This is a genomic window from Clostridium sp. LXY-7, from assembly GCF_056172015.1.
Genome location: NZ_JBLLJL010000002.1, coordinates 1,095,758 through 1,153,428, shown reverse-complemented (window position 1 = coordinate 1,153,428; position 57,671 = coordinate 1,095,758). Strand labels below are relative to the sequence as shown.

Here is a 57,671-nt window from a genome sequence, read left to right as displayed (position 1 = left end):
TTACTTTAAGGGAGTCCGATAAACTAGTTGGCATGGGGAGAATTATAGGGGATAAAGGATGCTTTTATCATATAGTAGATATCGCTGTGGCCCCCTCATATCAGGGAAATGGATTAGGTAATTTAATTATGTCGGAAATAACTAAATATTTAGAGAATTATGTACCAAAAAGTTCTTATGTAAGTTTAATTGCTGATGTTCCAGCAGATAGGTTATATAAAAAATTTGGGTTCGAGTATTCGGCGCCAAAGTCTGTTGGCATGGCAAAAAGATATTTGTAATATATAGATTGTAATAATGAAACTACATTACAAATTAATTGATATGAGCTTCATATTATCCCTGCAAATGGTATTCGCAGTAATAATATGAAGCTCAATTTCAACAATTTATTAAATATACTTATAATATGAATTAGTTTTATTTTGTATCAATAATACACCTCTTATTCAAATGGGAATTGATATTGTGTCAAACCTAATTCATCCCGTATTTTTATAATTTCTTTTTGTACTGCTTCATTAATCGGTACTCCGCTGTCTTTACGCTGCTGCCATACCAGATATTCTTTTTCACCAGCTGTATAGATATGGTCTTCACCAGGGGCTTTGGTTGAGCTGCGAAGTTCACGCAGAATATCACCGCAGGTCTTTTTAAAGGCCTCAAGGCCCATAAAAGCTTCCGTATCAATTGCCATGAAGAAGTGTCCAAGGTGGAATGGAACTTTTTCACCGTTTTCTCCGATGCCGGTTAATGCCCGTAGGAAGTTGCCTTGCTGTAAGGCTGCAGAGAGAATTTCAACTACGGTAGCATAACCATATCCTTTGTAACCCGCCAGTTCTTCTCCAATTCCGCCAAGAGGAGCAAGTGCCGCACGTCCTGTATTTAAATCGGATAAAATCTGGTCTGAGTCGGTTTTTGCCTGTCCGTCGCGTCCAATAACCATGCCAGCAGGTGTAGGATTACCGAGACGGGAATAATATTCAATACGGCCCCGTTGTGTTATTGAGGTAGCACAATCCAGTACAAATGGAAATTCTTCATCGGTGGGCATGCCAAAAGTAAGAGGATTTGTACCCAGCATATTTTCCACACCGAAGGTTGGTGCAATGGAAGGCCTAGCATTTGTGCCGGTAATCCCAATACATCCTGCGTTGGAAGCCATTGTGGCATAATAACCCGCAATGCCGTAATGAGTAGAGTTACGTGCCACGACCATACCCATTCCGTATTTTTTAGCTTTTTCAATTGCCATATTCATTGCTTTTACGCCAATTACCTGCCCCATACCGTCGTGACCGTCAACAACTGCAGTTGTGGGGGTTTCTTTTATGATTTCAAAATTCGTAACTGGATTCTGGATGCCTGCTTTAATACGGTCTAAATAGATTGGCTTAAATCGATTTACTCCATGGGATTCAATTCCCCGTTTGTCAGACTCAAGCAATACATCTGCACAGATTTTCGCGTCTTCTTCAGGAATTCCATATCCTTTGAAGGCATCTACCACAAAATTTGTAATAGTTTTCCAATCAACAATGTTAGATTTAGTTTTCATACCATTTCCTCCTATAAAGTTTAAAGTTAAATAGAAAAAAAAGCGACACCAAATAATGGCAGTCGCTTTTCTCCATATCACAGAGCTCCTGTTTATAAACATATAGTATACTTAAAATTACTGAAAGTCAATAAAATTTTAAAGACTTTAATTATATTATATAAATATAATATATGTTACAAAACAATGTCTGTTTATCAAATCCTTGCCGCTGAATTTTTAGTTTCGTCCATTAAATTTTTTCTTACCAGTATCTGATTGAAAAAGAGTATGGGAAGTAATTGTAAATGGTGTTTATATCCATGAAAAATATGCGTTATAGTGAAATTAACTGCTATTAAAAATAAAGAATAGAAATAAATAATAAAGATAGAGAAGAAATAGATTTTCTTGATTCACTCTTAATTGACTTTTTCGACATATAATAGTATAATGATAAAAAAATTGAAATTTGAGGTGAAAAAATGATTAATTTTTCTTGCTAATTTTTAGAGTACATTTAATACAAAGATAAACAGGTGCGTTCTGTTTGTTTTGTTGTACTTATGCAAGAAAATTATTCTTTTTTCTCTTAATATATACACTTGTGTTATGCTATAATGATTAGCTTAACTACGTATATCTATGAGCTGTAAGAATAATTAATTCTTGCAGCTCTTACTTTTTTATAAATAATTCGAATAAGGAGGATAAATAATATTATGATAAATAAAGACACTTTGCTAACACATGATAATCTCCATATAGAGCCGGATACTGCAGGCGACACTTATATGGAGAAATAACAAGGTCGCCTATTGTTCCGACTTTGTTATTTATACTATTAAATACAGAGGAGGACAAAAATATGTCTTTAATAAATGTTACAAACCTAACCTTTGCTTATGAAGGTAGCTATGATAATATTTTTGAAAATATTAGTTTTCAAATTGATACCGATTGGAAATTAGGCTTTACTGGAAGAAATGGAAGAGGAAAGACTACTTTTCTAAATCTTTTACTTGGGAAATACGAATATAGTGGAAACATTTCAGCTGATGTGACTTTTGAATATTTTCCTTATGAGGTGCAGGAGCAAGGCAATTTCACCATAGATGTCATAAGGGAGATTAGTCCAAATTCAATGGATTGGGAAATAGTAAAAGAATTATCTTTGTTAGATATGGACTACGATGCTTTATATAGACAGTTTTATACACTATCTAAAGGAGAGCAGACCAAAGCACTGTTGGCCGCTATGTTTTTGAAGGAGAACTCCTTCTTACTTATTGATGAACCTACCAACCATTTGGATGCTGAAGCTAGGCAAAAACTAAGTAATTACTTGAAAAAAAAGAAAGGATTTATTCTGATTTCACATGATAGGTATTTTTTGGATAATTGTGTTGACCATATCCTGTCCATTAATAAAACTAATATTGAAATACAAAAAGGAAATTTTTCTTCATGGTGGAAAAACAAAGAATTACAGGATGGTTTTGAGTTAGCAGAAAACGAAAAATTGAAAAAGGATATTAACAGACTTTCCAGCTCGGCAAAACGTACATCTACGTGGTCAGATAGTGTTGAAAGCAGTAAGTATGGAACTACTAATTCTGGGAGCAAATTAGATAAAGGATATGTTGGACATAAAGCTGCAAAGATGATGAAGCGTGCTAAAAATATAGAAGCTAGACAACAAAACATGATTGAGGAAAAATCAAAGCTTCTTAAAAATATTGAATCTAATGAAAGTTTAAAAATAGCATCGCTTACTTTCCATGATAAAAAGCTTATAGAACTTACAAATGTTGCAATTGAATATGATGATAGAATTGTCTGTAAAGGAGTAAACTTCACTATAGAGCAAGGTGAAAGAATTGCTATTCAAGGAAAGAATGGCAGCGGAAAATCAAGTATATTGAAATTAATTTATGGAGAAGACATTCCCCATAGTGGAGTTGTAAGAAAGAATAATAAGTTAATCATTTCGTATGTCTCACAAGATACTTCAGATTTATATGGTAACTTATCTGAATATGCAGATAAACACTGTATTGATGAGAGTTTATTTAAATCGATACTTAGAAAACTTGATTTTTCAAGAGAACAGTTTGAAAAGGATATGGAGGATTTTAGTGGAGGACAGAAGAAAAAGGTATTGATTGCTAAAAGTTTGTGTGAACGGGCACATTTGTATATTTGGGATGAACCGTTGAATTTTATTGATGTCATTTCTCGTATGCAGATTGAGAAATTGTTAATTGAACATGAACCTACAATTTTGTTTGTTGAGCATGATAGTGCATTTTGTGAAAATGTTGCAACAAAAATAATAAAATTGTAAAGGTAGAAATGGCAATTAATATGTTTAATGGGAATATAAAAGTAACACACAATAGGCTCCATGCAGAGCCAGATGTTTTGGGCGACGCTTGCATGGAGTAGTATAAGTCGCTAATTATACTGGCTTTGCTTCTTAACTATTAATAGTGAGGAGGAAGCCTACATGAAACAGACAAAAACTAAATATGGAAAAATAAAACAAATAGTATCAAATTTAAAATTACCTGATTATAGATACGAACAGCTTACAAAAGCTATTTTTCATCAAAGAATAGATAGTTTTGATGATATGCATATACTACCAAAAGCGTTAAGGATAGCTTTAGTAAATGAGTTCGGAAATAATGTATCTAGTGTAATACCTGTTTTTTCACAAGATTCTAAACAAGCTCAAAAATTGTTATTCGAATTGGCTGATGGAGAAAGAATAGAAGCTATTGGACTAAAGTATAAACAGGGGTGGGAATCGTTTTGTATTTCTTCCCAATGTGGTTGTGGTTTTGGATGTCGTTTTTGTGCAACGGGAAGTGCTGGATTTAAACGCAATCTTACTGCTGATGAGATAACTGACCAATTACTTTATTTCTATTTTAATGACCATAGATTGAATAGTATTTCATTTATGGGAATGGGTGAGGCTTTTGCAAATCCGGAGTTATTTGATGCAGTAAAAATTTTAACTGATCAAAATTTATTTGGGTTAAGTCAACGAAGAATTACTATTTCAACAATTGGCATTATACCAGGAATTCAAAGATTGACCAAAGAATTTCCACAAGTGAATCTGGCTTTTTCACTTCATTCACCATTTGAAAGCCAACGAAGCGATTTAATGCCTATAAATAAAAGATTTCCATTGAATGAGGTAATGAAGACATTAGATGAACATATCATTCATACGGGACGACGAGTGTTTATTGCTTATATTATGCTTGAAGGAATTAATGATTCGAAAGAACATGCAGAGGCAGTTGTAGGTTTATTGAAAAATCGTGGTTCATGGGAGCATTTATATCACATTGATTTGATACCTTATAATTCTACGGACAAAACAACTTTTAAATTTCAATCTTCAAGTGCTATCAAGCAATTTTGCAGTACATTAAAGAAAGCTGGTATTAGTGTAACTGTTAGAACACAATTTGGTTCTGAAATTAGTGCTGCTTGCGGACAGTTGTGTTATGAATAAGTTAGTGAAAAAAGCTCAAAAAGGTAATGATAAAGCTTTTTTGAAGCTTTTTCAAACATTGGAGATGACGGAGATAATTTCTGTAACATGCAGATAAATTAGAATTTAGAGAGGTATAAGTGATGGAATATATTATGGATTTTTTGATATTGGGAGTAATTTATTTTGCTTTCTTTTTTAAGCGATGGAGAACAAAAAGCAAAGACAAATTCTTGGTTTTCAACTTACTATATCTGTATATCTGTTTGGTATTATTTGTGACACTAATGCCATTCAGACTTCCTATACCTGGTATTATGGGTACAAACAATTTGTTTTTACAAACAATCAATTGGATTCCGTTTCGTGATTTAGTTAAAAACTACGGAAATGCTTTGCGTGAGATTGTTCTCAATGTCATTATGATGATGCCTTTTGGTTTTCTTCTCCCTCTTTTTAAAAAAAGAAATGTTTTTTGTATCGCTGCATGGGCATTTGCATTCAGTTTGTCCATTGAAACCATGCAATTGCTCTATATTTGGGCAGGCGGTGGTGAAGGCAGGGCATTTGATGTTACAGATTTAATTACAAATACCTTTGGCGGAATCATTGGCTATGCGCTATATCTGGCATTTAGACCTATATCGCAAAAGGTATTAGCGCAACTGAAATCATAAAGGGAAAAGTACAGAACAGGAGGTGGCTTTTTTGAACAACTATATTGGGTTTTTAATCCGTCAATCCCGACTAAAGCAAAATATTTCTCAGGATGGACTCTGCAAAGGTATTTGCGCCCCATCATATCTTTGTAAAATCGAGCAGGGGCAAGCAGATGCAAGTGCAGATATTATTGACCACCTGTTTGCCGCTCTTGGTATTTCATATTATCGGGACGAAACATTTTTAGTTGAAGCAAAAGAACATTTTGACAATTTTTTCTCCCTGCTGGATGCGGATGAAGCTTTCGATATGGAGAGCGAGTATTTTTCTCGATATGGGCAGCAATTGGAAAACAGCGAATTGCATTTGTATTACCATCTTTATTTGCTGTTTTTCAACATTCATACAAGCAATAAGGAAAGTGCTGGAGCAGAGCAAGTTTATCTGCAACAGTTTATTAAGTATATGGATGAAAACCAAAAGGCCAGATACTATCTGGGCACTGCTCAAAATATTGGTTATACAGAAGAAGCAGTACAATTACTTCTGGAAGCCGCTCGACATGGAGACAACAGTGTAATATACTACCAAATGGCTACTGTATTTTACCATATCGGTCAGTATAGCGAGAGTATCGAAAAAGCTGAAAAAGCCTATCGGTTAGCTTCGGATGAAGGAAATCCTTCGGTTTTAATTGGCGCAAGTTTTCTTCTTGGCTCTTGCTATTGCAATCATCGTGACATAGCCGTTTCTAAGAAATATTATGAGCGGGCGATTGCTTTAACCAGAGGATATAAAATCCAAGTAAAAAGCTACGCTTATTATAATTTAGGAACGGCTTATCTCAGCTGCCAGTATTATGAAGAAGCACTTTACTACTTGTTCAACGCAGGAGATTTGGAAGATGAGCCGTATCACAATGTTATGCTATATCAGAAGTTGTCCATTCTTTACACGCAAACAGGAAATGTCGAAAAGGCTGCTGAACAGTTGGGATTGGCAAAGGAATGCCTGGCTGTTTCCCAAGTGGAGACAAAAGAATATTCGTTGTATGAACAGATGATCTGTTTTGCAGAATTTTTACAGAATAAAGATTATCTTGACTCTGTCAAGTATGAAGCTGTATTAAAAGAACTCTACGAACAGGTTGATAAGCCATTTGGATTTGGTTTCAGGCGGTTTTATGGAGCTTTCTTGGTGCAGCTATATAAACACCAACGAAAATACAAAGAGGCACTGCGAGTTAAAGAAGAAATGGATATTTCCTAAAAGGGAAGAAAAAATCAAATTAAGTGAGGGTGTATAAGTGAATATTTCTCATATACACCCTCTTTTTTTAAGTCTAAAATAGATGTTATAATAATATAGTAGGTAAGGAAAGAAGTGTTGATTATACAAAAAAGCATTTTATGGACTAAAAATTTTACTTACCTGCTAAAGGATATGTGCCCACGAGTGAATGGTTTGTTTAGTGTCATCATCTCGATTGGGATGCTGGTGGTGCAGCTTGTGGTTGGAGCCTTGGGTGAAAATTTCCCTTATCGGTATGTAACTTTTGGTTTTGCTGCATTCACTTTTTTTATTGTCAAAAACCGTAGTTCTGTACAGAGCATTTACAACAGAAAGCTACGGTAAAAATAAGCTGAAATAAAAATCAGGAGGATATCATTGATGAAAAAAGAAGGACATACATGGACGAAAGATGGTTATGTTTTGCGTTTGGCACAGGCGGCAGATGCCGAGGAATACTATAGGCAAAATTTTAACCCCTTGGACGGGGAAGTGGCACGGCTCACTGGCTACAAAACAGAGTTTGTGCATGATGAAGTGGTAAACTTCTTTCTGAAATGCGTGGAAACAGATGACAGATATGATTTCTTGATTATCGCGCCAGATGGCCGCATCATTGGCGAGAGCGTAATCAATGAGATTGATTGGGAGGCCCGAAGCGCGAATTACCGCATCGGCATTTTCCATTCTAATGAGCGCGGGAGAGGTATTGGCTCCTGGACAGTGAAAATGACCAGGGATTTTGCCTTTGAAAAGCTGAAGCTACATCGGTTGGAGCTGGATGTATTTTCGTTCAATACCCGTGCGGAAAAGGCTTATCTTGCTGCTGGCTTCAAGCGGGAGGGTGTACTGCGTGACGCTGTATGGGATGGAAAAGAATATGCTGATGAGATTTTGATGGCAATTCTTGAGGATGAATGGAGAGAAATTAAGTAGTTTTGTAAGTGACAAATTCCAGCTTGTTGGTGAGATTATGAGCATACCCTTTAGATAAAACCTTAATATGAAATTAAGAGGCTAAGTTCTAGGGCGAGTTCGATGGCCGATGGACTTAGCCTCTTTTTTATACTCAAGAAAGGACAGCTGAACCATAAAAAAACTTACTACTTTGCGCTCTTTCAGTCCCGTTGCTCCACATAGCTACAGAAGAAACAATCGGTAATAATGGCTGTATATAAAAAATGATGATACATTTTACAACTCTATAATATTACAATGATAATATTATATTAAAAAAAGGAGGTGAATCATTATGGCAGCAATTTTGATTGTTGAGGATGAAATATCAATCAACGAGTTAGTGAAAAGGAATTTGCGACTTGTTGGACATCACTGCACTTCTGTCTTTGATGGGAAAACTGCTATTTCTGAAATAGAAGGTCATACATATGATCTAATAATTTTAGATATCATGCTGCCTGAATTTGATGGGTTTGAAGTTTTTCAAAAGATACAAGAAACTCCTACAATCTTCTTAACAGCACGGAATAGTTTATCGGATCGCATAAAGGGTTTCACCATGGGTGCTGACGATTACTTGACAAAGCCCTTTGAAATGCTGGAGTTATTGGCCCGCGTAGAAGCAGTGTTGCGACGAACACAAAAAAATAAAAGTTGTTTTGAAGCCGGAGCTGTGAGGATTGATTTTGACAGCCATCAAGTATTTTATATGGGACAACTTGTGGAATGTACCCCGAAAGAATATGAATTATTAGTGGTGTTGGTAAACAACCGTAATATCGCATTATCCAGAGAAAGACTTCTAGAGCTTGTGTGGGGTTATGATTATGAGGGGGATACTCGAACGATTGATGTTCATATACAAAAACTACGAAAAAAATTAGGCTGGGAGAATGCCATAAAAACCGTCTACAAGCTGGGTTACCGTTTGGAGGTAAGCATATGAAATACCGAACTTTTTTAGCAACTCTTATGCTTTTTCTGCTATCCTTCAATCTTGGGATATTAATGATTTCTGTCACTACATTCAAAGATACTGTTAATCGGGCAAAGGAAAAAAGCCTTGGAGAACATTATTTTATAACATCTGCACTTATAAAGGATTTTAATGCGGTGAAAAGCCGCGGAATTGATGTTGAAGGTTCTATAAACTCCCTACTCCAGCCATACAGTTATCTGTCCGAAGATAAAAAGGTTAAATTGGCACTTTATAAGAGCAATCAGCTTGTATATTCTAATCGGATGGAAATAGTATTGCAGAGCAATTTTTTGGAGCCGCCGGAGGACGGAAGTCGTCTGATTTCTATGCAAAAATCAGATGAACTTACCTATGTAATTGTTTCAGGAAAGCTTCCTGCGCCTTATGATTATTATACAATGGTTTATCTTTATGATACCACAGATGCCATCACCTCATGGAAACAAATGAAAAACATGCTGTTTTTCGTGGGATTTATTCTTTCCAGTTTGTTTGCCTTAGGTCTTCTTTTATTGCTTAATCGAATATTCAAGCCCCTATCGCAGATTTCTCAAACCTCACGGAATATCGCCACTGGTGCATATGAGACCAGGCTGCGGGTATCTGGGGATGATGAGCTTTCTGAAATGGCACAAAGCTTCAATCACATGGCGGAGGAAATCCAGCGTCAAATTACGGAGCTTATCACCGCCGCAGAAAAAAAACAGCAGTTTATTGATAATTTTGCCCATGAGCTTCGTACTCCTCTAACTGCGATCTACGGATATGCGGAATATATGCAAAAGGCTACCATGACTGAGGATGACAGACTATCCGCTATAAATTATATTATGTCAGAAAGTCGGCGTTTGCAGACAATGGCCTATCAATTACTTGAACTGGCAAACCTTAAAAACGATCGGATAGCCTGGGAAGCGCAAAACGTATCTGGACTTTTTCAATCTGTCAAACAGACCTTGTATAATAAGATTACCGAAAAAGAAATTCAAATAGAATTTCTTTGTGAAATGGATGTTATTTGGGGAGATGCCTGTTTACTGGAAAGTCTGTTTCTCAATTTGATTGACAATGCAATAAAGGCCTGCGATATGGGGGGACATATCATAGTCCGTGCTGCTATAGAATCCGGAAAGAAAACTGTTTGTATCCAGGATAACGGAAAAGGTATGACCTCCGAAGTACTCCTGCGTATTACAGAGCCATTTTATCGTGCAGAGAAATCACGAAACCGCAGGGACGGTGGCGCCGGATTAGGACTTGCCATATGTAAACAGATTGTATTGAGTCACGGCGCGGAGCTAAAGTTCATAAGTCATCCCGGTGAAGGAACCACAGTAAGAATAATTTTTACAACTTCAAAACAACTTGGTGATGATTCTATAATCCAACCCTCTTATACTGTTTATTGTGATCACGAAAAACTATGAAGGAGAGATTCAGATGAAAAGAAACACATTGGAAAGGAAAAATTTAAAAAAAACCATATTGGCAGCCACAGTGGTTGTTGGGGCAAGCACATTACTGTTCCAGGGATCCGCACAGGCAGTGACGGCGATGGAATTCAAAAAAACAAACATTATACCTACAAGTTATGCGAATTATACAACCAATTCATCCCAAATAGCACAAAACATCTTACCGAAAGACTACAAAAAAGCAAATTATAAGGTGGGAGCAATTGACCTTGAATACTACCGCAATCAAGCACCAACCAGCAAGGACATGGCAAAAGAAGATGCAGCGGAAATTGGGGCACAGGCCCTTTGGGAAGTATTTGGCCTGAGTTTAGAGGGGCAGGTAATTGAAATGGGCTACCAGCAGCCAACCGAGAGTCTTCCTCGTTCTAGCTGGTACGCTGATGTGATAATCAATGGAAAGCACAGCTATTCTTTCACTATGGATTCGGTAACAGGAGAGTTATTTAACATAGACCGTGTAAGAACGCTGGATAAAAAAGTTTCAGTAGCTTTTGATGCGGCTCTCGATAAAAATCCGCAGGAATATGTTGAGCTGGCAAAGAAACTGTCGGAGAAATATAACATTGTTCACAGTGCAGTCAAGTCAGTTGAATACAACGGCCAAGGCTACAGCAATAATGACCCGACGATTTCACTTGATATTACAGGGGAAAATGGGGAAATTGCTTTGATGACTTTCTCTCGATATGATAAGGAACTGATCGGTATCGGTTATAATGGGTCATATAAGCCCGCAATGGAAGCTCATGAAAAGATCCTAAAGCAGGTTCAGGAAAAGTAATATGGAGATGTGTAACTAGAATTAAGAAAGAGAGAGTATGTTGTGCGAATTCATCGTAGTTATATTTGGTGAGATACAGGAATGCAACAAGGCGTTTAATGCCTAAAGTATTGCTGCGAGAAGGCACCGGAATATTATATGGGGGACAATGTATCTGTCCCCTTGCATGAGAAATGGTATTGTGGAGATAGCAAAAATAATGTTATAGTCAAATCGGAGTGATTATTAAGCTAGATACTTTATATTTGTTAGATCTAATTATAATCAAATAAAGAGTAAAATAAGAATGATAATTTAGCATCTTATTTTACTCTTTATTTTTTATTTTTGTTAAAAAGTTAAGCCAAATTAAGGTCATGGTCGTCCAATAAGTGTAAACATAAAGACAAAGGAAGGTGATTAATATGGATAAGTTAGTGAAAAAAGCTCAAAAGGGTAATGATAAAGCTTTTTTGAAGCTTTTTCAAACATATGAAGAAGAACTATATCGAATTGCTTTTTTATATGTAAAAAATGAAGAAGATGCATTAGATATAATTCAAGAAACGGCATATCGTTCATTTAAAAATTTGAGTTCTTTAAAGAATACAGAGTATTTCAAAACTTGGTTAACAAAGATTACAATCAATTGTGCTATTGACTATGTAAGAAAAAATAAAAAAATAGTCCAATTAAAACCAGAGTATGAAGAATTTATGGAGTCTTATGATGAAGATATTCCTCTTAAATTAACAGTAAGTGAACTTATAGATACATTAAATGAAGATGAAAAAAGTGTAGTTATCCTAAAATTTTATTATGAGTATACCTTTAAAGAAATATCAGAGATATTAGAAATCCCGTTAGGAACTGGAAAATCTATTTTATATCGAGCATTAGGTAAGCTTCGAAAAAAGGCTAAGGAGGTTGATTTTTATGAAAAAGATAATTAAACAAGGGTTAGAGAATATTGAGATTCCAAAAGAGTTACATGAAATAAGTAAGATAGGAATACAAAAGGCGAGTTTAGAAATCAAAGGGAGAAATAAAATGAATAAGTATATAAAAAAAGTAGCAGGGGTAGCAGCTGCAGTTGTACTATTCATTGGTCTGATTGCAGTGAATAATCCTACTTTAGCAAATTCTATCAAAGGATTTTTCAAAGATATTACTAATTGGAATGGTGCTATAACAGGGACTGAGTACGAACAAGCTACAGAAGAAATTGACATTAAAATATCTAATCCAATTGTAGAATTAAATAAGGTATATTTACCAATAGAAGTTACTTTTGAAAATATAAACGAAGTTCCATTTAATTATATTGAAGCTTTAACTATAGGTGAATTTAGAATAATTGATAGTTCAGAGAGTGAAATCAGTCATGGAGAAATTCAGATTGAATCAGTTTCAAAAGAAGAATACGACTTCGAAATTAATAATGAGGATAAATTATTAACGGAAATAAAAAATCAAGACTCAAGTAAAAGAAAGTTTAATGCAAACCTAGTTATTAATAAAGAACAATTAAATTCAGATGACAAGCATACATTAATAATAGAATCTTTTTATGGACATAAAAAAGCTGATGCACCTATAGAAATTAAAGGAAATTGGGAACTTGATTTTGCAGTAGAATAAAAAGTGGATTAACAGAATTCCATAATTAATTTAAGCTATCTCTTGTAGGTTAGGAAAACTATAAGGGATAGCTTTTTATTTTTAAATTTCCTGTATTCCACTTTGTATAATGATTCCCTATGGATTTTATTCATTCCTATGGAAACCAGGGCCAGACAAAATTTATATCTTTTCTAAAAGTAGGTATTGACGTGATCAATTTCAAGTTGTATCATTGTATTAAGGACTTAGTACAATGATACAAAAGGAGTGATTCAATGGCATGGCAGTTTAAGGATCAAAGGCCTATATATATTCAACTAATAGAGCAGATAAAGCTAAAAATAATATCAGGAGAATACAAGCCAGGACAAAAGTTTCCACCCGTAAGAGAATTAGCAGAAGAGGCATCTGTAAATCCTAATACTATACAAAAAGCTTTATCAGAATTAGAACGGACAGGTCTTGTGTATAGTCAAAGAACTAGTGGAAGATTTATTACGGAGGATGTAGATATGATAAAAAATATTAAGCTAGATATAGCTAAAGATCAAGCTCTAAATTTCCTTGCAAGTATGAGAGATTTAGGACTTAGTGGTGAAGAAATAATAGAGTTCGTAGAAAAAATTGCAAAGGAGATGGAGTAATGAGTGAACCTATTTTAGAATGTAAAGGACTAGTAAAAACATATGCCAATAAGGAAGCACTTAAAGGTATTAATTTAACTATAGAAAAGGGTAAAATAGTTGGACTTTTAGGGCCTAATGGTAGTGGAAAAACAACATTAATAAAATTGGCTAATGGATTATTGAAACCAACAGCTGGAGAAATAAAAATAGCAGGTCTTACCCAAGGCATAGAAACTCAAAAAATAGTATCATATCTTCCAGAAAGAACTTATCTTAATGAGTGGATGAAGGTAGCTGATATTGTAACTTTTTTTAAAGATTTTTATGATGATTTTGATGAAAAAAGAGCCTATGACATGTTAAGGAAGCTAAATATAGAGCCAGATGTTAAACTTAAAACATTATCTAAAGGAACTAAAGAGAAGGTTCAACTTATTTTAGTTATGAGTAGGAAGGCACAGCTATACTTTTTAGATGAGCCTATTGCAGGAGTAGATCCAGCAGCAAGAGATTATATTTTAAACACCATAATAAGCAACTATAACGAAAATGCAACGGTAATAATTTCAACTCACTTAATAGCAGATATAGAGAAAGTTTTAGATGATGTTATTTTTATATCTAATGGACAGATAATGTTACAAAAGAGTGTAGATGAAATCAGAGAAAGCAATGGAAAGACTGTAGATGAATTGTTTAGGGAGGTATTTAAATGCTAAGAAAATTAATGAAATATGAATTTAAGGCTATAGGCAGAATAATGATTCCTCTTTATGCTACATTATTATGCTTCGCTATTATTAATAAACTGTTTATCGGAATGAATTCAAACCAAATTAATATGGATTTCCTAGGAGGAATTCCTGCTTTTATAACATTTATGGCCTATGCAGTCACTATGATAGGAGTTTTTGTAGTAACATTTTTTATAATTTTGCAAAGATTCTATAAAAATTTATTTGGAAATGAAGGATATTTGATGAATACTATCCCAGTAAAGAGCTGGCAAAACATTCTTAATAAATTGATAGTATCTATGGTATGGACTATAATAAGCTTGGCGGTAGCGGCAATTTCTATAATTATAATGGCTTATGAACCAGATATATTTAAGTTCATAAGTACTGGATTAAGACATTTTTATTTTGAAATTGGATTAGACATACCTGTTATTATTATAGAATTTGTAATTCTTGGAATTGTATTTTTAGCTCATGAAATTATGATGGTCTATGCATCTCTTTCTATAGGTCAACTATTTAAATCAAAAAAACTTTTAGGAGCTTTTCTTGGATTTATGATAATAAGTATTGTCCAACAAGCAATAGTAGGAATAGGTATAGCCACATTTGCTGCAATTGGAAATTTTGATTATATAGTTCCACAACATATATTCTTTTATTTAATAGCTGGTAGTTTGTTTTTCTTTACAATTTTATTCTGTATAACTAATTATATTTTGAAGAACAGACTTAATCTAGAATAGATTTAGAAAATATTTTAAGCTTTAGTTTTAGTGATATACTTAAAAACTGAAGCTTATTTTTTATTACATGAATGGAGTATTATTCAAAAGAATTTTACAATGAAAACCTTAAAAGGGCGTGAAGATTTGACCTCTGAGGTAAATACAAAATATGGTTCTGACTCAGAGGTTAAATAAAGTTATTTAGTTGTTTCTTTTTTTAATCTCCACATGGCTAATAAAAAACTTCCAATACACATTACTATAAATAATAAAACTACAGGTAGTACATCTGAGAATAAGATAGTATTTCCAATTATTAAACTACGTAATACATTAATAATATGCGTAAAAGGATTTATTAATACAATTGTTCGTAAAGTACCCGTTAAACCTTCAAGAGGAAATAACGCTGTACTTAAAAAGAAAAATGGTAATACAATTGCATTTATTATTGTTTCGTAAATTACTTCATTGGGGAGTAACAAACTCATAGAATATGAAAGCCCTGACATAAAAAATCCAACCATAAATATAAGAAAAATAATTAGTAATATTCCAATTAACCCTGTTTCAACTCTAACAGAAAAAAAGACGCTTATAATATATAAAATGACTACTTCTAAAAATGAAACCAATATTGCCTCTAACATTTGTCCTAAAACAATTGATTTTCGGCTAATAGGAGCAATTAAAATTCTATAAAAACTACCATTAGATCTCATAATGAAATTTATAAACCCACAGCTGCTACAAGCACCAAATGTGACCAAAACAATGATTCCAGGAAGAATAAAAGCAGTATAATTTTGAATTCCTAAACCTTCCATTGTATGGCTAGCAACTGTACTATACATAATTAACCATAGAAGTGGTTGAATTATAGTAAAAATAATTGATAAAGGATTTTCAAAACGCCACTTCATATTTCTCCATAAAATATTTAACATTTCGATTCCTCCATTCTATTTTTATCTGAATTTGTTATTATAAGAAAAATATCTTCTAAGCTTGGCTCTATAATTTCAATTCCATTAAATTTTATATAATTGTCTAAAAGCCATTTGTTAATTTCAATTAAAGCACTGGTACTATTATTAGCTAAGGACATGAATAAAGATTTATTTTTAATAGTAGTAAATTTAGTATTGTACATATTACCTAAAATGTTTTTATATTTTTTAGCATCTTCGTTTGTAGGAAAAATAATACGTAGCATATTTTGTTTTATATAACTTCCTAATTCTTCCCTTGAGCCTTGTGCTAATATTTTCCCCTTTTTCATAATGCATATGGTATCACTTAGAAAGTCAGCTTCCTCAAGATAATGAGTGGTAAGAAAAATTGTTGTTCCTAGCTCATCACGAATTTTCAAAAGCATTTTCCACATAGCTGCTCTTGATTCTACATCCATGCCTACTGTAGGTTCATCTAAAAATAAAATTTCAGGTGAAGAAACTAGATTCATAGCAATGTCAAGCCTACGTTTTACACCACCAGAATAAGAAGAGGTAGGATATTTTAAATAACTAGAAAGATCAAAAATATCTATTAATGTTTTTATTCTTTGTTCAGATTCTCTATTGTTAACTTTATATAGCCTACTTTGAAAAATCATATTTTCCTTTAGAGAAAGATGTTCGTCTATTGAAATTTGCTGCGAAACGCAAGCTATTTGACTTCTTACCCAATGAGGATTTTCACATAGACTTTTTCCTAAAATATTTATTGTACCAGAAGTAGCATTATAAAATGTTGTCAAAATGTTAATCAGTGATGATTTGCCAGCTCCATTTGGACCAAGAAGAGAAAAAATTTCTCCTCTTTTTACGGTTAGATTCAAATCATTTAATGCTTTAACGCCATTTTTATAGTGTTTACTTAGATTTTTAATTTCCATTGCAAACATCTATTTCACCTCATCTATGGGAAATATGATCTCAGTTACATACTTGTTTGGATTACCCTTTAAAAACATTCCAGGTCCTTTAATATAAACTTCACGAAATGGAAGTTTTAAGGAAATAAAATGCTGCTTGGCATATTGATGTATTGCTTCATAGGCAAGAAATAGATTTTCATATGAACCAATATGAGTAGTACAAAGTGCTTTTACTCTAGGCATTTCTTTTATTGATATGCCATTTTTATTTGGAGTTTCAGTAGTAGGAACACAAAGCTCCAATTCACCTATCTTAGTTTGCTTATCTAATGAATGATAGTAAAAGAAAGGGGAACCATTTGATTTTCCACTAATTGATTTGAATACATTTGGAAAGAATTTATTTGCCTCAGTAACATCTCCGTTATATTCCATACAAGCTACTCTAGTAGCTTCAATATTTTTTATTTCCATAGTATAATTCATTTTTTCTCCTTTTATAATTTTTTATTCACTTACTTTATTAATTGCTATCCAAACCTCTGAATGCCCACCAGCAATGGTGGATGTTGCTATTGGGTATATTTCTATATCTGGCAACCCTGCATATTCATAGTTTGAGAATGGTAGCCATTCTGTAAGGAATTTTCTAAATATGGTCTGAATAGATTCTTTAAAATTGCCATTACATTCAAAAATAACCCAAGTTGCTGATGGAATGGTATATTCTATCATATTTTCTGGAGTAGCCTCATTTGTAGCAGTAGCTATATAATAATAAATTTCTTTAGGATTTTTATATACTGATATACCAAGAACACCTTTAGGGCATTGATTATTTAAGTTACAAATTTTAAGATACTCCTCATTTTTGAGCGTTTCACTCCAAAATTCAGGGACTACTTTAAAGTTATATTCAATATTTTCTTGTAAACTAGTTCGTATCCCTACAATTCGAATAGAGTCTTTTTTTTCTATTCGATACTTCATACTTTCACCTCCGCTAATTGATATTGAAAAACTAATTCTTGGATATGCTTCTAGTAGAGTTCCTTCTGTCCTAGCAAGAGTTGGTGCTACACCGTGAACACTTTGAAATGCACGATTAAAAGCAGTTGGTGAGGTATAACCATACTTAAAAGCTATATCTGTAATTTTAATTTCCTTAGTCTGTATTTCAAATGCGGCAATTGTCATACGTCTACGTCTTATATATTCAGCTAAAGGAATACCTGCAATATATGTAAACATACGTTGGAAAGAGTAAGTAGAACAACCTGCTATTTTTCCTATTTCATCATAAGAAATAGTTCCATTCAAATTATTTTCTATATAATCGATAGATTGACTTAGCTTCTTAAACCATTCCATATCATCACCTCCTGAATAAAGTTTAACACGATAAAAAATATATATCCTCTCTTTTGGTGCCCAGTTTTGTAAAGCAATATTTTATTAGAAAAATATGAAGAGCTTCAGAAGGGTTATTTTACTAAATAAAAGGAAAGTTTAATATAGCTAAAAATATGTTAATGAAGAATTTTGAAAAAGAGGTAATTGCAGAGGTAACATCTATCATGACTTTGTCGCAGCTAGACTAGCAATTTTTGAATATATTGAGACTTGGTACAACAGAAGAAGAATCCACAACAGTATAACGAATTGCTTCATTTTTCTTTATAAGATATAATTGATTTAGAATAGTCCGAACAAGAGTTCAGGTATATTTGCTGTCATGCATTAGTGGAAGCATATACTACTAAGGTGGGAGGATATCAATTTCTGTTTAGCCTTACAATATTTAACGTTATAATAGGAGGAGTTATATGAACAAAGAAATACTAATGGTTTTATTGCCTTTATTTGCTGACTGGGAGGTCGCCTTTACCTCTGCTACATTAAATGACCAGATTCAGAACAGAAAATCTGAATATTTCGTAAAAACAGTAGGTCTTACAAAAGAACCCATAAAATCCATTGGAGGGCTCACAGTATTGCCAGATTATTCTATTGTTGATGTTCCAGATAATTATTCTGCTTTGTTGCTAATTGGAGGCATGAGTTGGTGCACAAAAGATAGGAAGCAAACAGAAATAGCCCAAAAATTGATTCCACTTGTACAAAGTGCTATGGATAAGAGTATTCTTGTTGGTGGAATTTGCGATGCATCTACCTTTCTTGGTGCAAATGGATGGTTGAATGACAAAATGCATACAAGTAACACATTGGCAGATCTAAAGCGAGTTGCAGGGAAGGCTTATATTAACGAAGCCAACTATATAGAGCAACAAGCTGTACAACACAAAAATGTAGTAACAGCCAACGGAACCGCATATTTAGAATTTACAAAAGAAGTTTTGCTTGCTTTAAAGACCTACCCCAAAGAGGATATTGAAGCACATTATGACTTTTACAAAAATGGGTACTATGAGGCAATAAAGAAATACCACATTGCAAAAGGAATATAGGACTTGCAATAGTGTATTAATCGTAAAAAGGATGCTGGGCAATAATGCTCGGCATTTATTCATTGGGTAGAGTAAGCGAACATACCAAATCAGAGAGTTTGTGTGCCTGCTTATAAGATAATGATAAAAATTTGAAAAATGTAAGAAGGGTTAATAAGGAGGAAGAAATGAAAGTAACATATCAATGCTTGGATTGTTTGTCTAGGCAGATAATTAAAGTGGCATCTACAAGTACACAGGATGTTCTATTGCAACAAAAAATTATTAGAAAATCATTTAAAATGCTTAGTGAGATTACTTTTGATGAATCGGCTCCATATTTGGGAAGAATGGTTAATAAATATGTTAATGAAGAATTAGATATTGAAGACCCTTACGAAAAAATTAAGGAAGACAGCAATATTTTAGCCTTTAAACTCTGTGATGAATTTCAATTAGAAAAAACAATTAGAAATAGTGTATCACCTATAGATACGGCTTGTAGACTGGCAATAGCTGGCAACATAATTGATTTTAGTGCCCATAATGATATAGGTGAAATGAAGATTAGAGAAACAATAAAAAACTGTTTAAATGAAGATATAGTCGGAATTACTGGTGAAGAGCTATTAGAGCATGTAAACAATAGTAATAAAATTTTGTATTTGGCTGATAATTCAGGAGAAATAGTTTTTGACAAATTGTTAATCAATGAGTTACCAAAAGAAAAAATTACATATGTAGTAAAAGCAAGGCCTATAGTGAACGATGCAACTATGAAAGATGCAATAGATGTAAAAATTACAGAACTAGTTAGAGTTATAGATAATGGCTCTGATTCACAAGGTACAATATTTTCCTTATGCTCAGAAAAGTTTAAGAAAGAATTTGAAGAAGCAGATTTAATTATATCTAAAGGACAAGCAAATTATGAAACCTTGAGTGAAATAAATAATAAAAAAATCATTTATTTATTTAAAGCAAAATGCGGTCCTGTAGCAAATGATATAAAATGTGATATTGGAAGTTGTGTGATGAAGATACTATAAAGTTTAATTCATTAGAATTTATGTAAGGGAGATAAATAAAATGAAAATTGCTATTTTATCAGATATACATGGAAATGCAGGAGCTTTAAAGAATATTTTGAGAAAAATACAGAAGGAAAACATAGAGAATATAATTATTGCAGGGGATCTAGTAGGTGAGTGTGTCGATAACGATGAAGTTATTCATATAGTTAAGGAGTTAAATCCTTGGATTATTAAAGGGAATAAGGAACAATATATACTTGATTATCATAGTGGTAAAAATAAGCATTGGAAAGAGTATAATCAGATGGCTGCAATGGTATGGGCATATGAAAATATGAGTGTGGATAGTATTACATATATTGAAAATCTTCCTGAGGAAATATCCATTAATTTAGAAGGGAAAGCCCCTATAAGGGTTGTACATGGGTCACCAGGTCATATGTCAAAGGGCATTTATCAAAAAGATTTTCCTCAGATATTGCACCAAGTAGCATCAAGTATAGAAGAGTCTACTCTAATATGTGGACATACCCATACACAATGGTATGAGGAAGTAGATAATAAATTAATAATAAATCCAGGTGGCATAGGGATATTTTTCAATAAAAGCAGAAAATCAGAGTATGGAGTGTTAACATGGGAGGATAATAAGTGGAAAGTTGACCTTAGAACTGTTGATTTTAACATAGACGACTTGGAAAAAAGATTTGTTGAAAGTGGAGTTTTTAGTGAAGCAAGACCTTGGTGTAGAATAATACTTGAAAGCATGAGGCAAGGCGAATTTAGGCATATAGAGTTTATAAAATTTGCTATGTCTTTGGCTAGAGAGCATGGATTAGAGAAAGTAGATTTAATACCTAATGACATATGGTATAAGGCTGAAAAAATATGGTTTGGTACATCAAATATGTTCTAATACAATGTTGAAACGGAGCTAACTTTAAGTTTGTTTTAATATAGTGTTGATAATGAACCACATATTATTGCGAAGAAAACCATTTGCAGGAAGGTTAGATTTACTTGAATAGAGCCTTAGTAAATCAAGCTTTCGAAACGGTTTAAGTGTAAACTTAGATTCCTGCAGAGCAAAGGAATCTCTAGTTGCCTGTACCCGGATGGGTGAACTTATGCAAAGCTGTGAATAATAATATGTAGTTCTAAAATCAACAACCATTTAAAACAAAGCCAAATTTTTATACTACTCTTTATTTTGATATAGTCATTTCAGATTGAACTTTATTGATTAATTTATGTTTTATTACTATGTAACATACTAAATGTATACCAGCAGTTATTGTCCAAGATATAGGATATGATAAATAAAGAGCTTTCAAATTTCTAGTAGAAGCAAATACAGTAAAAATCCAAACTATTCTAAAACCACATACCCCTAATATGCTAACCATCATTGGAAGCATTGAATTACCCATACCTCGTAGAAGTCCTACTAAAACATCCATAAATCCGCATAAGAAGTAAGTTGTACATATGGCACTCATTCGTACTATTCCCATTTCGATTACCTGAGGATCAGAAGTATAAACACCTAATAGAGGTTTGCTAAATAGAAAAGCAACACTGCCTAGTAATATTCCAGTGAGAATTACGAAGGGAACACAAATTTTGAAAACTTGTCCAATACGCTCATATTTTTTAGCTCCAACATTTTGTCCTGTAAAAGTTAGTGCAGTTTGGTATATTGCATTCATGGAAGCATAAACAAATCCCTCTATATTTGAAGCAGCAGCATTTCCAGCCATAACCACAGATCCAAAGGAATTAATACCAGATTGAATTAATACATTAGATATTGAAAAAATAGAACCTTGTATTCCAGCTGGTAATCCGATTTTTGTAATATGAATTAATTTATCTTTATGTATTTTAATCTTCTTTAAATTTAATTTAATGCTTCCATCACATCTCATAAGGCAAATCACTATTAATGCAGCTGAAATGCATTGAGATATAACTGTAGCTAGTGCTACACCAGAAACTCCTAGTTTGAAGAAGATTACAAATATTAAATTGAGCACAACATTTATAATTCCAGATATAGTTAAAAAGTAAAGAGGACGTTTAGTGTCTCCTATTGCACGTAAAATAGCACTTCCGAAATTATAAACCATAGCAGCTGGTATACCAATAAAATAAATTCGCATGTATAAGGTAGCATAATTTAATACATCATTAGGTGTACCCATGGCCACTAGTAATTTTTCAGCCATTAGGATTCCAAATATACCTACAGCAATGCCGCCCCAAATACTTATACATATAGATGTATGAACGGTTTCAGTTACATCTTTGCTCTTACCAGCACCATAATTTTGAGAAACAACAACGCTGGCTCCCATAGAAAGACCTATAAATACATTAACAATTAAATTAATTAAAGATGAGGTTGATCCAACAGCAGCTAATGCCACGCTTCCTGAATATCTACCAACAACTATAATATTTACAGTATTGTATAGCAATTGAAGAATTCCTGTTAGCATTAATGGAAATGAAAAAATCAGTATTTTTTTAAACAAGGGTCCATTACACATGTCCATTTCATGCTTAGATTTTAACTTTTTCATAATATATTCACCTACGATAACCTTGTACTCATATTTTTCATTTGGTCCTAAGTAATTATATCATAAATTCATTTCTATAATCTCCTAATTAAGGAAATTATATAGGTGGTAATATGGATATTTAATAAGCGAGCCTAAATGACTCGCTTATTATGTACGATGATAATAACATCTGACTATTCCACCACAAAGTCCTCTGATTTAAAATTGCTGTAGTATCTTCCAATTTCAGCTGTAAATCGCAATACACAATAGTCTGGGTCAGTAACACCTAGAGGGTAGTACATGGTATCTCCCTCACGCCAAATCAGTTCTTTAGTGGCGGAGTCTTCAAGTACTTCCATGGTTCCCTTTAACATAACACCCCTAAAAAAGCGTTTGTCATAAAAATAGATACTTGCTTTAGCGTTTTCACTATACTGATGAACTCTCATGGATGATGTGTTAGTAGTAAAATAAAACTGCTTAATGCCTTCTCTTTTACGAGGAGGAAGCATGGCTTTTGTATTTGGGAAGCCATCTTTGTCTATGGAATTGATAAAAGAAACACCTTGTTTATCGATAAGATTTCCTATTGTTTGTTCTGCGTTTTTCATCATATGAAACACCTCTTGTAAAATTAATAATTTACATAATTATACTATTTTAGAACAATCATGTAAATTATTAATTTTGTGTATATACATATTTCATTAATCGATGATATTAATCCTCGCTTTTTTTAGAGGCTGAGATTTGTTTATTTCCTTCTTATCTTTTGCCATAAGTTTAAGAAAAAATTTCCAAAGCCTAATTGTTCACCTATATTGTTTGCGAGTTCCCTAAAAATTCTAGTAACCACTATATATATAAATACAACCATTAAAATTTGTAAAGCATATTGGATATATTCCATAAATCTTCCTTATAGGCAATGAAATAATCGACGGCATTGCGGCACATAGTAATATAATCTATTATGTATTTATATTCATATTATACCAAATATTTGAAAAGTGTGTATAGCTAATAGATAGAATACAGCAATTTATATTTAGTTATGTAAAATAATTGAAGTATATTTCCACATATTCTATAATGAAATATAAGAATTATTGTAAGATAAGATTAAGTTATTAAATAACTTATGGTGAGTTAATGAGAAGTGACTCACAATTTGAAGATTATATCATGGAATTTATTAAATAATTCTTCATAAAATTTTATTTACATAAAGTAGAGGTTAAAAAATGAAAGTATATTACAATTCAAGTCTATGGAGCAAAGGCAAAGGGTTTTGCGGCTTACCACAGATGATAAACTGGCAGTTTGAGTATCAAGGAACGAAACGTTGTATTTCTGTTATATATCATTTTCCGAATGGTATTGTTTTTGATATTATCACCTTTTTGGAGGAAGAGAAGCTTTGTGAGTTTTTTAAAAAGTATGAAGCTGTGGAGGAATCTTTGACCCAATTACAAAGACGTTGCGCAGAGCAGGAACATCCCTATCAGACTGTACCCCTAAAAGAAATATGGATAAACGGAAAACAAGTAGAAGGGGGATATTCGTCTAGCAGTAGCATGAGCATATCATGGGAACCACAGAATGATGAAATGACACTTGTGGAAAAGGCATATTCATCTATCCTAAAGGATACCTCGTGTTTTGCCTGTGAACGCTTTTGTGTGCCATATCCTGAAACAAACTCTAAAATTCAGAAACTAATGCGTTTTTTGAGGCTGGGAAGAGTGAACAGCTTAAAGATTTCTACTTATCCTGTTCAATGGTTTTCTCCTCTGGATATACATTTTGAAATGTCAGCAGATGAAGAGGAAAAAGAACTTTGTTTTAAACATCCTGTAACTGGAATAACACATACAATGTATTTCCAAAGTATTGAACGTGCAAAAGTTCCCTTTGGAACAGACATAAATAGTAGCATCTACACTACACAGTCAATGTATGAAATAGAGCCTGCTTTGTCACAAGGTGACACCTTGCAATTTAACAGCAGTATCCAATATACAGAGCCACTGGAAGATGACTTCAGCCCTAACGCTACCTCGTCCATTGGTATTATTGGTGGAGCATGCGGTCCTACATCAATTTTTCTTTCATCAACAGGGGAAGAAAAAAACCTTTCTTGTGGTTTACATGGACTTCCACTATATAGTTGTTTTTCAGTACCAAGTTTTCAACAGGAAGATACCGTACGCTTTATCATTGAGGGTATCAATACTCAAAGTTATGATAGCAAAGAGTATAGTTTTATTAAAAAAACAGCCTCCTTATGAAGACTGTTTCATCTTTATGTATCCTGTGCGGATATCCATTTATTAATCATAAAACCCTAAAATCTTTAATGCTTTCTCCAAGAATATAGTGTGAAAACCACATCAAATTCTGCTTCATAATAGCCCTATTAATTCCTGGTTTGTTAGAGCTATATCCCATTCCTTTAAATATAACTAATTCTGTATCAACTTCCATATCCCTTAGTCCTTTATATAGCTCATATGCATTTGGAGCTGGAACTCCTGCATCCTCTTCACCATGTTGGATCAAGGTGGGAGTGCAGGCTGATTTAATATAGGTTCTATTGCTCTCATTTGTGCAGCATTAAGAGTCTTTTCTGCAGCTGAAAAATGTTTAATTCTAACATCTGGAATATATAGATATTTATATATTTATATGTTTATATATTTATATAGTTAAATATTAGGCTTTGTTTTAAATGATTGTTGATTTTAGAACTATATATTATTACGAAGCAATCCATTTGCAGGAAGCTTAGATTTACTTAGGTACTACGAAAGGAAAAAGCGTTAAGAAATACAACCTGTTCGAGGGAATCGAGTTGTTGTATTTTAGCTTTTTACTTGAATAGGGCCTTAGTAAATCAAGCTTTCGAAACGGATTGTGATTAATAATATATAGTTCGTTATCAACACTGCATTAAAACAAAGCCAAATATTAAAATATATTTTACTAAATTTAAGGATAACAAATAATTCAAATTGTTTAGAAATATCGCAAATATTGACGATGAAAATTTGTAGAAGTATAATTAACCAATAATAATTATTTGGGTGATTTAAAAAAATGGAGTGTTACGGATGGTAGCCATGGGATAAAATTAATATTGGTAATAATAATTTGTAGTAAATGAGGTGAAAGTATGGAGATTTATTTTGATAATAGTGCTACGACAAAGCCTTATGAAGAGGTAATAGAAGCAGTTTCTGATGCTATGAGAAATATTTATGGCAATCCATCTTCTGCTCATGGATTAGGTATGAAAGCGGAACAAAAGCTTAATGAGTGCAGAGAAAGACTTGCAAAAACTATTAATTCCTCTAAGGATGAAATAATATTTACATCTGGAGGAAGTGAAAGTAATAATTTTTTAATTAGTGGATTTGTTAAGGCTGGGGGACATGTAATAACCAGCAAAATTGAGCATGCTAGTGTTATTGGTATATGTAGGGAACTTGAGAAAAATGGAGTTAAGGTTACATACTTAAACATAGATAGTAATGGAAGAATAGATTTAGAGGAGTTAAGAGAAGCCATAAATAAAGATACCCAGCTAATTACTATCATGCAGGTTAACAACGAAGTAGGTGTTATCCAGGATATAGAAGCCATTGGAAAGTTAATAAAAGAAAAAAGCAGTAGAGCAAAGTTTCACGTGGATGGGGTACAAAGCTATGGAAAGCTAAAAACTGACGTACAAAAATGTAAAATTGACCTTCTTTCTGTAAGTGGTCATAAAATTCATGGTCCTAGAGGGGTAGGCTTCGCCTATATAAGAAAAGGTCTTGTTCCGAGGCCATTAATTTTTGGAGGAGGTCAAGAAAGAACCTTTAGGTCAGGAACTGAAAATTTGCCTTCTGTAATAGGTTTAACTACTGCTGCAGAAAAAATATATAAAAATAATAATGAAAATTTCAATAAAGTAATTGATTTAAAGGCTTATTTTATAGAGAATTTGAAAACCATAGAAGGAGTTAGAATTAATAGTGAAGGAGAATATTATTCACCTTACATATTGAGCGTTTCCTTTAAAGGAGTTAGAGCAGAGGTGCTGTTACATCTTCTTGAAGAAAAGGGCATATACGTTTCCACAGGTTCTGCTTGTTCTTCAAAGGATACGAAAGATAGCCATGTGCTTTTAGCCTTAGGTTTAAAAAACGACGAAATTAAAGGCACAATAAGATTTAGCTTTTGTGAGTATAATACCAAGGAAGAAGTGGATCATACCATTGATACACTAAAAGCTTCACTAAAATTTTTAAGGAGAGTTACGAAATGAGAAAGCTGATATTAGTTAAATATGCACCAGAGATATTTTTAAAGGGTTTAAACAGAAATAAGTTTGAGAAAAAGTTAAAGGATAATATAGCTAATGTGTTAAAAGGGGTTGCATATGAATTTGTAGTAGATCAAAATAGATGGTTTATTTATTCAGAAAACCTAGAAGCGGTAATAGAAAAAGTAAAAAAAGTATTTGGAGTTTCAGAGCTATGTGTGGTTTCAGAGGTAGAAGCAGAGCTTGAAGCCATAGAAAAACAAGCATTATTAGAGCTAGTAGATACCAAAGCGGAAACCTTTAAAGTAGAAACTAATAGAGCTAACAAAGCTTTTTCCATGAATTCCATGGAAGTAAGCAGAACCGTTGGAGCATACATATTAGAAAATAGCCAGGGTATTTCTGTAGATGTTAACAAACCTCAGTGTGTTGTAAATGTTGAAATAAGGGGAAGAGCTTATGTTTTCTGCAAGAGAATAAAAGCAGTAGGAGGACTTCCTTATGGAATGAATGGAAGCACTATGCTAATGCTATCAGGAGGTATAGATTCTCCAGTAGCAGGTTACATGATGGCAAGAAGAGGGGTAGAACTTAATTGTGTATATTATCACAGCCATCCATACACCAGTGAAAGAGCTAAAGATAAGGTTAAACAGCTGGCAGATATTTTAAGAGGATATACTGGCAAGTTAAACTTATATGTAGTGCCATTCACAGATATTCAAATGGATATAATTGAAAAGTGTCCAGAAGATGAGCTTACTATAATTATGAGAAGATTTATGATGAGAGTTGCCTGTAAGCTAGCAGAAATTCAAAATGTACATTCAGTAACTACGGGAGAAAGTATAGGGCAGGTAGCAAGTCAAACTATGGAGAGTCTTGTGGTAAGTGATGATGTATCAGATAGACCAGTGTTTAGACCACTTGTTTCAATGGATAAAGAAGACATTATGGATATAGCAAGAAAAATAGATACCTATGAAACCTCTATTTTACCTTATGAAGATTGTTGTACAGTGTTTGTACCAAAGCATCCTAAAACAAAGCCAAGGTTAGAACATATAATTAAATCTGAAAGTGTATTGGAAATTGAGAAATTAGTAGATGAAGCTATAAAAAATGTAGAAGTTTATAAATAGTTTATCTATTGTGATGTAAATTACGGAAGGTCCTATAGAATATAATTATGTGATTAATAAATTTAGCTAAAGTGTTAGAATAATTATTTATCGCAGCTGTCTTAAAAAAGGCAGCTGCGTTTTTTTATGCAATCTAATAGAACTATTGAGAATATGGATTATGAAAATATGATGCTTAGTGATGTTATTAAACAAGAGAGTAATTTATGGATTGAAATATTATAAAGTTAAAATCCAATTGTAAAAATAGATAAGAACTTAACGGGATAAGTAATGCTGTGTATAAAATGTGAAAAAAAGTTTCAAATTGTTGTAAGAAAAATCAAATATAATACATTAATTTACATAATAGTTTTTCAAAGGAGTGTATAATAAAAAGATGAAATTATGTAAATACTTGTTTTTACTTCGGAGTGAAGTAAAAATAAAAACATATAATGAGACACCTTATGAAAATTTATGCTATAAAAATTTTAGATATTAGCTAAGAAAAGTTAGGTAAATTATGTTTATTGATTGATTCAGAGAGAAAATGTAAGATTGAAAAATTTATTAATTAAAGAGGAGGAAGTATTGAGAATGTTGTTTGAAAAAGTTGCCGAATGGAAGAAGGAAGTCTTAAATAAGAGCAATGAACAAAGCTATGGAATTATCAATGACCCAAAACTTTTTCTTATTATCAACAGTTTGCTAAATAAAAATGGAAACTTAACTTTAGAAGAATATACAGAGCAAGGCAGCAAGAAGTACATTAATATTTTAAAAGTAGTAAATACTTTATGTTATAAGGTTAGTGACTTGAAAGAAACTCTAATAGAGTTTAATCCAACACTTGAAATGGAATGTTCCAACAATAGCTTTTGGTCAGTAAATGAAACAGAATATAAGATTGATGTCTATCCTAGAGAGAGATTTGGATTTTCTCAATTTCATAACATGTTTAAAAACGTGGATATAAAAAACTTTCAAATGGGAGATGTGGAGTGCACAAATAGCTTTGAAAGATATTTGGAACTTCAAGCAGAAAATAGGACAGACTATCTAGTGTTATTGGGTAAAAAAGGATGGCCTAAAAAACCAGCTATCAAATTTAAGCAAAAAGAAGAAGGCGACATTCTTACTAGAAGAGTGAAAATTTTAGAGCTTAATAAAAAGAATCTCATTGGAAGCATTGAGGAAATAACAAAGGAAAAATATGATAAAGTTCAAATTAATCGGTTGCCGCCTTTCTATAAGAGGAAAGATAGGGTTGTTTGTATTGATAAAACAAGGGGATATATTTTTGGTGTAAGTTACTCGGAGGCAAAAACAGTAACAAAGGACAATAGCAGATTTAATCAAATAGAAGCCGAATTTTGGAGTAAATTGATTAATCAAAATGAAGACCATGACATAGATTGGAGAGCTGTGGATCGAAGTCATCGAGAGTTAGTAGAAGCCATTCAACACAAATTGGTCAATGAAAATTTTGAATATAAGTCACCAGGAGGTAGAAAATATGATTGGTTATCAGAAGTTGGGAAGTCAAGCAAGGCAGTTAAATTGCAAGAGATTGTTTAATGAGGAAGAATTAAATGAGAATACAAAAAATACAGCATGGGAATTTGCTTCTAAGAATGAAGATGACGATTTTCATACTGATGTGGTATTTTTAAGAACAGCTTGTGGTGAAATTGCAGAGGAAATCGAAGATTATCACAAAAAGACTCTTCTCATGTATAAAAAATATTGTGGAGAATTCTACTTTACAAAAGAGAATACAAAACGCTTGTGCCATGGAATTATAGACAAGCTTAAAAATGATGCAAATTGGAGAAGGGAGTTTAATAGAAACATATATACTACAGCAGATGGATTGTTTAATGTCTATGATGGAATAAGAAGAGAGGAACTTGTAGATTTAAGTCTTGAGGAGCTTTATACTTTATATGAAAAGCAGCATAAGGCACAAATAGAACTGTATAAAAAGTGTTGGATTGCTGAAGTAATTCAAGTTCCTGGAGTCGGATTAACAGATTATTTATTGAATTACTTAGAAAGCTTTGGTCTTAATGAAGAAAAAGCAGAAGAAGTTTTCTATAGCTTAACAAGAAGTCATAAGGATTCTGTTTATGTTGAAGAAGAAAAGAAAATTATTGAAATTGCTGAGTATGTATTAGAGAATCCTAAATTAAAGAAAGTTTTCCAAGAGCCATTAAAACATTTAAGGACTTATATCACACCTTGGATTCACGGAAAAATTGAAGAAATTCAAAGTAGATATGGGTATTTAGGCTATCATGGTTTTGGGGATAGGGAACCTTACCGTAAAGATGAATATATAACAAGAGTGAAGGACTATGTTGTAAATCCTTCTAATATAACCATAGAAAGAGATAAGTGGGAAAGAGACTTGCAACAGCAAAATGAAGAAGTCATAAGATTAAGGGAAAAGATGGATACTCTACATAGAGAACTATTTGAAATGTATGGTGAGCTTGCTGTATCAAAGGCTTATAGAAGGCTAGCACAACTTAAGAATTTTTATTTCTTAGACTCTATGTTAGGAGTTATTGCAAGAAGATTAGATTTGCCAGAGAGTTATTTCAGATTTATGGTGCCAGAAGAAATTATAATACTTCTTAAAGGAGAAAGAGAAAAGATAGATTTTCAAAATATAGAAGAAAGAACATCTGAAATGGTATATATGGTTCTGGATGGAGAAGAATTGATTTTTGTAGGAGAAGAAGCTAAGAAGCTAAGAAAGAAAATGGAAGCCGTGGAGGAAGAACCTACTTCAAATATTTTAAAAGGTCGTTCTGCTTGCATGGGATGCTGCAAAGGTAGGGCTGTTGTTGTGGAAAGAAATAAGGATGTTCATGATTTCAGATGTGGAGATATATTGGTTTCCTTAGAGGCCGATCCGGATTTGATTCCATTAATGAAGATTGCAGGGTCTATTGTAACGGATCAAGGTGGAATTACTTGCCATGCAGCAGTAATTGCCAGAGAATTTAATATACCTTGTGTAATCGGTACTATAAATGCAACAAAGCTTATTAAAACTGGAGATATAGTGTCTGTAGATGCATTTAAAGGAGAAGTTATCGTTGAAAATTAAGAAGGATCACAATTTTTATAAAACCTTATTTTCAATTGGAATTCCAATAGCCATACAAAGTCTATTTTCAACTTCATTGAATATTGTTGACAGTCTCATGGTTGGTGGATTACAAGAAGAAGCATTGGCAGCAGTTGGACTTGCAAATCAATATTTTTATTTTTTTATTCTTATAATATTTGGGATATGCAGTGGTTCTGCTACTTTTACTGCACAGTTCTGGGGTAACAAAGATATTAAAAATATAAAAAGAACTCTAGGAGTGGTACTAGTCTCCTGTGGAATCATTAGTTTAATTTTTACATTAGGTGCAATTCTAATTCCACAGCATATAATGAGAATATTTATAGAAGATATTGAGGTAATTGAGCTTGGAAGTACATTTCTAAGAATCATCGGCATGAGTTATATAATAACTAGCATTTCTTTTGCCTATTCAACTTCTTGTAGGTCAATAGGTGAAACGAAAGCTATTATGAAAGCAAGCACCATTTCATTAATATGTAATACAATCCTAAACTATGTATTGATTTATGGAAAATTTGGAATGCCTGCAATGGGAGTTAGTGGATGTGCACTTGCAACTTTGATTGCCCGAATTGTGGAATTGATATTAATATTAAGATTTGTATATGGAAAGAATACAGTTCTAGCTGCAAATTTACAAGAACTATTAGATATATCAAAAGATTTTATTGTTAAATTCTACAAAACTACTTTACCTGTAATTTTTAATGAAGCACTTTGGTCTTTAGGGGTTATTACTTATTCTATTGCTTATGGAAGAATAAGTACTGCAGCAGTGGCCGCCATTCAAATTTGTAATGTAGTCCAAAATCTATTCATGATTGTTGCAAAAAGTCTTTCTACAGCCTCAGCAGTAATGATTGGAAATAAAATAGGTGAGAATGACGATGATGCTGTGAAGCTATATGTAAGAAAGTTTTTTGTACTGAGTATTGTTTTGGGAACTGTCACTGGTATATTAATGGGACTTCTAGCTCCTGTTTTCGTAAGTTTTTACAATATAAAACCTGAAGTTAAAATAGAAGCAATTCAAACTTTATACGTAATAGGAGTATATTTGGCTATAAAGTTTTTTAATGTAATTATGGTAGTGGGATTTTTCAGAAGCGGTGGAGATACAACTTTTGCCTGTTTATTGGATGCGGGAACAGTATGGATAATAGGAATTCCCCTAGCTTTTGTAGGTGTTTTAGTATTTAACCTTCCATTACATTGGGTGGTTGCTTTAATATCCTTGGAAGAATTGATTAAGGCACTGATTGGCCTGCCGAGAATTATATCTTATAAATGGGTGAGAAATGTGGTTGAAGATATGAAGCAGTGTTACTAGGTTATTTATATTAATCATATTATATTTTAAAGTTTTGATTTTACGGCTCATGGGCTTTGCTTGTGAGCCTTTTACTTATCCAAAAAGCAAGAGAAAAAGCTTGAAGAAATAATAGAGAAAAAAGTAAGAAAAAAACAAATCGTAGAGGATAATCAAGGGAAATAACAGAGATCGGCTGGAAAATAGAATTTAACCTAGCAGGTCTGTTTTCCATGGAAAAAACTCATGTTCATTGATACAATAGGGATAGTATATTTTCATAAATAAATATGCAATAATGGTACTAATAAAGATAGTATATAAGTTGTAATAAAGTTTCTACACTATAAATTAATTGATATGAGCTTCATATTATCCCTGCTCAGCTCTGCATAAGTTCAACTAGAGATTCCTTTGCTCTGCAGGAATCTAAGTTTACACTTAAACCGTTTCGAAACCTTGATTTACTAAAGCTCTATTCAATAAAAAATCTAAAATACAACAACTCACTACGTTCGGACAGGTTGTATTTCTTAACGATTTTTTCTTTCATAGAACTTAAGTAAATCTAAGCTTTCTGCAAATGGTATTCGCAGTAATAATATGAAACTCAATTTCAACAATTTATTAAACATACTTATAATATAAATTATCTTTATTATAACTTATATATATTAGGCTCATTAGGTTCTCAGAATAATAATGGCATAAATTCTTTGGAAAATATTAACTTCAATATTATAATAATGGGAGTGAATTAGATTGAAAAATAAAATTAAAGTACATTTTATGGGGATATGTGGAAGTGGAATTGCACCTATAGCAATTATAGCAAAAAATATGGGTTTTGAGGTATCAGGATGTGACTTGAATGTTTCGGGTTATTATAGTGATATCCTTATAGAAAATAATATAGAGATTGTAAAAGGTCATGATTTAAAACATATAGAGGACATTGATATTTTAGCTATATCACCTGCTATTTTAGATATTTCTCCTAATCATCCAGAAATTATAGAAGCTAGAAAAAGTGGAATTTTAATGACATGGCAAGAATTTTCAGCTAAATATATACAAAATGAAAAGTTTGTTATTTCTATTGCAGGTACTCATGGTAAATCAACAACCACAATTTTAATGGGGCTGGTTTTGGAGAATGCAGGACTAGATCCAATTGTTGAAGCAGGGACAATTTTTAGGAAGTGGGGAGGGGGATATAGAATAGGAAAGTCAAATTATTTTGTCTGTGAGGCAGATGAATTTAATAATAATTTTCTAAATTATAGTTCTTCCATAGCTATAATAAACAATGTTGAAATGGATCACCCGGAATTTTTTAAGGATTTAGATGAAGTTAAAGACTCTTTTAAGAAGTTTATAAAAAAGCTTGAAAGATCCAAAATTTTAATTGTTAATGAGGAAAGTATAGCTCTTAGAGAAATATTATATGAATTAAAAGATTGGATGGAAGAAGAACAAGTAAGAGTTATAGGATATTATATAAATAATAGGTTTGAGTTCCCTTTTGATATGGAATATAAAGCAGTTTTAGGTACAACTACCTCTGAATATTCAACATATAAAATAATAAATGGGGAGGAAGAAAATGATTTTCAGTTAGGATTAATAGGCAAACATAACATTGAGAATTCTTTAGGTGTATTAATTGCTGCTTTAGAGTTAGATGTTGATATAAATGTAATAAAGGATTCCTTTGAAAATTTTAAGGGAATAGGAAGAAGATTAGAATTAATAGGCGATATTGAAGAAGTTAAGATTTATGATGATTTTGCTCATCATCCTACAGCGGTAGCATCAACATTAGATTCAATTAAAATTAGTTATCCAGGGAAAAAAGTTTTTGCCATTTTTGAACCACATCAACTTTCAAGAATAAAGCTGTTTTTTAATGAGTTTGCAGTAGCATTAAAGAAAGCAGATAGAGTTATTATTTCAAAACCATTTTTAGGAAGGGAAGCAAATAAAAATATTGAGCCAATCAATTTAGAAGTGCTGGCTAATGAAATAAATATAAATACAGCAGAATATATAGAAAACTATGATGAAATATGTAATAAAATTGTTAGTGAAGTTAAAAGTGGAGATATAATTATAGTTTTTGGAGCTGGTGAATCCTATAAATTATCTAGAAAAATCATTAATGTATTAAAAGAAAAAAGCAATCAGGAGAGTAGATAATACTATAGAATAAGAAATTTGAGGTTAAGACTGAAGTGGTAACCTCAATATTGATTTAAGGGGGATATATCTATGTCAAGGAGACCTAAGATTAGAATTACATTGATTGATAAAAAGGGAAAAGGTGGATGTCATCATGGGCATAAAGTAGGAGATAGCTTTGACTTTGATACAGAAAGAGGGAATTTATGTCCTATGGCGTGTCACGTTGCATTCCCATATATAGATATACTACGTTATGGCGGAACAGTACCAGGAGGTAACAGTGAAAATGAATGTGTTTTCTGTTGTCCAGATGTAGAAGTAATCAATGTTTTTAAAATAGAAAAGATAGCAGATTAATATATAAACGAAATCCCTCACAGAAACATCTGTGGGGGATTTAAAACGTTATTCTGATAAAGGAAGAGCGATAAGCTGTATTTATAAAAGACTGTATGGTTTTTGGTATGACTTTGAACCTCAGAAAGATAAGATAAATTATGTACCATCCAATGAAAATATTTATTAAATTTAATAGTAAATTTGTCTGCTACCATTGATGGTATCATTGATGACAGCGGTCAGGCATTCTACAGCTTTCCTCGTGTCCCTCTGTTCAATGTAATCACATAAAATAACTGTATTGTTGTGTAAAGATTCTAAACCATATAATCTACAGAAACGTTCCCACAAGGATAGAATAGGAACTTTAAATGAGGAGAAGATTAGAGGCATCAGTGTATTTCCGGAAAGGAAGGCAAGCTCATGCTGGAAGCGAAAGGCGAGCTCAGAAGCTACCTCTGGAGAATCTGCCTCTTCCATTTGCTTCACATAATCTTTTAATATGGCAACTTCATCATCTGTAATTTTGGGAATACATAATTCTACCGCAAGGGAATCAAATGCGATTCGAAGCTCCAGAATGGAACGTATTTCTGCTTCTCTTAATATTCCACCGTTATAATTCATAATGGAAATCAAAGTCTCCATAGTTCCATTTCTACGATAGTCAGCCACAAAGGTACCGACTCTTGGCTTAATCAATAAAAAGCCTTTTCTGGCCAGTTCGGAAATGCCGGCATTGACTACAGCTCTACTGACCTGCATGGATTCAGCAAGTTCCCTTTCAGGAGGAAGCTTTTTCCCGATGGGGAGTTTGCCGGACAGAATCATGGTCTCCAGTTCCTTAATAAATAATTCTTTTAACGATGGTGAACTCAATTTTTTAAACTCCATATGGTTTTGTCACTCCTTTAAGCTGGCTGTGGTATGTGCACAAACCAATAATAATTATAATGTAATATTAATCCAAAACAGGAAACAAATCAATAGAAAGTATAGAAATAATGGGAAAAATACTATATAAAATATGTAAATCTTGACAAATAAAGCATAATTATGTTAATATTTTGTCAAAGCCATCCGTGTTATACTGGTATGACCAGAGAAACAGAGGGCATAAAATGAGCAACGAAACCATTCTAGGATGGTGAACGTTAAGCCAATAGGGGGAGATTTAAAATGTTTATATTCAATTATGAAGGCGGTGCATCCGCAATTTCTGTCTGGCTTGTTTGGATATTAGTATTTATTTTGTTATTTGCTTTAAACGAAGTAACAAGAAGATCCACTGTAGCAGGATTTTTCTGCTTTATTATTATGCCTATTGCACTTTCTGTTCTCTGGTTTACGGTATTGAGTGATACTACCTATACCGACTGGTTCCATCTTGCTAAGGTATATTCTGCTATTGCAGGTTGTATTGGTTTTTGGTGTCTTCGTCACTTACATGGAAAAAATAAAAAAACCGGGAAAGAATGGCGTCTTTCCGATAATCGTATTGCTCTTTGTTTTCCACCCTTAATTCTCGCAATCAATATTTGCGAAGCAGTAGTTCGTGATATTGAAATAGGTCTTAACTATACACAGGGTGGAATTCTTGCTGATGGATCAATGTATGTACTTGGCGGCCCATGGAACTTCATGAATGCAGCAGCAGGTATCATAAATATAATTACCATCACTGGGTGGGTTGGCATCTGTATCCGTAAGAAAACTGACAAAGATGGAAGCCAGGATATGTTATGGCCGGATATGATGTGGTTTTGGATTGTAGCTTATGACCTTTGGAATTTTGCATATACTTATAACTGCTTACCAGGTCATGCATGGTACTGTGGATTTGCTTTATTGTTAGCTCCTACTCTATGTGCATTTACCATTGGCAAAGGTGCTTGGTTACAGCATCGTGCCCACACATTAGCACTATGGTGTATGTTTGCACAAACCGCCCCTGCATTCATTGATAAAGGGAAATTTGCTGTATCTTCCACATATAATACCACTATATTAACCATCTGGAGCGTTGCAGCATTAGCAGTAAACATTGGAGTATTGGTTTTCATGATTTACAAGACTGTAAAGACCAATAGAAATCCATACAAAGAGGAACTTTATATAGATGTGAAGAAATATCAGGAAGTAAAAGCACTTGCTGAATAGTAAAATATTTGGAGGTTAGAGGTATGAATAATTTTAGAGTTCTTGAGATTAAACAAAGTGTTTTTGAAGACAATGATCGCCAAGCGAATTTGCTTAGAGAAGATCTGAAAAAAGAGAAAACTTTTCTGCTCAATTTAATGTCATCACCGGGTTCTGGTAAAACAACAACCCTTACAAGAACAATTAATACTTTAAAGGATGAAATGAATATAGGCGTCATGGAAGCAGATATTGATTCTGATGTTGATGCTCACACTATTTCCGAAACCGGTGTAAAAGTAATTCAATTGCATACAGGTGGTATGTGCCATCTTGATGCAGATATGACAAAACAAGGATTAATAGGCCTGGGAACCGATAATATAGATTTTGCTATTTTGGAAAATGTGGGAAATCTGGTATGCCCTGCGGAATTTGATACTGGTGCATCAAAAAATGCAATGATTCTAAGCGTACCTGAAGGCGATGACAAACCGTTAAAATACCCTTTGATGTTTTCAATTGTTGATGTTCTTTTGATAAACAAAATAGATGTATTAGAATATTTCGATTTTGATATAGAAGCATGCAAGGAAAGAGTAAAGAAATTAAATCCCAATATTAAAATTATTCCAATCTCTGCAAGGACAGGTGAAGGAATTGAAGAATGGACAGATTGGCTCCGTGCTGAAGTGAAAAAATGGAATGAAAATTAGTATTATTATAATTCCAATTGGGGGGTAAAAAATTATGATTAAAGAAAAAGTACTTGACCTTGCCAATCATATTAGTAACAAAAAGCGTGGTTCAAAAAATGAAGTTAAATCGACAGATCCAGAATATATGATTCTTGAACCTGTGGTTACAGAGGAAATGGCAGAAGTGGCACTTTGCATGAAGATACGTAAAAAGGCCACTGCAAAGGAGCTTGCTCTTTTGTGTGGTAAATCTGTAGAGAAAACAGAAAAACTCTTATTGGAGTTAGCAGTTGCCGGTGTTTGCTTTGTTAATGAAATTGATGGCGTAGATAATTTCTGGTATGACACTTGGGTTCCTGGCATTATGGAAATGATGGTTAACAACAAGGAAAACGTTGCAAAGTATCCGCAAATTGCTGAAGCTTTTGAAGCATATGGAAGAGTGAGAGGACCAAAAACCGCTGGTAGTTTTCCTGTAGGTGTAGGTCTTATGCGTGTTATCCCTATCGAAACAGCCATTGAGGGTGAAACCAGAAAAGCATCTTATGAGGAAGTTTCTAAATATCTCAATGAAAACCATATCTTCACAGTTTCGGATTGTTCTTGCCGTACAGCAAGAGAAGTTATGGGAGAAGGCTGCGGGCACCTGAAGGAAGATATGTGTATTCAGATGGGGCATGCTGCTGAATACTATATCCGTACAGGCAGAGGCCGCCAGATTAGCCGTGAAGAAGCTTTTGAGATTATTAAAAGAGCCGAAGAAAACGGTTTGATGCATCAGATACCGAATTTGGATGGTTCAGGAAAAACTCACGCAATCTGTAACTGCTGCGGATGTTCCTGTCTTTCTTTGAGAACTGCTGAGATGTTTATAAACGCTGACATGGTACGTTCAAACTATGTGTCACATGTAGATAAAGATAAATGTGTTGCCTGTGGAGAATGTATTCAAAATTGTCCAGTTAATGCATTGCAATTGGGTCAAAAGTTGTGTTCTAAAACACCAGTCACTGAGGCAATAAAAAGGAAAGAGACTCCACGTGATACAGAATGGGGTCCAGATAAATGGAATCCGGATTATCGTACCAATAGGAAAAATGTAGTTGACACCGGTACGAGCCCTTGTAAAACAGAATGTCCTGCTCATATTGCCATTCAGGGTTATATTAAGCTGGCATCTCAGGGAAAATATACAGAAGCACTTGAGCTTATTAAGAAGGAAAATCCCTTCCCGGCAGTATGCGGACGTATCTGCCCGAGGAAATGTGAGTCTGCTTGTACTAGAGGAGATATTGATGAGCCAATTGCTATTGATGAAATCAAGAAGTTCATTGCTGAACAAGATTTAAACATGGATCGTCGCTATGTACCTAAACGCAGACATGAATATGGTAAAAAAATTGGGGTTATTGGTGCAGGTCCTTCCGGTCTCTCTTGTGCTTACTACTTAGCCATTGACGGTTATAAGGTAACAGTGTTTGAAAAACAGAATGCTCTTGGCGGCATGTTGACCCTTGGAATTCCGTCTTTCAGACTTGAAAAAAATGTAGTTAATGCAGAAATTGACATTTTAAGAGAATTAGGTGTTGAGTTTAAGACAGGTGTTGAAATTGGTGTGGATATAAGTCTTAATGACTTAAGAAGTCAAGGATATGAAGCCTTCTACCTTGCAATCGGTGCTCAGGCAGGCAGGAAGCTGGGCATAGAAGGTGAAAATGCGAAAGGTGTTATCACAGGTGTTGATTTTTTACGAAATGTAAGTCTGGGCGACAACTCCAAACTTGAAGGAAAGGTAGTTGTAATCGGTGGCGGTAATGTTGCTATCGACGTTGCAAGAACCGCTGCAAGAGTTAATGCTTCAAAAGTAGATATGTTCTGCCTTGAAAGCCGTGAAGAAATGCCAGCTCTTGAAGAAGAAATCCACGAAGCTTTATCCGAAGACATTACAATCAATAATTCCTGGGGTCCAAAGTATGTTGTTACAGAAAATGGACGCGTTGTTGGCGTGGAATTTAAAAAATGTGTTTCGGTTTTCGATGAAAACGGAAAGTTCAATCCGAAGTATGATGAAAATAATACAATAGTTGTTGATGCAGACCATGTATTGCTTTCAGTAGGTCAGGCAATGGATTGGGGTAACTTGATTACAGACAGCAAGATTGAATTAAATCCTAACAAGACAATCAAAGCGGATCCTGTTACATTACAGACAGGAGAGCCTGATGTATTTGCCGGCGGCGATGCATTTACAGGTCCTAGATTTGCTATCGATGCTATTGCTCTAGGTAAAGAAGGTGCAATTTCAATCCATCGTTATGTTCATTCCGGACAGAGTTTAATTATCGGCCGTGACAGGAAAGAGTATCATTCCTTAGATAAGTCAAAAGCTGTATTTGATGGATATGATACTCTTCCAAGGCAGCAAGCAAGTCATGCTGATGTCAATAAATCTAAAGAAACCTTCAAGGATTTACGTGGTACCTTTACAGAAGAGCAGATGAAGAAGGAAACAGAACGTTGCCTTGGCTGCGGTGCTACTGTTGTGGATGAATTCCTATGTGTGGGATGCGGTCAATGTACAACTAAATGTAAGTTTGATGCTATTTCACTTGTCAGACAATATGATGGTGAAGGCGTAGCCTATGAAGATCTAAAACCAGTAGTTATTAAACAAGTTCTTAAACGTAAAGGTAAAATTACAGTTAAAAAGGTTAAGAAGTTATTTACAAATGGTTAATCGTAAAGCTTTTACCAATTGTAAAGGGTAGGTGATTAATTTGCATGAACTGGGTGTTGTAATTGAGGTTGTTAAGACTGTAGAAAAAATTGCAAGAGAACAACAACTGACTACAATCCATACATTGGTTTTACAAATCGGAGAGCTTTCATCAATGATTCCCATGTATATAGAACAATGTTATCCCGCTGCAGCTGACGGTACAATATTGCAAGATACAAAATTGGAAATTGAAATATTGCCAGGTAATGGTATTTGCAAAGATTGCAACAAGGTTTTTAATATCATTGAAAATCATAAAAAGTGTCCCAATTGTGGAAGTGACCACTGGGAAATATTAAGCGGGAGAGAATTTTTTATTAAAGAAGTCATAGCCTGTTAAAATAAAAATTAGAAGACCTCTTTTAGTTATTATAATGACTAAAGGAGGTCTTTAAAGAGAAAAGAAAGAAAAAATAGGAATTGAAAGTGATTCAAAGAAATATTAGATACGGAATATAAACAAAATGAGCAAAGCTTTGTATTCACTACTTCCACTGTAAATTAGAAGAATTTCTAATATTTACATAAAATATAAAAGATGATATAATAAAGAAAAACCTTGAAGGAGGGAAGTAAGTTATGACACCAGCTAATTGCTAATATTAATTTTAAATTAATATGTATTTTATAATGAGTTTTAATTTGCCTAATTATATTTAGGTTTTATTGTTGTACTCTTTATGGAATAAGGCATTTAGAAGGTAACTTACTTTACTGGAATTCAATATTATAATTTATAGAGTGTTTCAAATAGTTATTTTGAAACATTGAGTCAGAGTTTTTTGAGAAACTCTGTAATTAGATATATAAGCATAATTGATGGTTTTATTAACGTAGATAATTTTTGCTTATATCAATCTAGATAAATTATAGTAGTAATAAAGTATTTCGGACTGTAAGAGGATTCAATCTTCTTATGGTCTTTTTATTTTTAGACTTTATTTTAATATAGTGTTAATAATATGTAGTTCTAAAATCAACAATCATTTAAAACAAAGTCTATTTTAAAAATTCCTTTAAAGAATCATAAGAGTTAAGGTTTTTTCTGCCTGTCCATAAGATGCTTCACTCAAAATATGGATGAAAGAAGGAATTTTTATGTTTGAATTATTAGTAGATAGTGTAAAAAAATATATGGATGCCACCCTTGTTCTTAAAAATATAACCTTTCAAGTTTATGCAGGAGAAAAGATTGGTATAGTAGGTGCAAATGGAAGTGGAAAGAGCACTATTCTTAAATTAATAGCAGGAATAGAACCAATGAATTATTGTATTGGTTATCCAGGTGCCACAAGTCCAGGATATGATGAAGGATTTATTTCCATCCCCAGAGGTGCCACTAGGGCTTACCTTGAACAAATGCCACAGTATCATGACAGCTTAAAGGTTATTGATGTTTTAAATTTAGCTTTTGAGGAAATTCACTGCATAGAAAATGAAATGCGTAAATTAGAAGATAAAATGAAAACTTTAGGAGATGCTGCCTTGGAAAAAGCATTAAAGCAGTACAGTGATTTGGTTCAATCATATGAAGTTAAGGGAGGATACAATATAGAAGAAAAATTAAGTAAGATTTGTACGGGCCTGAATTTTGATGACAGCTTTTTAAACAAAGATTTTAGTTTATTAAGCGGTGGGGAAAAAACTACAGTAGTTCTTGGGAAACTTTTGATTGATAATCCGGACATATTACTACTGGATGAACCTACAAATCATCTGGATATGGATTCAATCGAATGGCTTGAAAGCTATCTTAGAGCCTATAAAGGAATTGTAATCATTGTATCACATGATAGATATTTTCTAGATAATGTAGTAACAAAAATTGTAGAAATAGAGGATATGGAAAGTGAGACTTATAAAGGAAATTACTCTGATTTTGCGAAGCAAAAAGAAGAGAATATGCTTGAACAATTTCATCAATATAAGGAACAACAAAAGCAGATTAAGACTATAGAGAAGACCATAAAGGAGTTAAGGGACTGGGCAAACAGGGTAGATAATAATAAATTCTTTAAAAGAGCTGCCAGCCTACAAAAAAAACTTGATAAAATGAAAAGTAGTGACACTGAAAGTAATAAGTATTATAGAACCAGAGGCCAATATGTAAGAACTGAAAAACCGAAGTTTGAAAGAGAGAATATGAAGTTTAACTTTAAAGAGACTGAGAGATCTGGTAATGAGACAATTAAGGCTGAAGGACTTTCTAAATCTTTTATAGATAAGGCTATTTTAAAAGATGCAAATCTATTGATTAATTTTGGTGAAAGAGCTGCTCTAATCGGTCCAAATGGCAGCGGGAAAACCACCTTCTTAAAACTTCTCTTAGGTGAAGAGCAGCCCGATGATGGTGTAGTGGAATTGGGGGCAAATGTGATGGCGGCATATTTGCCACAGAAAATTACTTTTAAAAATGAGGAGCTCACTGTGCTGGAGTGCTTTAGGGAAGATGTTTCTATATTGGAAGGAAAAGCAAGAGAATACCTGTCGAAATTCATGTTTTATGGTAACAGTGTGTTCAAAAAAGTAAAGCATTTGTCAGGAGGAGAGAAGATAAGGTTAAAGCTTGGTAAACTGTTATATGAAGATGTAAACTTATTGATACTGGATGAGCCCACTAACCATCTTGATATTGATTCTATAGAAACCTTTGAGGAAGCTCTAGAAGAGTTCAAAGGAACTATATTCTTCATCTCTCATGACAGATATTTTATCAATAAGATCGGTGAAAGAGTCATTGCTGTTGAGGACAATGCCTTCAAAAGTTATCCTGGTAATTATGATTATTATAAAAGCTTAAAAGATGAGTTCAGTCTACAGGTCCCTAAAAATCCAGTAGTAAAGACTGAAAAAGTTAAGAAACCAAGGAATATTGATGAAAGTAAAAAGGTGGAAGCAGAAAAGGCTAAAGTTGAAGCAATGATTGAAAGTCTTGAAAATGAAATAAGAGACATTGATTTAGCTATGGCTGCCGATGGATTAGCTTATGAGGAGCTTAATAATCTGTATTGCAGGAAAGAGGAATTAAGTAAAGAGCTGGACGCAGTTATGGAATTGTGGTTAAGTTTTAATAATTAATATGGTGTGCAGGGAGTGGTAAATTATTTTTTTATAAGTCTTTGTTCTAAATGATTATTGTTTTTAGATCAACCCATCAAATATGAAGGTATTGCCTTATTTCTGTTATTTTCCAATAACGTTTTGATGATCATCTTAAGATGCAGCCAATAATGTATTAAAATAAATATCTCATAATATAATTAAAGTGTGTATTCAGAGATGGATTTATCTAAGTTTGGAGGATAGCAGTATGAAAAAAACAATTTACAATATTTTGTCTAATATGATATTGCGTGGTGGCAATGCAGTCAATGTCAAAGCAAATGGAGTCACATCAATGGAATTTCCCTACGAAATTGAAGTTATTGCTGAAAATTTATATGTACCGTGGGCCATAGATATAAGCGATGAAGGTAAATTATATTTTACCGAGCGGTCTGGGGTAATTAGAGTGATTGAAAATGGTAAACTTAATCCACAGCCACTGATTACATTTGGCAGACCCTTTGTAAGTCGGGGGGAAGGCGGTTTGATGGGCATTGCACTAGACCCAAATTATTCCCAAAACCATTATATGTATGTTATGCATTCATATGCAGAAGGTAATCAAATCTATAATCGTGTCCTCAGATTGGTTGAACAGAATAGCAAGGCATACATTGATCGGGTTCTTCTGGATAAAATCCCAGGGGGACAAATTCACAATGGAGGAAGGCTAAAGATAGGTCCGGATCAGAAATTATATATAACAACGGGAGATGCAGGGAATTCTGCATTGGCACAAGATGTCACAAGTACAGCCGGAAAAATACTGCGGATAGAATTAGACGGCAGTATTCCTGAAGATAATCCAATTGTTAATTCACCTGTTTATAGCTTAGGTCATCGAAATCCCCAAGGCTTAGCGTGGAATTCAAAAAATATCTTATATGCATCAGAGCATGGCCAGACAGGCCATGATGAGATAAATATTATACAACCAGGAGCTAATTATGGCTGGCCTCTCGTTCAAGGAGATGAAGACTCCAAGGAAGTTATGATACAGAAACCTTTGATACACAGCGGAGAAGATACATGGGCACCTTCTGGTATTGCCTTCGCAACTCAAGGATCATGGAAAGGAAAATTACTGGTGGCTACTTTGCGTGGAGAACAATTACTTGCTATGTCGTTGAATGGAAAAGGGACTGGAGTGAAGAGTGTAGAATCATGGCTAAGGAATCAGTATGGACGTTTGCGGGAGGTTATTCAGGGGAAAGATGGATCAATTTATTTAACAACAAGTAATAGGGATGGCAGAGGTAATCCTAACATAGCTGATGATAAAATTATTCGGCTCATTCCAAAAAAGTAATATTTAGAGAATCCAGAACTGTGTGAGCATACAATTAAGCAAATTGATAGATTACAGAAGTAAGATAGTGAGAAGTGTAAAATAAAATTAAATCCGATAAACTACAGTGATACTTGCAAATAAAAAGCCTATAAGTATAAATTATAGGCTTTTTCATAACTTGTAAGTTGTGCTCTTTCTACTATTTTAGTAACTTCTACGTTATTATTATTTACAACAAGAGTTACAATATTACTTCCAAAAGGTGCAGTATGATTACCTGTATAAGTTTTAACAAAAACCTCAATTTCAAATTTACCGTCTGGTAAAGGCTTTACAGATAAAATAGTAGTACTATCGTAATCAATTGCAGATGGAGTTATATTTTTCTCTTTAAAAGCATTAAGGATATAAGGCGAAAGAAAATTTAAAAGTAAATTACTCTCAGGTGTTTTACCAGGTTGCGTATTTAGAGCAAAAACTGATGTAGAGCGCATTAAGCATAAAAATAATGCTAATATTGAAAATAGTTTAATCATTTTTTTAGACATTGTATCACCTCAAGTATATGTTTTGCAATAAAAGAAAAATTATTCGTCATAGATTTATGTTATGAATAAAGAAGTAGAAAATTTGAAAAAATGGATAATAAGTGTAATGGGATTTAATGTCTAATTTTAAAATCTTATTTTAAGATACTGTTTTTTTATCTAAAAAATTTGTTCCAATTATCCCAAGAAGAATCATTGTTGCTCCAATAATATGAAAGTACTCTAGTTTTTCTTTTAAGAATATTACACCAGCTATCATAGTTATTAATGTGGAGAGATTACTAAACACACTCATCTTAGATGCCTCTATTTTAGACAATGCATAGTTTAGCAGTAGTGATGTGATAAGTGAGGATAATACACCTAGATAAACTATTGAAACTACAAATAATGGGTTGGTGAAAGGTTTAAAGTAAAGGTTAAGGGTTCCATTTAAGCTATGATTAACAATGGATATAATATTAAAAAATAAAAAGCCTATAGCATTTACAATATAAGTTAAGCATATGGGTTTATATTTTCCTGTCATTTTTTTGGCTAGTACGTTATTACCAGCAGAGGAAAGTGCAGATAAAAGAATTAATACTACGCCCATAAAAACATTGGTTTTCAGATTTAAACCCTTCATAAAAAACATGTAAATCACTCCAGCTACGGATAAAAGTAAGGATGTTTTTTGCAACATACTAGGATGTTCTTTTAGAAAAACTATTGAAAGTATCAATGTAAAAATAGGAATTGTTGCTTGAATGATTCCTGCCTCAGAAGAAGAAATATAAACTAGTCCAAAAACCTGAAAAGCAAAAAACATAATTGGATAAAACATGGAAAGGGGAAGGATACGAATTATATCCCTTTTATTTATATCTAGTTTTATCCAGCCTAATAAAACAGGTATGGAAGCAAAAATAAAGGAAATTGTAAACCTATGAGCAAGGGTATCAAGAGGTGAGGCTACAGTTAGGGTTAATTTTGTGAATAAAAATGAGAGACCTGTGATGAAAGCATATAGTATAGCAGCAAAATAAACCTTTTTTTTATCTGAAAATTTCATTTAGACAATCCTCCTTAGAAATATAGAGATTTATAAATTTACCATTAGGTACACTTATATATTAGTGGATTAGCATATATGATACAATATAAATAAAACTTATCTATACCGGTACAGATTTTAATAAGGAGACAGGAATGTATGTATAAATATTTAGAAATATTAAACCATATGGAGAATTTAATTCAAGATGAAAAGTATAAAGAGGGGAGTAAACTTCCTTCTATTCGTACTTTTGCTGAGGATTATAATTGTAATAAAAGCACCATCATAAGAGCCTTAGAGGAATTAGAAAAACAGCATATGGTTTATTCTATACCTAAAAGCGGATATTATGTTGTGAAGAGGAAAAATAGACCGAATAGCCATAACGAATTGTTATTGGATTTCGCCTCTTCAGCACCTGATCCAGAGATATTTCCATATTTAGATTTTCAGCATTGCATTAATGAAGCAATTGATATATATAAAAATGATTTATTTATATATGGAACTCCTAAAGGCCTATGTTCTTTAATTAATGTAGTACAAAAACAGTTAACTAATTATCAAGTTTTTACAAGTAAAGAGAATATTTTTATCACCTCTGGAGTTCAACAGGCATTGGCTATATTAACTACAGTACCTTTTCCAAATAAAAAAGAAACCATTTTAATAGAACAACCAAGTTATCATTTATTTATAGATTATTTAAAAACTCATAAAGTTCCTGTGATAGGTATTAGAAGAACTAGTGAAGGTATTGACTTAGCTGAATTAGAGAGATTATTTAAAACAGAAAACATCAAGTTTTTTTATACTATGCCAAGATTTCACAATCCTTTAGGCACATCTTATTCTCAAAAAGAAAAAAAGGCTATTGTAAAGCTGGCACAAAAATATGACGTGTTTATTGTGGAAGATGATTATTTAGCTGATTTGGAACAGGATTCAAAGGCAGATCCCATCTATGCTTATGATGACTTTTCACAGATTATTTATTTAAAGAGTTATTCAAAAATTATATTTCCAGGCTTACGAATAGGCATTGCTGTTATTCCGAGCCCTATCCTTGAAAGCTTTAGTAAATACAAAAGACTTATGGACGTAGATAGCTCTATGCTTTCTCAAGCAGCATTAGAAATCTATATTAAAAGTGGCATGTTTCAGCGTCATAAGGAAAAGATTAAATCTTCTTATTCGTTAAGAGCTAAATATTTAAATTACTCATTAGAAAAACAATTTAAAAGTTGTAGTGATATTTTTCAATATAAAGCTATTAAAAATCCATGCGTTCATACATATATAACACTGGATAATAGAATATCCAGTGAGAAGCTTATAAAGAGATTAAAAAAGAAATCTATTATAGTAGCAACAGAAGAGGGACATTATTTGGACTTCTTTCCAAAGGAAACACTGCTTAAATTAAATGTATCAAATGTAAGAGAAGATTATATCGATAAGGGAATTTCAGATATAACTCAAGAGATTAGATATATGAAAGAGAAGATTACGGATTAGAGGCCTTCAACAGGGTATTTTCTTCCTTAAGACGGTCATAAAAATTTAAGTGTGTTGTATCCTAAAATACTAAGAACTCTAGAAGTAGGGTTCTTTTTTTAGGATTTCTTTTTTGTAGAACATAGACAAATTATTTTATTTCAAATAAAAAGTTTACTTAATATTCATATAATTGCTCAAATTATGCATTTCAGAATGTTCAAAATAAACAAAAAACTAAAAGAAACTTGTCTACTGTAGATATTGTTTTCTTATTTTCAAAAACGTAAGATAATATCAAGATAGGTAAAGGGGGACAAGTTGATGAGTAAATTTTTGAAAGAAATTGAGGATATCATAAGTTGGATTTCTTCTTTTGGATTAGACGAATCAGGTGGAACTAGCAGACTGTTATATTCAGAAAGTTGGTTAGAAGTACAAAAGGGATTAGAGAAAAAATTTGAAGAATTAGGTATGGAAGTAAGATTTGACGAAATCGGTAACTTGTATGGAAAGGTTATCGGAACAGACAATGAAAATGAAACAATTGCAACAGGCTCCCATGTTGATACCGTTGTAAACGGTGGCAAACTAGATGGTCAATTGGGAATTGTAGGTGGATATTTAGCAGTAAAACAGTTATTAGAGACATATGGCAAGCCTAAGAAAAACATAGAAGTAATATCCTTAGCAGAGGAAGAAGGAAGCAGATTCCCATATGTTTTTTGGGGAAGTAAGAATATCTTTGGAATAGCTGATAAAAGAGATGTAGAAAATATTGAAGATATGAATGGAATTAAATTTGTAGATGCCATGCATCAATGTGGATTTGACTTTAAAAAAGATAATGAATGTTCTATTCCAGATGTAAAAGCCTTTGTAGAACTTCATATTGAGCAGGGAAACACATTGGAGATGGAAGGAAAATCTGTAGGTGTTATTTCCAGTATCGTGGGGCAGAAGAGATATAATATCACTTTAAAAGGAGAGGCTAACCATGCTGGCACAACATTGATGAAATATAGAAGAGATGTTATGCAAGTTTTCACAAAAATTGTAATAGAATCTATTGAAAAAGCAAAAGCAGCGGGAGATCCATTAGTCTTAACTTTTGGTAAGGTTTTAGTGAAACCGAATACAGTAAATGTTGTTCCAGGTGAAGCACTGTTTACAATGGATTGTAGACATACAGATAAAGAGTTTTTACATAGCTTTACAAAAGAAATAGAGGAAGATATGAAACTTATTGCAAAAGAAGCTAATGTAGACATAGAAATCGACAATTGGATGGATGAAGATCCAGTTCCTATGGATATCAACATTATAAATGTAATTGAGAATGTATGTAAGAGTGAAAATATAAATTATAAAGTTATGCATAGTGGCGCAGGGCATGATTCTCAGATAATTGCACCTAGAATTCCAACAGGTATGATATTTGTACCTAGTATAAGGGGAATCAGTCATAACCCGGCTGAAAATACAAAGGTAGAAGATATAAGTAAAGGTATTCAAGCTTTAAAGGCAACTTTATATCAATTAGCATATTAAAATGGGGAGGAGATAGAAAATGAGAGAAGATTCATCAAAATCATTTCCAGAGAACTATTGGAAAAATATTGTATTTACCTTTTGCCTTGGTTGGACAATTATTTGGATATATAGGGCAATGTTATCCCCTATTTACTCAGAAATTCAGGGAACAGTAGGGCCGCAGACAAATGCAGCAATGGGATTGATTGCAAGTTGTTATTTCTTTGGCTACACATCTATGCAAATTCCTTCAGGATTTTTGGTAGATAAGTTTGGTCAGAAAAAAGTATTAATACCAGGGTTTATTATATTTACTTTAGGTGCAGTAAGTATTGCATTATCAAAAACTATAGGAACTATTTATATGGGTAGTGTGCTTGCAGGGCTTGGTTGTGGAACTTATTATGGAGCAGCTTTCTCATTGACAGCTCAGCATGTGCCGCCAAGCAAAAAGGGAATAGCAACAGCAATAGTAAATAGTGGTTCTGCTTTAGGTTTCATCATAGGTATGACTGGATCTAGTTATGTTGTAAAAACCTTGGAGATGTCATGGCAGTCAATGGTATATATTTCCGCAGCATTAATCTTTTTTATGGTGTTATGGTTCTTCTTTATGATAAAAAATACAGACACTGTAAAAAAAGACAATCAGGTCAAAGCAAATACTGTTGAAGAGATAGATTCATCAGAAAAGAAATCTTCATTATTTAGCTTAAATATGGTTTCTTGCTACATTTTGTATTTTTGTACATGTTATGCTTATTATTTAATTGTTACATGGCTTCCAAAATTCTTAGAGACTGAAAGAGGAATTACAGGAGGGTTAATTGGATTAATAGTATCTATGATTTCAGTAACTGCAGTTCCAGGAGCATTATTCTTTGCTTACTTATCAGATAAAAAGAGAGATAAAAAATCATATATAATTATTGGACTTGAAGTTGCAGCATTTGTTTTAGTGGCAGTATCTATGATGGCACCTAATACAAGTAGTTTAGCTATAATTTTATTACTTTATGGATTTTTAGGAAAAATGGCAGTTGACCCAGTATTGATTTCTTATGTTTCAGATAAAGCAGATAAAAAGAACCTTGCCACAACTTTAGGAACCTTTAATTTCTTTGGAATGTCATCATCAATTGTTGCTCCAGCAGCTACAGGTATTATTATGGACAAAACAGGTTCTGGAGTATTAGGATTTTATATTGGAGCATTTTTATTAGTTATTGGGGTTGTGTTATTTGCAATATTTAATGCTAAGAATTTCAAAAATGTAAAACATACAGCTTAATTAAAAAACTAGGAGGAAGTATTATGAGTTATTTAAATGGGGTTACAGGATATAGAGAAGATATCTTGGCTAACAGATCTATTATAAAACGTGGGAATTTTGCACTTATTGAACCGGATGGTATTGTGAAAAATGTAATTCCTAACTTTGAAAATTGTGAGGTTACCATATTATCCTCTCCAAAGCTAGGAGCTTCATTTGTAGATTATCTATTGAACATTGAGAAAGGTGGATACAACCATTCAGGTTTTGGTGGAGATGGAATAGAAACTTTCCTTTATGTATTTGAAGGTGATTTAAAAGTATGGAATGAAGAGAAAGAGGCACAGCTTACAGATGGAGGATTTATCTTCTGTCCAGAAGATAAAAAATTATATTTTGAGAATACTGGAGATAAAAAAGTAAGGGCATTCTTATATAAGAGAAGATATGACCGTATAGAAGGACATAGTGCCTATACTGTAATTGGTAATATAAATGATATTCAGTGGGTGGAATATGAAGGAATGAAGGATGTATTGGTAAAAGATTTTCTACCTTCTGCTACAGATATTGGATTTGATATGAATTTCCATATACTTTCTTTTAAGCCAGGAGCATGTCATGGATATATAGAAACCCATGTACAAGAACATGGAGCATATATCTATTCAGGACAAGGTGTCTATAACTTAGATAATAATTGGATTCCGGTACAAAAAGGGGATTATCTCTTTATGGGTGCTTACAGTTTGCAGGCAGCTTATGGAGTTGGTAGAGATGAAGACTTTGCATACATTTATTCAAAAGATTGTAATAGAGATATGAAGATATGAAGATATAATACAGATAAAAAATTTATAGTACAAAAATCTCTGTAATGTACTCTTGATTTAAGAGAAAAAAAGACTTGATTTTAAATGAGATTTCCACAGAGATTTTTGTAATATACAAATGAAAATAGAGATACATTTTAGCAAAATTAATATTTAATTACTGAAGGAGGAATTGTAAAAATGAAAGTGGAAAGAAAAAAATTAAGACAATTAATGAAGGATAAATTACATAAGGCTGGGCTTAGTGGTGAGCATGCAGATATAATAGCTGAGATTTTAACATGGTCTGATGAAAGAGGATATCATTCACACGGAGCGGTAAGAGTAGAGTATTATGCAGAGAGAATTTTTAAAGGTGGCATTAATACAAATCCAAAATTTGCATTTGAGAAAACCGGCCCTGCCAGTGGAGTATATAGTGGAGATAACGGATGTGGATATGTAGCAGCAACTTTTTCTATGGAGGAAGCTATTAAGATGGCAAAAGAAACAGGAGTTGCAGTTGTAGGAGTAAAAAATATATCTCATAGTGGAAGCATAGGTTACTATGTAGAGATGGCTACAAAAGAAGACTTAGTTGCAATTTCCATGTGTCAGTCAGATCCTATGGCCGTACCATATGGAGGTTCAGAGGCTTATTATGGAACAAATCCAATTGCCTTTGGAGCGCCTACTGCAGATGGCAGAGCAGTAATATTTGATATGGCTACAACAGTTCAAGCTTGGGGTAAAATTTTAGTTTCACGTTCTAAAAAAGAACCAATTCCAGATACTTGGGCAGTAGATGAAGATGGAAATCCTACTACTGACTCAACTAAGGTAAATGCTCTAGTTCCTATTGCAGGGCCAAAGGGATATGGACTTATGATGATGGTTGACGTATTATCTGGAGTATTATTAGGTCTTCCATTTGGAAAACATGTAAGTTCTATGTACGAAGATCTTTCTAAGGGTAGAGATTTAGGACAACTTCATATTGTAATTGATCCAAGTAGATTTACAGATATTGAAAGCTTTAAAAAGAACATGTCAACTGTATTAGATGAATTAGGAGAAATAAAACCAGCGAAAGGTTTTGATAAGGTTAATTATCCAGGAGAGAGAGCGTTGCTTAGAAAAGAAAAATACGATAAAGAGGGCGTTGAAATTGTAGATGACATCTATAATTATCTCATCAGTGACGCTATTCACTTTAATAACTATGACCATAAGAATAAGTTTGCAGAATAAAACAGGAATGGCGGTGATTTTATGTTAAAAACAATCATAAATAAGGGAAATTATCACGATTCTGTTGTACTTATGTTATTAACTAATAAGATTTCAACAATGGAGGGTGTTAGTAAAGTCTCTATTATGATGGCAACCCCCTCAAATAAAGATATATACAAAGAAAGTGGAATGGCAACACCTGAATTATTAGAAGCAGGATCTAATGACATGGCAATTGTAGTAGAAACACAAGATGATACCATAGACGAGGTATTAAAGGAAGTAGATGAGTTTTTTAAAAGTCAGTCAGCAAAATCCAAGAAAAAAGGAGAATCTGATACCGCAATTTCATGGGATAAAGCCTTGGAGAAACTTCCAGATGCCAACTTGGCAGTTATATCAATTCCTGGAATTTATGCAGCTTCAGAAGCTGACAGAGCACTTGATGAGAATTTAAATGTATTTATGTTTAGTGACAATGTTACATTAGAAGATGAAAAAAGATTAAAAGAAAAAGCTCATAAAAAAGGATTACTGGTTATGGGTCCCGACTGTGGAACAGGAATCATCAAAGGAGTACCTATAGCATTTACCAATAATGTTACCCCAGGGAAAATAGGAATCGTAGGAGCTTCAGGAACAGGTATACAAGAGTTGACAACGATTATTGACCGTTTAGGAGAAGGAGTAACCAATGCAATTGGAACAGGGGGAAGAGATCTATCTGAACATATAGGAGCAATTACTATGATGGATTCCATTAATGCAATGGAAGAGGATAATGATACAGAGGTAATTATTGTCATCTCAAAACCGCCTGCTGAGAAAGTTCGTAACCAGGTAGTGGAACGACTAAGACATTTTAAAAAGCCTGTAGTTACATTATTTCTTGGTGAAAAACCTGAAGTTCATGAAGAAAACTTTTATCATGCATACACACTGGATGAAGCAGCTAGAATTGCAGTACGCTTATTAAGAAATGAAAAGGTACAAGGAGATAAGTTTAAAGCTAATGTAGATAAAAACTTTTGTGCCAAAGAAAATAAGACAATTAAAGGATACTATTCAGGAGGAACATTGGCAGCTGAAGCTGCAATGATGATTCGTGATATATTAGATTTATCTGCACCTTTAGGGAAACAGGAAGGCTATATGTTAAATACATCAGGGCATATTGTAGTGGATTTAGGAGATGATAAATACACTCAAGGAAAACCACATCCAATGATTGACCCAACTAAAAGAGTGGAATGTATGAAAGAGGCAGCTAAAGATGAATCCACTGGAGTGATATTGCTTGATATTGTATTAGGGTATGGTTCTCATGAGGACATGGCAGGAGCTTTATTGCCAGCTATTAAGGAATTGCAGGAGAAGGCAAAAGAGGAAAACAGAGATTTACATTTTGTAACAACAATATGTGGAACAAGAAAAGACTATCAAAATTATGATAAACAAAAGAAAATTATGGAAGATGCAGGAGTTATTGTTTGTGAAAGCAATAAACAGGCTGTAGAAACATCACTTGCTTTCATTGGTTATGATTTTAATGAAGGAGAAAAGCCTGTTCTGCCTATGAAAAAAACAGCAGAGGAATCAGAATATACTATATCAGAAGCTGTTCGTAGATTACTTCAAGAAAAACCAAAAATAATTAATGTGGGATTAGAAAGCTTTTCTAAGGTGCTAAAAGAATTTTCCTGTGAAGTTGTTCAATATAATTGGACTCCACCAGCAGGCGGGGACATGGAATTGATTGAAGCATTAAGTTATTTGAGAAATTATAAATTTTCTTAGGATAGGAGGTTTTTAAAATGGTTTATAAAACAATAGATGCTGCTAATAAGGCAGTTATTGGTAAAATAGTGACTTCATCTCCCGTTCTTCTAGATGTTGTACCAGCAAATACGGTAATTGAGGAACTCAATGAGGGGAAAGTTTTATTACATGCAGGCCCACCTATTAAATGGGATAACATGCCAGAACCTATGCAGGGTTCATGTATTGGAGCAGTACTTTTTGAGGAGTGGGCAGATACGGAAGAAGAAGCAAGAAATCTCCTTAATGAAGGTAAAGTGAAATTTATTCCATGTCATCATGTACAGGCAGTTGGACCCATGGGTGGAATTACTTCTGGCAATATGCCAGTATTAGTTGTAGAAAATACAACTGAGGGTAACAGGGCATATTGCACTTTAAATGAAGGAATCGGTAAGGTATTAAGATTTGGAGCTTATTCTGAAGAAGTAATTGAGAGACTTAGATGGATGAGAGATGTGTTGGGGCCGATTTTAGGAAAAGCTCTTAGAAGTTTTCCAAGTGGATTAGCAGTTAATCCTATGGTTGCAAAAGCCATTGCCATGGGAGACGAATTTCATCAAAGAAACATTGCTGCTTCCTTAATATTCTTAAAGGAGATAAGTCCTGTTATTGTTAAGCTTGATATAGAAGAGGATATTAGAAGTCAGGTTATCAAATTTCTTGCAGATACAGACCAATTTTTCCTTAATATCATAATGGCTTCTTCTAAAGCCATTATGGATGGTGCGAGAACAATTCAGCAGGGAACTATTGTTACAGCTATGTGTAGGAATGGAGAGAATTTTGGTATTAGGATAGCAGGAATGGGAGATGAATGGTTTACAGCACCTGTAAATACTCCACAGGGATTGTATTTTGCCGGATATGATGGAGATATGGCAAGTCCTGATATGGGTGATAGTGCTATTACAGAAACCTTTGGTGTTGGTGGAATGGCAATGATTGCGGCACCGGCAGTTACCAGGTTTGTAGGAACTGGAGGCTTTGAGGATGCCCTGAAAATTAGTAATGAAATGAGAGAGATTGTTATTGATGAAAATCCTAATTTCATTATCCCAACATGGAATTTCAAAGGAATATGCCTTGGAATTGATGCTAGAAAAGTGGTAGAGAAGGGAATTACTCCAGTTATTAATACAGGAATTGCTCATAAAAAAGCGGGATTAGGTCAAATTGGGGCAGGAACAGTGCATCCACCTATTGAATGCTTTGAAAAAGCAGTTTTAGCATATGCGAAAAAATTAGGATATACAGAGTAATTACATTATATAAAGCTTCATATGTATAACGGGGTGAATAGCGATGAAAGTACAAGCCCAAAAGGTTTCTGCCGAGTTAATGAAGCTATTGAGAGATAAAGAGGAATATGCTGTTCACAGCTGCTTTGAAAGTGGATTTAATATAAAAGTAAATGAATTTTTATGTTTTGTAGGAAACAGACAAAACACGAAATTACCATATGGTATTTTACTTAAAGAACAGCATATATCCTCATTATTAGAATTAATGAATGGCAGGAAGATTAGTTTTGTTTGGAATAAAGAAATGAGTCAATTGGTAACAGAAGAAATTACAATAGAGCTTGAAGGATGTAAATGTTTTAGCAGTTTTTTAAACCAGAAACCGTATAAGATGTCAAGATGTTGTTTTGATTTACTTAAAGATAATATTGATATGAATATGAAAACGGGACTGGGAGTATCCTTATGGCAATTAATAAATGAAGATAATACGAGAAGAGAGAGACTATATTCCAGTTTCCAAAGTAAAGAAAAAGATTTTATAAAGTCAGTTCTGTTAAAATGGGTAGGATATGGATTAGGGTTAACTCCAGCAGGAGATGATTTTCTGGTAGGTATCTTATTTGCAAATAGAATATGTAATATATTAAGTGAAGAATTTTTAGAAGAACTAGAGGCAATTATTAAAGAAGAAAAATATACCACAGACATTAGTACACATTATTACATCAGTGCCTTTGAAAATTGTTATAATGATGCTTTGCTTGATATGTATCAAGCGTTGATTACAGTTGATAAAAAAATGATAAGAAGAAGTATAGATAAAATTCTTGAATTTGGACATACTTCAGGCCGTGATATGATGGCGGGCATTCTTGTAGGACTAAATTTATGGATTAAAAAGTTATAAATTGGATTAGGAGATTGATATAGGAGGGGAACCTATGAAAAAAATGAAGACTATTTCTATGACAAAACAAATTCTGCTTGGTGCTTTTCTGGGAATTTTAATCGGGATTATTTTTAAGGAGAAAGTAATTGGAATTAAGATTATAGGAGATATCTTTTTAAGAATACTCATGATGCCTGTGGTGCTATTGGTTATGGGAGCTGTTATTGAAGCTGTAGGGAATTTAGACTACCATGAACTGGGGAGAATTGGAGGAAAAATGTTTTTTTGGTTCATGCTTACTACTTTTTTAGCAGCCACGTTAGGCATGGTTCTAGGAAATATTTTTATGTCAGGTGAAATAGCTAATGTTACCCAAAGCCCTTACATAGTTGAGACAGTAGATCAGAGTCTCTATGATATCATTTTAAATTTTTTTCCAAGTAATATTTTTGCATCCATGGTGGACTCAAACATGATACAGATAATAGTTTTTTCTGTTATTTTCGGAGTTGCCTTAAGTGCTTGGCATGTAAAT

At 33.2% G+C, this 57,671-nt stretch carries 52 protein-coding genes (2 of these 52 running past the window's edge); 41 read left to right on the top strand and 11 right to left on the bottom strand.

Annotation, left to right across the window (positions count from 1 at the left end; genetic code table 11):
- On the top strand, positions 1–281 hold the 3' portion of the coding sequence (locus ACI48Q_RS12550) for a GNAT family N-acetyltransferase (protein ID WP_474919423.1). The gene continues 127 nt to the left of window position 1, outside the view; only the last 281 of its 408 coding nucleotides appear in the window; its start codon lies beyond the left edge, outside the window; its stop codon occupies positions 279–281.
- A 164-nt stretch (positions 282–445) separates the two neighbouring features.
- Here ACI48Q_RS12550 and ACI48Q_RS12545 read toward each other — a convergent pair whose 3' ends face one another.
- Positions 446–1,558, bottom strand: a complete 1,113-nt coding sequence (locus ACI48Q_RS12545) for an Ldh family oxidoreductase (RefSeq protein ID WP_474919422.1) — start codon at positions 1,556–1,558, stop codon at positions 446–448.
- Between the two features lie 847 nt (positions 1,559–2,405).
- Here ACI48Q_RS12545 and ACI48Q_RS12540 point away from each other — a divergent pair.
- The 13 genes from ACI48Q_RS12540 (at position 2,406) to ACI48Q_RS12480 (ending at position 14,913) form a co-directional block, all read left to right on the top strand.
- Positions 2,406–3,884: an Lsa family ABC-F type ribosomal protection protein gene (locus ACI48Q_RS12540; RefSeq protein WP_474919421.1), complete on the top strand. Its 1,479-nt coding sequence runs from the start codon at positions 2,406–2,408 to the stop codon at positions 3,882–3,884.
- Positions 3,885–4,046: 162 nt separating this feature from the next.
- Entirely contained in the window at positions 4,047–5,072 is a 1,026-nt protein-coding gene (locus ACI48Q_RS12535; RefSeq protein ID WP_474919420.1) for a Cfr family 23S rRNA (adenine(2503)-C(8))-methyltransferase, read from the top strand.
- 122 nt (positions 5,073–5,194) lie between these two features.
- Positions 5,195–5,728: a VanZ family protein gene (locus tag ACI48Q_RS12530; RefSeq protein ID WP_474919419.1), complete on the top strand. Its 534-nt coding sequence runs from the start codon at positions 5,195–5,197 to the stop codon at positions 5,726–5,728.
- Positions 5,729–5,759: 31 nt separating this feature from the next.
- The gene (locus ACI48Q_RS12525; RefSeq protein WP_474919418.1) at positions 5,760–6,980 is read left to right on the top strand and encodes a helix-turn-helix domain-containing protein; all 1,221 of its coding nucleotides are present in this window, start codon (positions 5,760–5,762) and stop codon (positions 6,978–6,980) included.
- Positions 6,981–7,382: 402 nt separating this feature from the next.
- On the top strand, positions 7,383–7,937 hold the full coding sequence (locus ACI48Q_RS12520) for a GNAT family N-acetyltransferase (protein ID WP_474919417.1): 555 nt from the start codon (positions 7,383–7,385) through the stop codon (positions 7,935–7,937).
- Positions 7,938–8,253: 316 nt separating this feature from the next.
- The gene (locus ACI48Q_RS12515; protein ID WP_474919416.1) at positions 8,254–8,907 is read left to right on the top strand and encodes a response regulator transcription factor; all 654 of its coding nucleotides are present in this window, start codon (positions 8,254–8,256) and stop codon (positions 8,905–8,907) included.
- Positions 8,904–10,367 carry a HAMP domain-containing sensor histidine kinase gene (locus ACI48Q_RS12510; RefSeq protein ID WP_474919415.1) on the top strand — a complete coding sequence of 488 codons (1,464 nt, stop codon included), beginning with the start codon at positions 8,904–8,906 and terminating at the stop codon, positions 10,365–10,367. The genes ACI48Q_RS12515 and ACI48Q_RS12510 overlap by 4 nt, the downstream gene beginning before the upstream one ends.
- Positions 10,368–10,380: 13 nt before the next feature.
- A complete protein-coding gene (locus ACI48Q_RS12505) occupies positions 10,381–11,199 on the top strand; it encodes a hypothetical protein (RefSeq protein WP_474919414.1) in 819 nt (272 codons plus the stop codon).
- Positions 11,200–11,603: 404 nt separating this feature from the next.
- Complete coding sequence (locus ACI48Q_RS12500) at positions 11,604–12,131, top strand: sigma-70 family RNA polymerase sigma factor (protein ID WP_474919413.1); 528 nt, start codon at positions 11,604–11,606, stop codon at positions 12,129–12,131.
- Positions 12,115–12,819, top strand: coding sequence for a hypothetical protein (locus ACI48Q_RS12495; protein ID WP_474919412.1), 705 nt, complete (start codon positions 12,115–12,117; stop codon positions 12,817–12,819). The genes ACI48Q_RS12500 and ACI48Q_RS12495 overlap by 17 nt, the downstream gene beginning before the upstream one ends.
- A gap of 257 nt (positions 12,820–13,076) precedes the next feature.
- A complete protein-coding gene (locus ACI48Q_RS12490; RefSeq protein WP_474919411.1) occupies positions 13,077–13,445 on the top strand; it encodes a GntR family transcriptional regulator in 369 nt (122 codons plus the stop codon).
- Positions 13,445–14,146: an ABC transporter ATP-binding protein gene (locus ACI48Q_RS12485; protein WP_474919410.1), complete on the top strand. Its 702-nt coding sequence runs from the start codon at positions 13,445–13,447 to the stop codon at positions 14,144–14,146. The genes ACI48Q_RS12490 and ACI48Q_RS12485 overlap by 1 nt, the downstream gene beginning before the upstream one ends.
- Positions 14,140–14,913, top strand: coding sequence for an ABC transporter permease (locus ACI48Q_RS12480; RefSeq protein WP_474919409.1), 774 nt, complete (start codon positions 14,140–14,142; stop codon positions 14,911–14,913). The genes ACI48Q_RS12485 and ACI48Q_RS12480 overlap by 7 nt, the downstream gene beginning before the upstream one ends.
- 179 nt (positions 14,914–15,092) lie before the next feature.
- Here ACI48Q_RS12480 and ACI48Q_RS12475 read toward each other — a convergent pair whose 3' ends face one another.
- The 4 genes from ACI48Q_RS12475 to ACI48Q_RS12460 are packed head-to-tail and all read right to left on the bottom strand — an operon-like array spanning position 15,093 to position 18,145.
- Entirely contained in the window at positions 15,093–15,842 is a 750-nt protein-coding gene (locus tag ACI48Q_RS12475; protein ID WP_474919408.1) for an ABC transporter permease, read from the bottom strand.
- On the bottom strand, positions 15,836–16,801 hold the full coding sequence (locus ACI48Q_RS12470) for an ABC transporter ATP-binding protein (RefSeq protein WP_474919407.1): 966 nt from the start codon (positions 16,799–16,801) through the stop codon (positions 15,836–15,838). Before ACI48Q_RS12470 ends, ACI48Q_RS12475 begins: the two co-directional genes overlap by 7 nt.
- Positions 16,802–17,260 carry a GyrI-like domain-containing protein gene (locus tag ACI48Q_RS12465; protein WP_474919406.1) on the bottom strand — a complete coding sequence of 153 codons (459 nt, stop codon included), beginning with the start codon at positions 17,258–17,260 and terminating at the stop codon, positions 16,802–16,804. It abuts the gene before it with no gap.
- A gap of 21 nt (positions 17,261–17,281) precedes the next feature.
- The gene (locus tag ACI48Q_RS12460) at positions 17,282–18,145 is read right to left on the bottom strand and encodes an AraC family transcriptional regulator (protein WP_474919405.1); all 864 of its coding nucleotides are present in this window, start codon (positions 18,143–18,145) and stop codon (positions 17,282–17,284) included.
- A 199-nt stretch (positions 18,146–18,344) separates the two neighbouring features.
- On the opposite strand from ACI48Q_RS12460, the gene ACI48Q_RS12455 reads away from it, so the two are divergent.
- The 4 genes from ACI48Q_RS12455 (at position 18,345) to ACI48Q_RS12440 (ending at position 21,171) form a co-directional block, all read left to right on the top strand.
- The gene (locus tag ACI48Q_RS12455; protein ID WP_474919534.1) at positions 18,345–18,464 is read left to right on the top strand and encodes a hypothetical protein; all 120 of its coding nucleotides are present in this window, start codon (positions 18,345–18,347) and stop codon (positions 18,462–18,464) included.
- A 136-nt stretch (positions 18,465–18,600) separates the two neighbouring features.
- The gene (locus ACI48Q_RS12450) at positions 18,601–19,242 is read left to right on the top strand and encodes a DJ-1/PfpI family protein (RefSeq protein ID WP_474919404.1); all 642 of its coding nucleotides are present in this window, start codon (positions 18,601–18,603) and stop codon (positions 19,240–19,242) included.
- 167 nt (positions 19,243–19,409) lie between these two features.
- Positions 19,410–20,270 (top strand): damage-control phosphatase ARMT1 family protein, encoded by an 861-nt coding sequence (locus ACI48Q_RS12445; RefSeq protein ID WP_474919403.1) that lies wholly within the window; start codon positions 19,410–19,412, stop codon positions 20,268–20,270.
- A gap of 40 nt (positions 20,271–20,310) precedes the next feature.
- On the top strand, positions 20,311–21,171 hold the full coding sequence (locus tag ACI48Q_RS12440) for a metallophosphoesterase family protein (protein WP_474919402.1): 861 nt from the start codon (positions 20,311–20,313) through the stop codon (positions 21,169–21,171).
- Positions 21,172–21,460: 289 nt separating this feature from the next.
- On the opposite strand, the gene ACI48Q_RS12435 is transcribed toward ACI48Q_RS12440, so the two are convergent.
- Together ACI48Q_RS12435 and ACI48Q_RS12430 are read right to left on the bottom strand one after the other, a co-directional pair.
- Positions 21,461–22,840, bottom strand: coding sequence for an MATE family efflux transporter (locus ACI48Q_RS12435; protein ID WP_474919401.1), 1,380 nt, complete (start codon positions 22,838–22,840; stop codon positions 21,461–21,463).
- 176 nt (positions 22,841–23,016) lie between these two features.
- The gene (locus ACI48Q_RS12430; protein ID WP_474919400.1) at positions 23,017–23,439 is read right to left on the bottom strand and encodes a pyridoxamine 5'-phosphate oxidase family protein; all 423 of its coding nucleotides are present in this window, start codon (positions 23,437–23,439) and stop codon (positions 23,017–23,019) included.
- Between the two features lie 846 nt (positions 23,440–24,285).
- Here ACI48Q_RS12430 and ACI48Q_RS12425 point away from each other — a divergent pair.
- On the top strand, positions 24,286–25,116 hold the full coding sequence (locus ACI48Q_RS12425) for a hypothetical protein (RefSeq protein WP_474919399.1): 831 nt from the start codon (positions 24,286–24,288) through the stop codon (positions 25,114–25,116).
- 46 nt (positions 25,117–25,162) lie between these two features.
- Here the strand turns inward: ACI48Q_RS12425 and ACI48Q_RS12420 are convergent, their stop codons facing one another.
- On the bottom strand, positions 25,163–25,411 hold the full coding sequence (locus tag ACI48Q_RS12420; RefSeq protein WP_474919533.1) for an alpha/beta hydrolase family protein: 249 nt from the start codon (positions 25,409–25,411) through the stop codon (positions 25,163–25,165).
- A gap of 589 nt (positions 25,412–26,000) precedes the next feature.
- Between ACI48Q_RS12420 and ACI48Q_RS12415 the strand changes: the two genes are divergently transcribed.
- From ACI48Q_RS12415 to ACI48Q_RS12385, 7 genes are all read left to right on the top strand, one after another.
- A complete protein-coding gene (locus ACI48Q_RS12415; protein ID WP_474919398.1) occupies positions 26,001–27,137 on the top strand; it encodes a cysteine desulfurase family protein in 1,137 nt (378 codons plus the stop codon).
- Positions 27,134–28,276, top strand: a complete 1,143-nt coding sequence (thiI, locus tag ACI48Q_RS12410) for a tRNA uracil 4-sulfurtransferase ThiI (RefSeq protein WP_474919397.1) — start codon at positions 27,134–27,136, stop codon at positions 28,274–28,276. Before ACI48Q_RS12415 ends, thiI begins: the two co-directional genes overlap by 4 nt.
- Before the next feature lie 579 nt (positions 28,277–28,855).
- On the top strand, positions 28,856–29,836 hold the full coding sequence (locus ACI48Q_RS12405; RefSeq protein WP_474919396.1) for a hypothetical protein: 981 nt from the start codon (positions 28,856–28,858) through the stop codon (positions 29,834–29,836).
- Positions 29,775–31,376 carry a PEP-utilizing enzyme gene (locus tag ACI48Q_RS12400; RefSeq protein ID WP_474919395.1) on the top strand — a complete coding sequence of 534 codons (1,602 nt, stop codon included), beginning with the start codon at positions 29,775–29,777 and terminating at the stop codon, positions 31,374–31,376. Before ACI48Q_RS12405 ends, ACI48Q_RS12400 begins: the two co-directional genes overlap by 62 nt.
- Positions 31,366–32,733: an MATE family efflux transporter gene (locus ACI48Q_RS12395; protein WP_474919394.1), complete on the top strand. Its 1,368-nt coding sequence runs from the start codon at positions 31,366–31,368 to the stop codon at positions 32,731–32,733. Before ACI48Q_RS12400 ends, ACI48Q_RS12395 begins: the two co-directional genes overlap by 11 nt.
- Before the next feature lie 741 nt (positions 32,734–33,474).
- Positions 33,475–34,911: a UDP-N-acetylmuramate--L-alanine ligase gene (murC, locus tag ACI48Q_RS12390; RefSeq protein WP_474919393.1), complete on the top strand. Its 1,437-nt coding sequence runs from the start codon at positions 33,475–33,477 to the stop codon at positions 34,909–34,911.
- Between the two features lie 72 nt (positions 34,912–34,983).
- The gene (locus ACI48Q_RS12385; RefSeq protein WP_474919392.1) at positions 34,984–35,253 is read left to right on the top strand and encodes a TIGR04076 family protein; all 270 of its coding nucleotides are present in this window, start codon (positions 34,984–34,986) and stop codon (positions 35,251–35,253) included.
- A 171-nt stretch (positions 35,254–35,424) separates the two neighbouring features.
- Here the strand turns inward: ACI48Q_RS12385 and ACI48Q_RS12380 are convergent, their stop codons facing one another.
- Positions 35,425–36,129 carry a FadR/GntR family transcriptional regulator gene (locus tag ACI48Q_RS12380; RefSeq protein ID WP_474919391.1) on the bottom strand — a complete coding sequence of 235 codons (705 nt, stop codon included), beginning with the start codon at positions 36,127–36,129 and terminating at the stop codon, positions 35,425–35,427.
- A gap of 285 nt (positions 36,130–36,414) precedes the next feature.
- Here ACI48Q_RS12380 and ACI48Q_RS12375 point away from each other — a divergent pair, with 285 nt between their 5' ends.
- The 6 genes from ACI48Q_RS12375 (at position 36,415) to ACI48Q_RS12350 (ending at position 45,265) form a co-directional block, all read left to right on the top strand.
- Entirely contained in the window at positions 36,415–37,395 is a 981-nt protein-coding gene (locus ACI48Q_RS12375; protein ID WP_474919390.1) for a DUF5692 family protein, read from the top strand.
- 23 nt (positions 37,396–37,418) lie between these two features.
- Positions 37,419–38,090 (top strand): hydrogenase nickel incorporation protein HypB, encoded by a 672-nt coding sequence (hypB, locus tag ACI48Q_RS12370; protein ID WP_474919389.1) that lies wholly within the window; start codon positions 37,419–37,421, stop codon positions 38,088–38,090.
- 34 nt (positions 38,091–38,124) lie between these two features.
- On the top strand, positions 38,125–40,809 hold the full coding sequence (locus tag ACI48Q_RS12365; protein ID WP_474919388.1) for an FAD-dependent oxidoreductase: 2,685 nt from the start codon (positions 38,125–38,127) through the stop codon (positions 40,807–40,809).
- Positions 40,810–40,849: 40 nt separating this feature from the next.
- Complete coding sequence (locus tag ACI48Q_RS12360; RefSeq protein WP_474919387.1) at positions 40,850–41,191, top strand: hydrogenase maturation nickel metallochaperone HypA/HybF; 342 nt, start codon at positions 40,850–40,852, stop codon at positions 41,189–41,191.
- A 758-nt stretch (positions 41,192–41,949) separates the two neighbouring features.
- Positions 41,950–43,929, top strand: a complete 1,980-nt coding sequence (gene abc-f, locus ACI48Q_RS12355; protein ID WP_474919385.1) for a ribosomal protection-like ABC-F family protein — start codon at positions 41,950–41,952, stop codon at positions 43,927–43,929.
- A 232-nt stretch (positions 43,930–44,161) separates the two neighbouring features.
- Positions 44,162–45,265 (top strand): PQQ-dependent sugar dehydrogenase, encoded by a 1,104-nt coding sequence (locus ACI48Q_RS12350; protein WP_474919384.1) that lies wholly within the window; start codon positions 44,162–44,164, stop codon positions 45,263–45,265.
- 128 nt (positions 45,266–45,393) lie between these two features.
- Here the strand turns inward: ACI48Q_RS12350 and ACI48Q_RS12345 are convergent, their stop codons facing one another.
- Both ACI48Q_RS12345 and ACI48Q_RS12340 read right to left on the bottom strand, forming a co-directional pair.
- A complete protein-coding gene (locus tag ACI48Q_RS12345; RefSeq protein WP_474919383.1) occupies positions 45,394–45,795 on the bottom strand; it encodes a DUF3888 domain-containing protein in 402 nt (133 codons plus the stop codon).
- Between the two features lie 139 nt (positions 45,796–45,934).
- The gene (locus ACI48Q_RS12340) at positions 45,935–46,849 is read right to left on the bottom strand and encodes a DMT family transporter (RefSeq protein ID WP_474919382.1); all 915 of its coding nucleotides are present in this window, start codon (positions 46,847–46,849) and stop codon (positions 45,935–45,937) included.
- 141 nt (positions 46,850–46,990) lie between these two features.
- On the opposite strand from ACI48Q_RS12340, the gene ACI48Q_RS12335 reads away from it, so the two are divergent.
- The 9 genes from ACI48Q_RS12335 to ACI48Q_RS12295 all read left to right on the top strand — a co-directional run.
- A complete protein-coding gene (locus ACI48Q_RS12335) occupies positions 46,991–48,352 on the top strand; it encodes an aminotransferase-like domain-containing protein (protein WP_474919381.1) in 1,362 nt (453 codons plus the stop codon).
- Between the two features lie 303 nt (positions 48,353–48,655).
- The gene (allC, locus tag ACI48Q_RS12330; protein ID WP_474919380.1) at positions 48,656–49,882 is read left to right on the top strand and encodes an allantoate deiminase; all 1,227 of its coding nucleotides are present in this window, start codon (positions 48,656–48,658) and stop codon (positions 49,880–49,882) included.
- A gap of 19 nt (positions 49,883–49,901) precedes the next feature.
- Positions 49,902–51,155, top strand: coding sequence for an MFS transporter (locus ACI48Q_RS12325; RefSeq protein ID WP_474919379.1), 1,254 nt, complete (start codon positions 49,902–49,904; stop codon positions 51,153–51,155).
- A gap of 23 nt (positions 51,156–51,178) precedes the next feature.
- Positions 51,179–51,970, top strand: a complete 792-nt coding sequence (gene allE / locus ACI48Q_RS12320; protein WP_474919378.1) for a (S)-ureidoglycine aminohydrolase — start codon at positions 51,179–51,181, stop codon at positions 51,968–51,970.
- Between the two features lie 180 nt (positions 51,971–52,150).
- A complete protein-coding gene (gene allD, locus ACI48Q_RS12315; RefSeq protein ID WP_474919377.1) occupies positions 52,151–53,200 on the top strand; it encodes an ureidoglycolate dehydrogenase in 1,050 nt (349 codons plus the stop codon).
- Between the two features lie 21 nt (positions 53,201–53,221).
- On the top strand, positions 53,222–54,979 hold the full coding sequence (gene fdrA / locus ACI48Q_RS12310; protein WP_474919376.1) for an acyl-CoA synthetase FdrA: 1,758 nt from the start codon (positions 53,222–53,224) through the stop codon (positions 54,977–54,979).
- Between the two features lie 17 nt (positions 54,980–54,996).
- Positions 54,997–56,262: a YlbE family protein gene (locus ACI48Q_RS12305; protein ID WP_474919375.1), complete on the top strand. Its 1,266-nt coding sequence runs from the start codon at positions 54,997–54,999 to the stop codon at positions 56,260–56,262.
- A 43-nt stretch (positions 56,263–56,305) separates the two neighbouring features.
- Positions 56,306–57,154 (top strand): oxamate carbamoyltransferase subunit AllH family protein, encoded by an 849-nt coding sequence (locus tag ACI48Q_RS12300; protein WP_474919374.1) that lies wholly within the window; start codon positions 56,306–56,308, stop codon positions 57,152–57,154.
- 34 nt (positions 57,155–57,188) lie between these two features.
- Positions 57,189–57,671, top strand: the start of a protein-coding gene (locus ACI48Q_RS12295) for a dicarboxylate/amino acid:cation symporter (RefSeq protein ID WP_474919373.1). The gene runs 735 nt beyond the window's last position; 483 of the gene's 1,218 nt are visible here — the first part of the coding sequence; it begins with the start codon at positions 57,189–57,191; its stop codon lies off the right edge, out of view.

What these genes read in the sequence shown, in the direction of transcription:
- ACI48Q_RS12340 (WP_474919382.1), bottom strand. Translation starts at nt 46,849, where the DNA reads ATGAAATTTTCAGATAAAAAAAAGGTTTATTTTGCTGCTATACTATAT.
- abc-f (WP_474919385.1), top strand. Translation starts at nt 41,950, where the DNA reads ATGTTTGAATTATTAGTAGATAGTGTAAAAAAATATATGGATGCCACC.
- ACI48Q_RS12450 (WP_474919404.1), top strand. Translation starts at nt 18,601, where the DNA reads ATGAACAAAGAAATACTAATGGTTTTATTGCCTTTATTTGCTGACTGG.
- ACI48Q_RS12365 (WP_474919388.1), top strand. Translation starts at nt 38,125, where the DNA reads ATGATTAAAGAAAAAGTACTTGACCTTGCCAATCATATTAGTAACAAA.
- ACI48Q_RS12490 (WP_474919411.1), top strand. Translation starts at nt 13,077, where the DNA reads ATGGCATGGCAGTTTAAGGATCAAAGGCCTATATATATTCAACTAATA.
- ACI48Q_RS12405 (WP_474919396.1), top strand. Translation starts at nt 28,856, where the DNA reads ATGTTGTTTGAAAAAGTTGCCGAATGGAAGAAGGAAGTCTTAAATAAG.
- ACI48Q_RS12540 (WP_474919421.1), top strand. Translation starts at nt 2,406, where the DNA reads ATGTCTTTAATAAATGTTACAAACCTAACCTTTGCTTATGAAGGTAGC.
- ACI48Q_RS12345 (WP_474919383.1), bottom strand. Translation starts at nt 45,795, where the DNA reads ATGTCTAAAAAAATGATTAAACTATTTTCAATATTAGCATTATTTTTA.
- allE (WP_474919378.1), top strand. Translation starts at nt 51,179, where the DNA reads ATGAGTTATTTAAATGGGGTTACAGGATATAGAGAAGATATCTTGGCT.
- allC (WP_474919380.1), top strand. Translation starts at nt 48,656, where the DNA reads ATGAGTAAATTTTTGAAAGAAATTGAGGATATCATAAGTTGGATTTCT.
- ACI48Q_RS12515 (WP_474919416.1), top strand. Translation starts at nt 8,254, where the DNA reads ATGGCAGCAATTTTGATTGTTGAGGATGAAATATCAATCAACGAGTTA.
- ACI48Q_RS12480 (WP_474919409.1), top strand. Translation starts at nt 14,140, where the DNA reads ATGCTAAGAAAATTAATGAAATATGAATTTAAGGCTATAGGCAGAATA.
- ACI48Q_RS12510 (WP_474919415.1), top strand. Translation starts at nt 8,904, where the DNA reads ATGAAATACCGAACTTTTTTAGCAACTCTTATGCTTTTTCTGCTATCC.
- ACI48Q_RS12325 (WP_474919379.1), top strand. Translation starts at nt 49,902, where the DNA reads ATGAGAGAAGATTCATCAAAATCATTTCCAGAGAACTATTGGAAAAAT.
- ACI48Q_RS12475 (WP_474919408.1), bottom strand. Translation starts at nt 15,842, where the DNA reads ATGTTAAATATTTTATGGAGAAATATGAAGTGGCGTTTTGAAAATCCT.
- ACI48Q_RS12375 (WP_474919390.1), top strand. Translation starts at nt 36,415, where the DNA reads ATGTTTATATTCAATTATGAAGGCGGTGCATCCGCAATTTCTGTCTGG.
- ACI48Q_RS12335 (WP_474919381.1), top strand. Translation starts at nt 46,991, where the DNA reads ATGTATAAATATTTAGAAATATTAAACCATATGGAGAATTTAATTCAA.
- fdrA (WP_474919376.1), top strand. Translation starts at nt 53,222, where the DNA reads ATGTTAAAAACAATCATAAATAAGGGAAATTATCACGATTCTGTTGTA.
- ACI48Q_RS12520 (WP_474919417.1), top strand. Translation starts at nt 7,383, where the DNA reads ATGAAAAAAGAAGGACATACATGGACGAAAGATGGTTATGTTTTGCGT.
- ACI48Q_RS12305 (WP_474919375.1), top strand. Translation starts at nt 54,997, where the DNA reads ATGGTTTATAAAACAATAGATGCTGCTAATAAGGCAGTTATTGGTAAA.
- ACI48Q_RS12400 (WP_474919395.1), top strand. Translation starts at nt 29,775, where the DNA reads ATGATTGGTTATCAGAAGTTGGGAAGTCAAGCAAGGCAGTTAAATTGC.
- ACI48Q_RS12300 (WP_474919374.1), top strand. Translation starts at nt 56,306, where the DNA reads ATGAAAGTACAAGCCCAAAAGGTTTCTGCCGAGTTAATGAAGCTATTG.
- ACI48Q_RS12485 (WP_474919410.1), top strand. Translation starts at nt 13,445, where the DNA reads ATGAGTGAACCTATTTTAGAATGTAAAGGACTAGTAAAAACATATGCC.
- ACI48Q_RS12470 (WP_474919407.1), bottom strand. Translation starts at nt 16,801, where the DNA reads ATGTTTGCAATGGAAATTAAAAATCTAAGTAAACACTATAAAAATGGC.
- ACI48Q_RS12505 (WP_474919414.1), top strand. Translation starts at nt 10,381, where the DNA reads ATGAAAAGAAACACATTGGAAAGGAAAAATTTAAAAAAAACCATATTG.
- ACI48Q_RS12530 (WP_474919419.1), top strand. Translation starts at nt 5,195, where the DNA reads ATGGAATATATTATGGATTTTTTGATATTGGGAGTAATTTATTTTGCT.
- ACI48Q_RS12445 (WP_474919403.1), top strand. Translation starts at nt 19,410, where the DNA reads ATGAAAGTAACATATCAATGCTTGGATTGTTTGTCTAGGCAGATAATT.
- ACI48Q_RS12430 (WP_474919400.1), bottom strand. Translation starts at nt 23,439, where the DNA reads ATGATGAAAAACGCAGAACAAACAATAGGAAATCTTATCGATAAACAA.
- ACI48Q_RS12435 (WP_474919401.1), bottom strand. Translation starts at nt 22,840, where the DNA reads ATGAAAAAGTTAAAATCTAAGCATGAAATGGACATGTGTAATGGACCC.
- ACI48Q_RS12535 (WP_474919420.1), top strand. Translation starts at nt 4,047, where the DNA reads ATGAAACAGACAAAAACTAAATATGGAAAAATAAAACAAATAGTATCA.
- ACI48Q_RS12350 (WP_474919384.1), top strand. Translation starts at nt 44,162, where the DNA reads ATGAAAAAAACAATTTACAATATTTTGTCTAATATGATATTGCGTGGT.
- thiI (WP_474919397.1), top strand. Translation starts at nt 27,134, where the DNA reads ATGAGAAAGCTGATATTAGTTAAATATGCACCAGAGATATTTTTAAAG.
- ACI48Q_RS12545 (WP_474919422.1), bottom strand. Translation starts at nt 1,558, where the DNA reads ATGAAAACTAAATCTAACATTGTTGATTGGAAAACTATTACAAATTTT.
- ACI48Q_RS12465 (WP_474919406.1), bottom strand. Translation starts at nt 17,260, where the DNA reads ATGAATTATACTATGGAAATAAAAAATATTGAAGCTACTAGAGTAGCT.
- ACI48Q_RS12385 (WP_474919392.1), top strand. Translation starts at nt 34,984, where the DNA reads ATGTCAAGGAGACCTAAGATTAGAATTACATTGATTGATAAAAAGGGA.
- hypB (WP_474919389.1), top strand. Translation starts at nt 37,419, where the DNA reads ATGAATAATTTTAGAGTTCTTGAGATTAAACAAAGTGTTTTTGAAGAC.
- ACI48Q_RS12380 (WP_474919391.1), bottom strand. Translation starts at nt 36,129, where the DNA reads ATGGAGTTTAAAAAATTGAGTTCACCATCGTTAAAAGAATTATTTATT.
- ACI48Q_RS12460 (WP_474919405.1), bottom strand. Translation starts at nt 18,145, where the DNA reads ATGGAATGGTTTAAGAAGCTAAGTCAATCTATCGATTATATAGAAAAT.
- ACI48Q_RS12495 (WP_474919412.1), top strand. Translation starts at nt 12,115, where the DNA reads ATGAAAAAGATAATTAAACAAGGGTTAGAGAATATTGAGATTCCAAAA.
- allD (WP_474919377.1), top strand. Translation starts at nt 52,151, where the DNA reads ATGAAAGTGGAAAGAAAAAAATTAAGACAATTAATGAAGGATAAATTA.
- ACI48Q_RS12500 (WP_474919413.1), top strand. Translation starts at nt 11,604, where the DNA reads ATGGATAAGTTAGTGAAAAAAGCTCAAAAGGGTAATGATAAAGCTTTT.
- ACI48Q_RS12440 (WP_474919402.1), top strand. Translation starts at nt 20,311, where the DNA reads ATGAAAATTGCTATTTTATCAGATATACATGGAAATGCAGGAGCTTTA.
- ACI48Q_RS12415 (WP_474919398.1), top strand. Translation starts at nt 26,001, where the DNA reads ATGGAGATTTATTTTGATAATAGTGCTACGACAAAGCCTTATGAAGAG.